The sequence below is a fragment of the Ruegeria jejuensis genome, assembly GCF_041537905.1.
Classification (GTDB): Bacteria; Pseudomonadota; Alphaproteobacteria; order Rhodobacterales; family Rhodobacteraceae; genus Ruegeria_C.
The window spans coordinates 1-56,457 of record NZ_JBGRUO010000019.1; the positions used below are offsets into that span (position 1 = coordinate 1).

The 56,457-nt window shown below is 61.1% G+C and carries 55 protein-coding genes (1 of these 55 only partly in view); 29 read left to right on the plus strand and 26 right to left on the minus strand.

The features are described 5' to 3' along the window. Window positions 1-233 precede the first annotated feature (233 nt). Window positions 234-761 (plus strand): flavodoxin domain-containing protein, encoded by a 528-nt coding sequence (locus AB1E34_RS18995; RefSeq protein WP_372573891.1) that lies wholly within the window; start codon window positions 234-236, stop codon window positions 759-761. 53 nt (window positions 762-814) lie between these two features. On the opposite strand, the gene gyrA is transcribed toward AB1E34_RS18995, so the two are convergent. Next, entirely contained in the window at window positions 815-3,511 is a 2,697-nt protein-coding gene (gene gyrA / locus AB1E34_RS19000) for a DNA gyrase subunit A (protein ID WP_372573892.1), read from the minus strand. A gap of 223 nt (window positions 3,512-3,734) precedes the next feature. Here gyrA and AB1E34_RS19005 point away from each other — a divergent pair, with 223 nt between their 5' ends. Beyond that, window positions 3,735-4,004 carry an usg protein gene (locus tag AB1E34_RS19005; RefSeq protein WP_306194356.1) on the plus strand — a complete coding sequence of 90 codons (270 nt, stop codon included), beginning with the start codon at window positions 3,735-3,737 and terminating at the stop codon, window positions 4,002-4,004. Window positions 4,005-4,012: 8 nt separating this feature from the next. Here the strand turns inward: AB1E34_RS19005 and AB1E34_RS19010 are convergent, their stop codons facing one another. Next, window positions 4,013-5,587 (minus strand): caspase family protein, encoded by a 1,575-nt coding sequence (locus tag AB1E34_RS19010; protein ID WP_372573893.1) that lies wholly within the window; start codon window positions 5,585-5,587, stop codon window positions 4,013-4,015. A gap of 112 nt (window positions 5,588-5,699) precedes the next feature. Continuing rightward, window positions 5,700-6,653, minus strand: a complete 954-nt coding sequence (locus AB1E34_RS19015; protein WP_372573894.1) for a radical SAM protein — start codon at window positions 6,651-6,653, stop codon at window positions 5,700-5,702. A gap of 171 nt (window positions 6,654-6,824) precedes the next feature. On the opposite strand from AB1E34_RS19015, the gene zwf reads away from it, so the two are divergent. From zwf to AB1E34_RS19050, 7 genes are all read left to right on the plus strand, one after another. Continuing rightward, complete coding sequence (gene zwf / locus AB1E34_RS19020; RefSeq protein WP_372573895.1) at window positions 6,825-8,276, plus strand: glucose-6-phosphate dehydrogenase; 1,452 nt, start codon at window positions 6,825-6,827, stop codon at window positions 8,274-8,276. Continuing rightward, the gene (gene pgl / locus AB1E34_RS19025) at window positions 8,273-8,944 is read left to right on the plus strand and encodes a 6-phosphogluconolactonase (protein WP_372573896.1); all 672 of its coding nucleotides are present in this window, start codon (window positions 8,273-8,275) and stop codon (window positions 8,942-8,944) included. Before zwf ends, pgl begins: the two co-directional genes overlap by 4 nt. Before the next feature lie 8 nt (window positions 8,945-8,952). Beyond that, complete coding sequence (gene pgi / locus AB1E34_RS19030) at window positions 8,953-10,557, plus strand: glucose-6-phosphate isomerase (protein ID WP_372573897.1); 1,605 nt, start codon at window positions 8,953-8,955, stop codon at window positions 10,555-10,557. Window positions 10,558-10,724: 167 nt separating this feature from the next. After that, a complete protein-coding gene (locus AB1E34_RS19035; RefSeq protein ID WP_372573898.1) occupies window positions 10,725-12,344 on the plus strand; it encodes a long-chain fatty acid--CoA ligase in 1,620 nt (539 codons plus the stop codon). 275 nt (window positions 12,345-12,619) lie between these two features. Beyond that, a complete protein-coding gene (locus AB1E34_RS19040; protein ID WP_372573899.1) occupies window positions 12,620-13,588 on the plus strand; it encodes a TAXI family TRAP transporter solute-binding subunit in 969 nt (322 codons plus the stop codon). A 99-nt stretch (window positions 13,589-13,687) separates the two neighbouring features. Further along, window positions 13,688-16,300 (plus strand): TRAP transporter permease, encoded by a 2,613-nt coding sequence (locus AB1E34_RS19045; protein WP_372573900.1) that lies wholly within the window; start codon window positions 13,688-13,690, stop codon window positions 16,298-16,300. Further along, window positions 16,297-16,728: a universal stress protein gene (locus AB1E34_RS19050; protein ID WP_372573901.1), complete on the plus strand. Its 432-nt coding sequence runs from the start codon at window positions 16,297-16,299 to the stop codon at window positions 16,726-16,728. The genes AB1E34_RS19045 and AB1E34_RS19050 overlap by 4 nt, the downstream gene beginning before the upstream one ends. Window positions 16,729-16,963: 235 nt before the next feature. On the opposite strand, the gene AB1E34_RS19055 is transcribed toward AB1E34_RS19050, so the two are convergent. From AB1E34_RS19055 to AB1E34_RS19070, 4 genes are all read right to left on the minus strand, one after another. Continuing rightward, the gene (locus tag AB1E34_RS19055; RefSeq protein ID WP_372573902.1) at window positions 16,964-18,673 is read right to left on the minus strand and encodes a dipeptide ABC transporter ATP-binding protein; all 1,710 of its coding nucleotides are present in this window, start codon (window positions 18,671-18,673) and stop codon (window positions 16,964-16,966) included. Next, window positions 18,670-19,626 (minus strand): ABC transporter permease, encoded by a 957-nt coding sequence (locus AB1E34_RS19060; protein WP_372573903.1) that lies wholly within the window; start codon window positions 19,624-19,626, stop codon window positions 18,670-18,672. Before AB1E34_RS19060 ends, AB1E34_RS19055 begins: the two co-directional genes overlap by 4 nt. Then, window positions 19,623-20,600 carry an ABC transporter permease gene (locus AB1E34_RS19065; protein WP_372573904.1) on the minus strand — a complete coding sequence of 326 codons (978 nt, stop codon included), beginning with the start codon at window positions 20,598-20,600 and terminating at the stop codon, window positions 19,623-19,625. The genes AB1E34_RS19060 and AB1E34_RS19065 overlap by 4 nt, the downstream gene beginning before the upstream one ends. Window positions 20,601-20,741: 141 nt before the next feature. After that, window positions 20,742-22,307, minus strand: a complete 1,566-nt coding sequence (locus tag AB1E34_RS19070) for an ABC transporter substrate-binding protein (protein ID WP_372573905.1) — start codon at window positions 22,305-22,307, stop codon at window positions 20,742-20,744. 235 nt (window positions 22,308-22,542) lie between these two features. Between AB1E34_RS19070 and AB1E34_RS19075 the strand changes: the two genes are divergently transcribed. The 3 genes from AB1E34_RS19075 to AB1E34_RS19085 all read left to right on the plus strand — a co-directional run bounded on the left by AB1E34_RS19075 (window position 22,543) and on the right by AB1E34_RS19085 (window position 23,725). Continuing rightward, window positions 22,543-22,878, plus strand: coding sequence for a hypothetical protein (locus tag AB1E34_RS19075; protein ID WP_372573906.1), 336 nt, complete (start codon window positions 22,543-22,545; stop codon window positions 22,876-22,878). 38 nt (window positions 22,879-22,916) lie between these two features. Then, entirely contained in the window at window positions 22,917-23,261 is a 345-nt protein-coding gene (locus AB1E34_RS19080; RefSeq protein ID WP_372573907.1) for a hypothetical protein, read from the plus strand. Window positions 23,262-23,395: 134 nt separating this feature from the next. Continuing rightward, window positions 23,396-23,725 (plus strand): hypothetical protein, encoded by a 330-nt coding sequence (locus AB1E34_RS19085; protein WP_372573908.1) that lies wholly within the window; start codon window positions 23,396-23,398, stop codon window positions 23,723-23,725. 12 nt (window positions 23,726-23,737) lie between these two features. Here AB1E34_RS19085 and AB1E34_RS19090 read toward each other — a convergent pair whose 3' ends face one another. From AB1E34_RS19090 to AB1E34_RS19130, 9 genes are all read right to left on the minus strand, one after another. Continuing rightward, on the minus strand, window positions 23,738-24,466 hold the full coding sequence (locus tag AB1E34_RS19090) for an amino acid ABC transporter ATP-binding protein (RefSeq protein ID WP_372573909.1): 729 nt from the start codon (window positions 24,464-24,466) through the stop codon (window positions 23,738-23,740). After that, a complete protein-coding gene (locus AB1E34_RS19095; RefSeq protein ID WP_372573910.1) occupies window positions 24,466-25,302 on the minus strand; it encodes an amino acid ABC transporter permease in 837 nt (278 codons plus the stop codon). The genes AB1E34_RS19090 and AB1E34_RS19095 overlap by 1 nt, the downstream gene beginning before the upstream one ends. 7 nt (window positions 25,303-25,309) lie before the next feature. Further along, window positions 25,310-26,125, minus strand: a complete 816-nt coding sequence (locus tag AB1E34_RS19100) for an ABC transporter substrate-binding protein (protein ID WP_372573911.1) — start codon at window positions 26,123-26,125, stop codon at window positions 25,310-25,312. Window positions 26,126-26,150: 25 nt separating this feature from the next. Next, on the minus strand, window positions 26,151-26,684 hold the full coding sequence (locus AB1E34_RS19105) for a DUF4329 domain-containing protein (RefSeq protein ID WP_372573912.1): 534 nt from the start codon (window positions 26,682-26,684) through the stop codon (window positions 26,151-26,153). A gap of 63 nt (window positions 26,685-26,747) precedes the next feature. Beyond that, window positions 26,748-28,328: an ABC transporter substrate-binding protein gene (locus AB1E34_RS19110; protein ID WP_372573913.1), complete on the minus strand. Its 1,581-nt coding sequence runs from the start codon at window positions 28,326-28,328 to the stop codon at window positions 26,748-26,750. 173 nt (window positions 28,329-28,501) lie between these two features. Then, on the minus strand, window positions 28,502-29,053 hold the full coding sequence (locus AB1E34_RS19115; RefSeq protein WP_372573914.1) for a pyridoxamine 5'-phosphate oxidase family protein: 552 nt from the start codon (window positions 29,051-29,053) through the stop codon (window positions 28,502-28,504). After that, a complete protein-coding gene (locus tag AB1E34_RS19120; protein WP_372573915.1) occupies window positions 29,046-30,083 on the minus strand; it encodes a lipocalin-like domain-containing protein in 1,038 nt (345 codons plus the stop codon). The genes AB1E34_RS19115 and AB1E34_RS19120 overlap by 8 nt, the downstream gene beginning before the upstream one ends. Continuing rightward, window positions 30,073-32,484, minus strand: coding sequence for an ABC transporter permease (locus AB1E34_RS19125; RefSeq protein ID WP_372573916.1), 2,412 nt, complete (start codon window positions 32,482-32,484; stop codon window positions 30,073-30,075). Before AB1E34_RS19125 ends, AB1E34_RS19120 begins: the two co-directional genes overlap by 11 nt. Then, window positions 32,481-33,128: an ABC transporter ATP-binding protein gene (locus AB1E34_RS19130; RefSeq protein WP_372573917.1), complete on the minus strand. Its 648-nt coding sequence runs from the start codon at window positions 33,126-33,128 to the stop codon at window positions 32,481-32,483. Before AB1E34_RS19130 ends, AB1E34_RS19125 begins: the two co-directional genes overlap by 4 nt. A gap of 172 nt (window positions 33,129-33,300) precedes the next feature. Between AB1E34_RS19130 and AB1E34_RS19135 the strand changes: the two genes are divergently transcribed. After that, the gene (locus AB1E34_RS19135; RefSeq protein WP_372573918.1) at window positions 33,301-33,741 is read left to right on the plus strand and encodes a potassium channel family protein; all 441 of its coding nucleotides are present in this window, start codon (window positions 33,301-33,303) and stop codon (window positions 33,739-33,741) included. Window positions 33,742-33,748: 7 nt separating this feature from the next. Here the strand turns inward: AB1E34_RS19135 and cls are convergent, their stop codons facing one another. The 5 genes from cls to AB1E34_RS19160 form a co-directional block, all read right to left on the minus strand. Then, window positions 33,749-35,161 (minus strand): cardiolipin synthase, encoded by a 1,413-nt coding sequence (gene cls, locus AB1E34_RS19140; protein WP_372573919.1) that lies wholly within the window; start codon window positions 35,159-35,161, stop codon window positions 33,749-33,751. 82 nt (window positions 35,162-35,243) lie between these two features. Then, on the minus strand, window positions 35,244-36,362 hold the full coding sequence (locus tag AB1E34_RS19145) for an acetoin utilization protein AcuC (RefSeq protein WP_372573920.1): 1,119 nt from the start codon (window positions 36,360-36,362) through the stop codon (window positions 35,244-35,246). Further along, the gene (locus AB1E34_RS19150) at window positions 36,363-36,824 is read right to left on the minus strand and encodes a phage holin family protein (protein WP_372573921.1); all 462 of its coding nucleotides are present in this window, start codon (window positions 36,822-36,824) and stop codon (window positions 36,363-36,365) included. Between the two features lie 13 nt (window positions 36,825-36,837). Then, window positions 36,838-37,119, minus strand: coding sequence for a hypothetical protein (locus AB1E34_RS19155; protein WP_372573922.1), 282 nt, complete (start codon window positions 37,117-37,119; stop codon window positions 36,838-36,840). Continuing rightward, window positions 37,119-38,231, minus strand: coding sequence for an AI-2E family transporter (locus AB1E34_RS19160; protein WP_372573923.1), 1,113 nt, complete (start codon window positions 38,229-38,231; stop codon window positions 37,119-37,121). The genes AB1E34_RS19155 and AB1E34_RS19160 overlap by 1 nt, the downstream gene beginning before the upstream one ends. Window positions 38,232-38,349: 118 nt before the next feature. On the opposite strand from AB1E34_RS19160, the gene AB1E34_RS19165 reads away from it, so the two are divergent. Continuing rightward, on the plus strand, window positions 38,350-39,207 hold the full coding sequence (locus tag AB1E34_RS19165) for a YihY/virulence factor BrkB family protein (RefSeq protein WP_372573924.1): 858 nt from the start codon (window positions 38,350-38,352) through the stop codon (window positions 39,205-39,207). 127 nt (window positions 39,208-39,334) lie between these two features. After that, complete coding sequence (locus AB1E34_RS19170; RefSeq protein ID WP_372573925.1) at window positions 39,335-39,529, plus strand: hypothetical protein; 195 nt, start codon at window positions 39,335-39,337, stop codon at window positions 39,527-39,529. Between the two features lie 144 nt (window positions 39,530-39,673). Here the strand turns inward: AB1E34_RS19170 and AB1E34_RS19175 are convergent, their stop codons facing one another. The 4 genes from AB1E34_RS19175 to AB1E34_RS19190 are packed head-to-tail and all read right to left on the minus strand — an operon-like array spanning window position 39,674 to window position 42,968. Further along, entirely contained in the window at window positions 39,674-40,675 is a 1,002-nt protein-coding gene (locus tag AB1E34_RS19175; RefSeq protein ID WP_372573926.1) for a YncE family protein, read from the minus strand. A gap of 58 nt (window positions 40,676-40,733) precedes the next feature. Continuing rightward, a complete protein-coding gene (locus AB1E34_RS19180; RefSeq protein ID WP_372573927.1) occupies window positions 40,734-41,450 on the minus strand; it encodes an RlmE family RNA methyltransferase in 717 nt (238 codons plus the stop codon). 52 nt (window positions 41,451-41,502) lie between these two features. Beyond that, complete coding sequence (locus AB1E34_RS19185) at window positions 41,503-41,838, minus strand: hypothetical protein (protein ID WP_372573928.1); 336 nt, start codon at window positions 41,836-41,838, stop codon at window positions 41,503-41,505. A 17-nt stretch (window positions 41,839-41,855) separates the two neighbouring features. Further along, window positions 41,856-42,968: a Ppx/GppA phosphatase family protein gene (locus tag AB1E34_RS19190; RefSeq protein WP_306194280.1), complete on the minus strand. Its 1,113-nt coding sequence runs from the start codon at window positions 42,966-42,968 to the stop codon at window positions 41,856-41,858. 243 nt (window positions 42,969-43,211) lie between these two features. Here AB1E34_RS19190 and AB1E34_RS19195 point away from each other — a divergent pair, with 243 nt between their 5' ends. From AB1E34_RS19195 to phoB, 14 genes are all read left to right on the plus strand, one after another. After that, window positions 43,212-43,508: a virulence factor gene (locus AB1E34_RS19195; protein ID WP_372573929.1), complete on the plus strand. Its 297-nt coding sequence runs from the start codon at window positions 43,212-43,214 to the stop codon at window positions 43,506-43,508. A gap of 26 nt (window positions 43,509-43,534) precedes the next feature. Continuing rightward, window positions 43,535-44,464: a methylenetetrahydrofolate reductase gene (locus AB1E34_RS19200; RefSeq protein WP_372573930.1), complete on the plus strand. Its 930-nt coding sequence runs from the start codon at window positions 43,535-43,537 to the stop codon at window positions 44,462-44,464. Between the two features lie 10 nt (window positions 44,465-44,474). Beyond that, complete coding sequence (locus AB1E34_RS19205; RefSeq protein WP_372573931.1) at window positions 44,475-45,536, plus strand: methyltetrahydrofolate cobalamin methyltransferase; 1,062 nt, start codon at window positions 44,475-44,477, stop codon at window positions 45,534-45,536. A gap of 177 nt (window positions 45,537-45,713) precedes the next feature. After that, window positions 45,714-46,604, plus strand: a complete 891-nt coding sequence (locus AB1E34_RS19210; RefSeq protein ID WP_372573932.1) for a YicC/YloC family endoribonuclease — start codon at window positions 45,714-45,716, stop codon at window positions 46,602-46,604. Between the two features lie 12 nt (window positions 46,605-46,616). After that, a complete protein-coding gene (gene gmk, locus AB1E34_RS19215) occupies window positions 46,617-47,258 on the plus strand; it encodes a guanylate kinase (protein WP_372573933.1) in 642 nt (213 codons plus the stop codon). After that, complete coding sequence (locus AB1E34_RS19220) at window positions 47,255-47,779, plus strand: gamma carbonic anhydrase family protein (protein WP_372573934.1); 525 nt, start codon at window positions 47,255-47,257, stop codon at window positions 47,777-47,779. The genes gmk and AB1E34_RS19220 overlap by 4 nt, the downstream gene beginning before the upstream one ends. After that, on the plus strand, window positions 47,776-48,966 hold the full coding sequence (locus AB1E34_RS19225) for a trans-sulfuration enzyme family protein (protein ID WP_372573935.1): 1,191 nt from the start codon (window positions 47,776-47,778) through the stop codon (window positions 48,964-48,966). The genes AB1E34_RS19220 and AB1E34_RS19225 overlap by 4 nt, the downstream gene beginning before the upstream one ends. Before the next feature lie 5 nt (window positions 48,967-48,971). Then, window positions 48,972-50,018: an ATP-binding protein gene (locus AB1E34_RS19230; RefSeq protein WP_372573995.1), complete on the plus strand. Its 1,047-nt coding sequence runs from the start codon at window positions 48,972-48,974 to the stop codon at window positions 50,016-50,018. A 181-nt stretch (window positions 50,019-50,199) separates the two neighbouring features. After that, window positions 50,200-51,240, plus strand: coding sequence for a substrate-binding domain-containing protein (locus tag AB1E34_RS19235; RefSeq protein ID WP_372573936.1), 1,041 nt, complete (start codon window positions 50,200-50,202; stop codon window positions 51,238-51,240). Window positions 51,241-51,320: 80 nt separating this feature from the next. Then, window positions 51,321-52,793, plus strand: coding sequence for a phosphate ABC transporter permease subunit PstC (pstC, locus tag AB1E34_RS19240; RefSeq protein ID WP_372573937.1), 1,473 nt, complete (start codon window positions 51,321-51,323; stop codon window positions 52,791-52,793). Next, window positions 52,790-54,136 carry a phosphate ABC transporter permease PstA gene (pstA, locus tag AB1E34_RS19245; protein WP_372573938.1) on the plus strand — a complete coding sequence of 449 codons (1,347 nt, stop codon included), beginning with the start codon at window positions 52,790-52,792 and terminating at the stop codon, window positions 54,134-54,136. The genes pstC and pstA overlap by 4 nt, the downstream gene beginning before the upstream one ends. A 14-nt stretch (window positions 54,137-54,150) precedes the next feature. Then, entirely contained in the window at window positions 54,151-54,948 is a 798-nt protein-coding gene (gene pstB, locus AB1E34_RS19250; RefSeq protein WP_372573939.1) for a phosphate ABC transporter ATP-binding protein PstB, read from the plus strand. 14 nt (window positions 54,949-54,962) lie between these two features. Beyond that, window positions 54,963-55,664 carry a phosphate signaling complex protein PhoU gene (gene phoU / locus AB1E34_RS19255; RefSeq protein ID WP_372573940.1) on the plus strand — a complete coding sequence of 234 codons (702 nt, stop codon included), beginning with the start codon at window positions 54,963-54,965 and terminating at the stop codon, window positions 55,662-55,664. 12 nt (window positions 55,665-55,676) lie between these two features. Next, window positions 55,677-56,372, plus strand: a complete 696-nt coding sequence (gene phoB, locus AB1E34_RS19260) for a phosphate regulon transcriptional regulator PhoB (protein ID WP_372573941.1) — start codon at window positions 55,677-55,679, stop codon at window positions 56,370-56,372. Window positions 56,373-56,375: 3 nt separating this feature from the next. On the opposite strand, the gene AB1E34_RS19265 is transcribed toward phoB, so the two are convergent. Further along, on the minus strand, window positions 56,376-56,457 hold the end of the coding sequence (locus AB1E34_RS19265) for a LysR family transcriptional regulator (RefSeq protein WP_372573942.1). 827 nt of this gene lie beyond the right edge of the window; 82 of the gene's 909 nt are visible here — the last part of the coding sequence; its start codon lies off the right edge, out of view; it ends in the stop codon at window positions 56,376-56,378.

Here is a 56,457-nt window from a genome sequence, read left to right on the forward strand (position 1 = left end):
TAAGCCCTCTTCGATATAGTCCTGAAACCGCGCCCGAAGCGCAGATGGCAGTGCTGCTGACATAAAACATCCTCCTAATAAGGAGGAATCACAAATCAATTGCGCTTGGAAGCCCCCGATTCACGTTTCAGGCGCGCCGCTTTAACCGGGCCCCTGATGGTAACGCTCTTGCGTTCTGCACCGGACGCCCGCACAACATCCGCTGACGCCGACTGAATGAATGGGAGACCCAGATGAATGTGTTGATCCTCTATGCCAGCGTCGAAGGGCAGACGCGCAAGATTGCCCGTTATGTCGAGCAGGCGGTTGCCTCATTGGGTCATGACGTCGCCATTTTCGATACAGGTGAGGTGACGGACATCCCGCTCGACAAGGCGGATGCAGTGATATTGGCCGCGCCGGTGCATCAACGGCGCCATCCGCAGAGTTTCGAAACCCTGCTGAGCGCGCGGCAGGCAGAACTGGGCGCGGTCAAGACATTGCTGCTGTCGGTCAGCCTGAACGCGGCCTTTCCCGAAGGTGTCGAGGAGGCTTGGGAATACGTGATCGAGATGAAGATGCGCACCGGTCTGGAACCCGATGCCGAGGCGCTGGTTGCGGGGGCGGTCCGCACCGGTCGTTACGATTACTTTGCGATGCAGGTCATCCGGCATGTCGTCTTGCGCGACCAGAACGTTGACCCCAAGTCCGGCGAGCATGTGTTCACGGATTGGGACGCTTTGTCAGCAGAGGTGACCGGGTTTCTGGCTGCGGCGCAATAGACTGGCGCGGCGGAACATGCTGAAAGGGCGCCCCGATCGGAGCGCCCTTTGCTTTATTCTTCGGCCTCTTCCTCGGCCTGTTCGGCGATCCAGGCGACGCTGACAACCTCTTCATCCTTGCCGGTATTGAACACCTTCACTCCGCCAGCAGAGCGTGAGCGGAAGGAAATGCCATCGACCGGGACCCGGATCGACTGGCCCTTGGAGGTGGCCAGCATGATCTGATCGTCCAGTTCCACCGGGAAGGAGGCCACCAACTCGCCACCGCGCATCGCCTTGTCCATCGCGGCCACGCCCATGCCGCCCCGTCCGCGGACGGGATAGTCGTGGCTGGAACTCAGCTTGCCGGAGCCGCCGGAAGTGATGGTGAGGATCAGCATTTCCGAGGCCGACATCTCGGCATATTTTTCTGGGCCGAAGGTGTCACTTTCAGCGACCTCCTCATCCTCGCCGTTGTCCTCATCGGTCAGGCCCGCAACGGCGCGGCGCATCTTCAGATAAGCGACACGATCCTCGGGGCTGGCCTCGAAATGGCGGATCACCGACATCGATACGACCCGGTCGCCATTGCTGAGCTTGATGCCCCGTACACCGGTCGACTCTCGCGAGTTGAAGACCCGCACATCGGTGGTGCGGAATCGGATGGCGCGACCGGAATTGGTAACCAGCATCACATCATCCTCATCCGAGCAGATGCGCGCATTCACCAGTTCGACGCTTTCGGGCAGTTTCATCGCGATCTTGCCATTGCGGCGGACATTGGTGAAATCGGACAACCGGTTGCGCCGCACGTCACCTGCGCTGGTCGCAAAGACGATCTGCAGGTTTTCCCATTCCTCATCCGGCACATCCACCGGCATGATCGCGGCGATGGACACGCCTACGGGGATCGGCAGGATGTTGACGATGGCCTTGCCCTTGCCGGTGCGCCCCGATTGCGGCAGGCGCCAGGTCTTGAGCTTGTAGACCATGCCATCCGTGGTGAAGAACAAGAGCTGGGTATGGGTGTTGGCCACAAAGAGGGTGGTGACCACGTCCTCTTCTTTGGTCTGCATGCCCGACAGGCCCTTGCCGCCACGCTTTTGCGAGCGGAAATCGGCAAGCGGGGTGCGTTTGATATAGCCACCGCTTGTGACGGTGACGACCATATCCTCTCGCTCGATCAGGTCCTCGTCTTCCATGTCGCCGGACCAGTCCACGATCTCGGTGCGGCGTGGGACGGCGAAGTTCTCTTTCACCTCGCGCAGCTCATTGGCGATGATACCCATGATCCGCTCGCGCGAGCTCAGAATCTCAAGGTATTCCTTGATCTTACCGGCCAGTTCTTCAAGCTCGTCGGTGACCTCTTTGACACCGATCTGGGTCAGGCGTTGCAGACGCAACTCAAGGATGGCACGGGCCTGCGTTTCGCTGAGGTTATAGGTCCCGTCCTCGTTCATCTTGTGGGTCGGATCGTCGATCAGCTGGATATACCCGGCGATATCGGCGGCGGGCCAGCGGCGCGTCATCAATTTCTCGCGCGCTTCAGCCGCATCGGCGGAAGACCGGATCGTCGCGACGATCTCATCGACATTCGAAACCGCAACAGCCAGGCCGCACAGGATATGGCTGCGTTCACGCGCTTTGCGCAGGTCGAACGCGGTGCGCCGCGCCACGACATCCTCGCGGAAGTCGATGAAAGAGGTCAGGAACCGGCGCAGGGTCAGTTGCTCGGGCCGACCGCCATTCAGCGCCAGCATGTTGCAGCCAAAGGACGTCTGCATCGGCGAGAAGCGATAGAGCTGGTTCAACACCACCTCGGGCGTTGCATCACGCTTCAGCTCAACCACCACCCGCACACCGTTGCGGTCGGATTCGTCCTGAACATGGCTTACGCCTTCGATCTTTTTCTCGCGCACCTGCTCGGCGATCTTTTCGATCATCGAGGCCTTGTTCACCTGATAGGGGATCTCATCCACAACGATGGCGTAGCGATCCTTGCGCAGCTCTTCGACGCGGGTCTTGGCGCGGATGATGACACTGCCGCGCCCTTCCAGATAGGCCTTGCGCGCACCGGAGCGGCCCAGCATCACACCACCCGTTGGGAAATCGGGGCCGGGCACGTATTCGATCAACTGCTCTGATGTCAGGTCCGGGTCGTCTATCAGAGCCAAAGTTGCATCCACCACTTCGCCCAGGTTATGCGGCGGGATGTTGGTCGCCATGCCCACGGCGATACCGCCGGCACCATTGACCAGCATGTTCGGAAAGCGGGCGGGCAGGACGGTCGGTTCCTTGTCCTTGCCATCGTAGTTGTCCTGAAAATCAACCGTGTCTTTTTCGATATCGGCCAGGATCGCGGCGGCGGGTTTGTCCATCCGCACTTCGGTGTAACGCATCGCCGCCGGGTTATCGCCGTCCATCGAGCCGAAATTGCCCTGACCATCGAGCAGCGGCAGCGACATCGAGAAATCCTGCGCCATCCGCACCAGAGCGTCATAGATCGCGCTGTCGCCGTGGGGGTGGTATTTACCCATGACGTCGCCAACCGGACGTGCCGATTTGCGATAGGATTTATCGTGGGTATTTCCGGTCTCGTGCATCGCATAAAGGATGCGTCGGTGCACCGGTTTCAGCCCGTCGCGCAGGTCGGGGATGGCACGGCTGACGATCACGCTCATCGCGTAATCGAGATAAGATGTGCGCATCTCGGATTCGATGGAAACCGTCGGCCCGTCATAGACTGGGCGTTCAGGCGGGGTTTCATCCATGTTTTCAGGAGTTTCTGGCGTATCGCTCAAGTGGTCTGCCCGATCTTCATTCTGGGTCTATATCTTGTGGGTGTATCTTATCAGACTGCACATATGGGGTGCAAGCGGTGTGATTTGTGATCCAAAAACCGCAGTTCACGCTACGTTAACATATTGTTTTCCAGAAGGATTAACCTTTTTCGTGCTACCATGGGGGGACCACAGCACAAACTGGAGGTCATAGATGGAGAAAACTGAAACAGAGTTGATGCTTAAAGGGTACGGGCTGACCACGGCGGAATTTTTCTACCACATGCCGGATTACATCCATGTTTTGAATACATTTATCTGGCAGGACTACGATCTGGCGCCGGATCACCCAAAGCTTTTTGAATTCGTGGAATTCTGGCAGCGCGAGATCGAAGGCCCGCTGCATTCGGTGCGGTTCACGCATCGCAAGATGATTTCGCCGGGGGAATGGCGGAATGTGAAGGGGGAATTCTATCTCAACTGACGCGCAGCTTAGCCCACGCGCCAGGCATAGACGGCACATCCGGTGGAGCCGTTGGCGGTAAAGCTGTTGCCGTCAGGTGCCAGCCGACCACGCCATGTGACGGTGATGCCGGGGAAATAGTCGGTCCCTGAAAGCTGGTTTTCGTTCAGAAAGATCACGGTATTGGCTTTCTGGCCCAGTGAATCCGTCAGCTTGCCATTGTATTTGTTGCCACCGGCTTTTGTGTAACGAATCTGACCCGTCACCTTGACCACCAGGGCGCAGGTGGCCTTGTAGCTCCAGGTTCCCGCCATGCTCAACGTCGTGGTCTTGAGCGTCGGAGCGGGTTTGGGTGCCACGGCTACCTTGCAGATCGTGCCGCTATGACCCTGCAACTCTTCCAGCGCATGGGCCGTTCCCAGATCGTCCGCCCCCAGATTCGACCCGCTGTCGCGCAGATAGGCGCTGAACGCCCGTTTCGTGCGCGGCCCGGCAACGCCGTCGGCGCCCCCCGCGCTGCATCCCAGCGCGTTCAGGGCAACCTGCGTGTCGCGCATGACATTGCGCTGATCGGCGACAACCGGGGCGGCGGCCACTTCGACCGTTTCCGCCTGACGGGACGCAGGAGCGGTGTCGGTCTGCGCCAGCGACTGGCGCAGCTGCAGGGCAACGGTATAGCTGTAATCCTCCGCGCGATCCTCATAGCGCTCCAGAAAACTGTCCAGCGCGGTCACGGTGCCGACCGAACGGGCCAGCGCCAGATCGGCGCGCATGTCGTCAGAGGCTTCGGGCGCTGCGGAGGGCAGGGCGTCTGCTACCGGGGCCGCCGCCGCTGCGGGGGTGAAATAGAACTTGCCCAGCAACTCATCATAATAGGCGGGCACCTGGCGATGCTGCACGGTGCTGGCCAGATCACGCACCTCGAGCCGCAGGTCCGAGACCAGCGCGCGCAGTTCCAGACCCGGTTTCGACAGCCGTGGCAGCAGGGCGCGGGTGAAGACCGAATTCTGCGCCTCGTCCCCGTCATGCAGCCGGTCGAGCGCCATCTGACCCGCACCGGCCGAGAAGATCACAAAGGTGCCCTGCGGCGCGGTGATCCGACCCAGACCGCGTGTGCCGCCAATGCTGCGGCCCTGCACGGTTTCGAACGGATTGTCGCGGCAGGCGTCGATCACTGCGATGGCCGTGCGCGCGCCGGTCTGGCGCACCCGGTCCAGCAGGTCCGACAGGGCGATGGATTCCGATTTCACAAAGTCGCTCTCGCCGCTGGAGGGCGCCACGATATCGGTGGGTAGCAGGTAGTTCTCGCCATCGATTTCAACGCCATGGCCTGCATAGAACACAAAGGCGGTGTCTCCGGGCTGCAGTTTCGAGGTGAATTCCGAGATACGTCTGTTCATGCCGCGCCGGTCCTGATCGATGGCCTCGACGGTGTCAAAGCCCAGTCCGCGCAGCTTTTCACCCACGGCCCGCGCATCGGCACCGGCTTTCTCCAGCACGGGCACATCGGAATAGTCGTCATTGCCAATGACCAGAGCCAGTCGGTTCGCCGCCAACAGGCTGGAAGGCAGCAGGCTGAGCAACAGGATCAGAACGAAGCGCATGACAAATTCCTTGTGTATGGCAGACCCGGAATGCCGCGGACCTGCCATGCACTATACGAATCCCGCGCCAGCGCGATCAGTGAATTTTGTCACAATGTGGAATTTCTGCGGCTCAGGCGGAACAGCTTGCGCCGCCCAACACGCAGAATTTGGCGCAATGCGGGTGGTTGAGATGCACGTCGTGCTCGGCCTCCTCCAGCGTTTCACCCAGCTCAAATTCGGGCGAATAGGGCAGCAGCGTGCAGGCCAGAACCGTGGGCGACGGCGCGCCTTTGCGCTTGACCACCATGCGCGAGCTGGCGCACATCACATCTTTTGGGGATTTGTTCAGAATACCCCAGCAAGCGGTTGTAATTTCGGGCACTTCCGCCGTTTCATCCATCTCCGGAAAGAGCACGGTCTGGCCGGGATCACCCGCATCAATATCAAAGCCATTCCTGTCATAAAACGCGGCGTAGCCTGCGCGGCTTTCGGTATCGCTGTCGCCCCAGACGGTGCGCCCGGCCACCGCCATGCGGAACCCGTTATCGCGCAGCCAGCGCATCCCTTCGAGGGTTTTTTCGAAACTGCCCGCACTACGTTCCTCGTCATGCAATTCGGGACGGTAATGATCGACCGAGATGCGCAGGGTCAGCTTATCCTGATAGTCATCGCGCAACTCCAGCAGCCCGGCGCGCATGGATTTGCGCATCATCGGTCGCATGGCGTTGGTGAGAATCAGCACCTCATAGCCGCGTGACAGGCAGACCTTGGCCATCTCGATCATCTGCGGGTTCATGAAGGGTTCGCCACCGGTGAAGCCAATCTCGCGGATTGGCCAGCCGCGCGCCTCGATCTGGTCCAGATAAGACGTGACCTCATCCGCCGTGATATAGACCAGCGCATCATTGGTCGGGCTACTGAGAATATAGCAGTTCGCGCATTCGATATTGCATAGCGTTCCGGTGTTGAACCACAGCGTTTCGGGCTTGCTCAGCGCCACGCTGGCCCGGTCCGATCCGTCAGCGGTCACATGCCTGTTCTGAAACTTGCCCGCATTCGCGGTTGGCTGCTCAAGGTCTTTCATGATTGTCTTCCGGCGTGGTGAGTTGAAAGCTGTCTATCCCAAAGATGGGGGCGAGGGAACGAAACGCGCCATCAGGTGACAGGTTTGTGATTGTTAGAGAAATGTCGTTCTGGGCGAATATTGTTGGCGCTAACATTGGACTTTGCCAAAGCGACGGATTAAGGACAGGCCATGGTATCGCGCGTCATCCCGGTTGAGCCGTTCGACCTCGTCATTTTCGGCGGCACAGGCGATCTTGCCCGGCGCAAGATCCTGCCCGCACTCTATCGACGGTTTCGCGCGGGTCAGATGCCCGCCGGGTCGCGGGTGATCGGGGCCTCGCGGGCGGATCGCTCGGTCGGGGATTACCGCAATTTCGTGCGCGCGGCGCTGATGGAATTCGGGCTTTCAGCCGCGGGTGAGCAGGTCGAGGATGCGTTTCTTGACTTGGTCCACTATGTGCAGATCGACGTGACCGGCGCACAGGGTTGGGATGAACTGGCCGAAAGGTTGCGGCCCGGCCAGGTGCGCGCCTATTACTTCTCGGTCAGGCCGCGACTGTTTGGGGCGCTGGCCGAACGCATCCAATCGCACGGGCTGGCGTCGGAACGCACACGGATCGTGGTCGAGAAGCCGTTTGGCAATGATCTGGACAGCGCCCGCGCGCTGAACGCCACGCTCGCGGCGCATTTCAACGAGCGCCAGATTTACCGGATCGACCATTATCTGGGCAAGGAAACGGTCCAGAACCTGATGGCGATCCGTTTCGGCAACATGATGTTCGAACCGCTCTGGAACAGCCAATATGTGGATCACATCCAGATCACCGTGGCCGAAACAGTGGGGGTCGGTGGGCGTGGCGGCTATTATGACCGCGCCGGGGCGATGCGGGACATGATGCAGAATCACCTGATGCAGCTTCTGTGCCTGATCGCAATGGAACCACCTGCCAAGTTCGACCCTGACGCGGTGCGCGACGAAAAGCTGAAAGTGATCCGCGCGCTCGGCCCGGTTGAGCCCTATCATATCGTGCGGGGGCAGTATCAGGCCAATGGTGAATGGCCGGGGTATCGCGAGGAAGTGGATAACACCCGCTCGTTCACCGAAAGCTATATCGCGCTCAAGGCCAATGTCAGCAACTGGCGATGGGCGGGCACGCCGATCTATCTGCGCACGGGCAAGCGACTGGTGGCACGCTCTTCTGTCATCAACGTGGTGTTCAAGGATGCGCCCCATTCGATCTTCGGCGAAGAGGCGGGGCGGCATGCCAACCTGCTGTCGATCCGGTTGCAGCCCAACGAGGGCATCACGCTGAAGGTGACGATCAAGGAACCGGGGCCGGGCGGCATGCGGCTGGTCGATGTGCCGCTCGACATGAGCTTTGCCGAGGCGCTGGGGCCCGACAGCCAGAGCGCGACGGATGCCTATGAGCGCTTGATCATGGACGTGATCCGGGGCAACCAGACGTTGTTCATGCGCGGCGACGAGGTCGAGGCCGCATGGGCTTGGACGGACCCGATCATCTCGGGCTGGACGGCGGCAGGCGATGTGCCGAAACCCTACGAGATTGGCAGCACGGGACCGGGCGACGCCGAGCTGCTGATGAAACGCGACGGTCGCCAATGGCAGGGGATCAACCCATGAACCTGAGGGAATACGCGGATCGCGACATGCTGGCCATCGACGTGGCCAACATGCTGGCGGGTGAGCTTGAGACCGCGCTTTTGCATCATGACACCGTTTCGCTGGCGGTGCCCGGCGGCACCACACCGGGGCCGATCTTTGATGTGCTCTGCGCGGCTGATCTGGAATGGGACCGGGTGCATGTGCTGCCCACCGATGAGCGTTGCGTGCCCGCCGATAGTGATCGCTCGAACGCCCGTCTGATCACCGAGCGTTTGCTGGTCAACCGGGCCGCCAAGGCGCAATTCCTGCCGCTTTACAAGCCTGCTGATGATCCCAGTGATGTACTTTCGGATCTCGAAGCGGGGCTCGCACCGGAATTGCCTCTGTCTGTGCTGGTTCTGGGTATGGGGTCGGATATGCACACCGCCTCGCTCTTTCCCGGCATGCCGGGGCTGGCGGCGGCGCTGGAGGGGCATGCGCCCGCATTGGCCATCGCCCAGCCTGAAACACAGCCCGAGACCCGCATCACCCTGACCGGGCCGGTTCTGAACGGGGCGCTGTCCAAGCATCTGGTGATCTTCGGACAGGAAAAGCGCGATGTACTTGACCGCGCCATGTCACTGCCCCCGGAAGAGGCGCCCATCGCGGCGGTGCTCGATGGGATCACGGTTCACTGGGCGGAATAGGATAGACCATGTTCGACGATTTGAAGGCGCTGAATGCGCAGGCGCAGGGACGCAGGATTGTCGATCTGTTTGCCGCCGATCCTGAACGGGCAGGCCGGTTCTGCTGCGAAACCTCCGATACGCGGCTGGATTATTCCAAGACCCAGATCGACGACGACATTCGCGCTGCGCTGATCGCGCTGTGTGACGAGGCCGCGCTGGCTGACAAGCGCGAGGCCATGTTCTCGGGCAAACCGATCAACGAGACCGAGGGCCGCGCGGTGTTGCATACCGCGCTGCGCAACCTCGATGGTGGCTCCGTTGATGTCGACGGTCAGGATGTCATGCCCGAGGTTCTGGCAACGCTCGACAAGATGCGCCGCTTTGCCGATGCAGTACGCGGCGGCGCGTTGACCGGGGCAGGTGGCGCAATCACGGATGTGGTCAATATCGGCATCGGCGGGTCCGATCTGGGGCCTGCGATGGCGGTGCTGGCGCTGGCGCCTTATCACGACGGGCCACACTGCCATTTCGTGTCCAATGTGGACGGGGCCGATATTGCCGACACGTTGCGCGGGCTCGACCCAACACGGACGCTGGTGATTGTCGCCTCCAAGACCTTCACCACCATCGAGACGATGACCAATGCCCGCACCGCCCGCGCCTGGATGAGCGAAGGCGGTGGCGATCCGTCCAAGCAATTTGCGGCCCTCTCCACCGCGCAGGATCTGACTGCGGCGTTCGGCATCCCGGCGGAGCATGTGTTTGGCTTCGCCGACTGGGTCGGTGGGCGCTATTCGGTCTGGGGGCCGATCGGCCTGTCGCTGATGATTGCTATCGGTCCGAAAGCCTTCGACGCGTTCCTGCGTGGCGGGCAGGCGATGGATGTTCATTTCCGCGCCGCCGACTGGTACGAGAACATGCCGGTCCTGCTGGCGCTGGTGGGCATCTGGCATCACCAGATCTGCGGCTATCCCAGCCGTGCCGTGCTGCCCTATGATCAGCGCCTCTCGCGCCTGGCAGCCTATTTCCAGCAGCTTGAGATGGAATCGAACGGCAAATCGGTGGCGATGGATGGCAGCACTCTAACAGTACCCTCCGGCCCCATCGTCTGGGGCGAGCCCGGCACCAACGGGCAGCATGCCTTCTATCAGTTGATCCATCAGGGCACCGGCGTGGTGCCATGCGAATTCATGATCGCCGCCGAAGGGCACGAGCCCGATCTGGCCCATCACCACCGCCTGCTGATCGCCAATTGCCTGGCCCAGTCCGAGGCGCTGATGCGGGGCCGCTCGCTGGAGGAGGCGCGCGCGCGCATGGCCGCCAAGGGGCTGAGCGATGATGAGATGGAACGCCAGGCGCGGCACCGGGTCTTTGCGGGCAATCGCCCCTCGACCACGCTGATCTACCCGCAACTGACGCCCTTTGTTCTGGGCCAGATCATCGCGCTTTATGAACATCGCGTCTTTGTCGAAGGGGTCATCCTTGGCATCAACTCCTTCGATCAGTGGGGCGTTGAGCTGGGCAAGGAACTCGCCACCTCGCTGGGACCCATCGTAGATGGCGAACAGAGCGCTAAGGGCAAGGATGGCTCGACCGCCGCGCTGGTCGATTACGTCCTGCGTTATCGCTAAGCTTTCTGCCATCTTGTCAGGCGCGCCTGCGCTCGTCAGAGTGCAGGTCGGGAGGAGAGAAACGCAGCATCCGCTTGACGCGATGCAGCGTGCGCTGTTCCCGTTTGGAGTGACGTGACACGACGGCCCCGGCAAAAGGATGGGCCGCGGATTGGGAGGATACTGCCATGCTCGGACAGATGATGACGCAGCATTTGCTGATTTCGTCTTTGATCGACCACGCCGAAAAATACCACGGTGAAACGGAAATATGGTCGGTCAACACCACGGGTGGTGTCGAAGAAACGAACTGGGCGCAGGTGGCGGGCAACGCCCGGCGTCTGGGTTCGGTCCTGAGCGCGCTGGGGTTGGAGCCACAAGCGCGGGTCGCAACGCTGGCCTGGAACAACCGCCGCCATCTTGAGACCTACTTCGGGGTCTCCGGCGCCGGGCTGGTTCTGCATACGATCAATCCCCGGCTCTTTCCCGAGCAGCTGGTCTATATCATGAACCATGCCGAAGACCGGGTGCTGCTGCTGGATGCCACCTTTGTGCCGCTGGTCGCGCCGCTTCTGCCGCAACTGGAAACGCTCGAACATGTGGTTCTGCTGGGGCCGCGTGACGGCGCGGCGGCGGAGCAAATTCCGGGGTTGAAATTCTATGACGAGTGGATCGCAACCGGCGATCCGGAGTTTGCCTGGCCCTCGTTTGATGAAAACACCGCGTCGAGCATGTGCTACACTTCTGGCACCACCGGTCATCCCAAGGGTGTGCTCTATTCCCACCGCTCCACGATGCTGCACAGCTTCGGTTCCAACACCCGAGATTGTATCGGCTTTTCGGCGCAAGACGTGGTGCTGCCGGTTGTCCCGATGTTCCATGTAAATGCCTGGGGCACGCCGTATGCCTGCGCCATGTCCGGCTCGCGCATGGTGCTGCCGGGCCCTGATCTGAGCGGTGAGGCAGTGGTCGGGCTGATTGACCGCCATGGTGTAACAATCGCCCTTGGCGTGCCGACAATCTGGCAGGGGCTGCTGGCCTATGCGCGCGGCAGCAATACCACGCTCGCCAGTCTCGAACGCACGGTAATTGGCGGGTCGGCCTGTCCACCCTCAATGATTGCCGAGTTCCGCGACACCTACAATGTGGAAACGGTACATGCCTGGGGCATGTCCGAGATGAGCCCGCTGGGAACCACCAATGTGCCGCTGGCGAAACATGCCAAACTGCCCATCGACGAGCAGCACCGCCTGCGCGAAAATCAGGGAAGACCACCCTACGGGGTCGAGATGAAGATCGTCGATGATGACGGCGATGCGCTGCCCAATGATGGCGAGACCCAGGGCGACCTGATGGTGCGCGGCCATTGGGTGCTGGACACTTACTTCCGCAAACAGGACGAAAACCTGCTGCAGGATGGCTGGTTCGCCACCGGCGACGTGGCCACGATTGACCCCGATGGCTATATGACCATCCGTGATCGCTCCAAGGATATCATCAAATCGGGGGGCGAGTGGATCAGCTCGGTCGAGTTGGAAAACATCGCCGTAGGCCACCCCAAACTGGCCGATGCCGCCGTGGTCGGCGTGCCGCATCCGAAATGGGATGAGCGGCCTCTGCTGGTGGCGGTAAGCGATGAGGGGCAGGACCCGACTCAGGATGAGTTGCTGGCCTATTTCGACGACAAGATCGCCAAATGGCAGATTCCCGATGCCGTGGTCTTTGTCGAGGCGCTGCCACGCAACGCAACCGGCAAGGTTCTCAAACGAACCCTGCGCGATCAGTTTGGTGATGCGCTGACCGGTTGACCGGGACCGGTCACTAAGAGTTTCGGCACCGCACCAACGGGGAAAATCACGGCTTTGCGATCATATGTGAGGTCTTTGCCCTGCTTCGCCTCGGCAAGACTTGACATCTTGTCGCACCGGGTGACAGCTTGGTCCGCACTGGGAGCGATAATTAAATCAAGTGCTTGGAATCGGTTGAAGAGGATCGACAAGGTCCTGTAACCATTAAGGTCCGTAAAGGCGGGCCCGGACTGCACCTGATGACGCGCCCGCTAAAAACACAGTGGGAGATATAAATGAAACATTTCGGAAAGCTGGGCCTTGCATCGTTGGCAACTGCCGCCTTCATGGCGCCTGCTGCGATGGCCGAAGAATTCATCACCATCGGCACCGGTAGTGTGACCGGTGTCTATTACCCGACCGGCGGCGCGATCTGCCGACTGGTCAACAAGGGCCGCAAGGAACACGGCATCCGCTGCTCGGTCGAATCGACCGGCGGGTCTGTCTACAACATTGAGACAATCCGTGAAGGCGAGTTGGAATTTGGCGTTGTACAGTCCGATTGGCAGCATCACGCTTTTAACGGCAGCTCCAAGTTTGAAGATGATGGCCCTTTCGAAAACCTGCGTGCTGTTTTCTCGGTTCATCCAGAACCCTTCACGGTCGTGGCCCGAGCAGATGCGGGTATCGCTAACTTTGAAGACCTCAAAGGCAAACGTGTCAATATCGGCAATCCCGGTTCCGGCCAGCGTGGCACGATGGAATTGCTGATGGAAGAGATGGGATGGTCAAAAGACGATTTCGAACTGGCATCAGAACTAAAAGCGGCTGAACAATCAGCGGCGTTGTGTGACAATCAGATTGACGCGATGATATACACAGTTGGTCACCCAGCGGGTTCTATTCAGGAAGCAACCACCGCCTGTGATTCAGTGCTGGTGAATGTCGCGGGCGATGTGGTCAACAAGTTGGTGGATGAAAACTCGTTCTACCGGACAGCGACCATTCCCGGTGGTATGTATCGCGGCAACGACCAAGATGCATCAACCTTTGGTGTCGCCGCCACATTTGTGAGCTCTGCCGACGTCTCAGATGAGGCGGTCTATGCGGTTGTCAGCTCGGTGTTCGAGAACTTTGACGACTTCAAGAAGCTGCACCCGGCTTTTACCAACCTGACGCCTGAAGAGATGATCGTTGAGGGTCTGTCCGCTCCGCTGCATCCTGGCGCGGCCAAGTACTACAAGGAAAAAGGCTGGATCGAATAAGATCAGCTGAACAGCGGGGCGCATCGATTGCGCCCCGTTTGCCCTTACGGGCCCAGAACCAGAACCGTCACAAAGACGGACCGGACAGGGAGATGACGCATGGCCTCTGACACACAGGGCAATCGCCCGCTCAGCGAAGAAGAACTACAGGAACTGGTCGCCTCCTCTGATGCGGGCGCGCGCGATCCGGCTGGCAATGTCGGGCTGTTCCTCGCCATCGTGGCGGTGATCTGGTCGGTGTTTCAGGTCATTCTGGCCTCGCCTCTATCCAACTATATCCTGCCGGGCAGCGTGGTGAACAACTCGCGCCAGATTCATCTGGCCTTTGCCATGTTCCTGGCCTTTTCCGCCTATCCGGCGCTGAAATCCAGCCCGCGCAATTACATCCCGATCCAGGACTGGATCATGGGCCTCGCCGGGTCGTTCCTCGCGCTTTACGGTTATTTCTTCTACAACAAGATCGTCGATGCGGGCGGTCTGGCGGATGATACCGACAAGTGGTTCGCGCTTGTTGGCCTGCTACTGCTGTTTGAGGCCGCGCGTCGCGCGCTTGGCCCGGCCATGGCGATCATCGCAACGATATTCCTTGCTTATGTGTTCTTCGGTTCGTCCGAATGGGTGCCCGAAGTCATCCGCTGGAAGGGCGCCAGCCTGCAAAAGGCGATGAGCCATATGTGGATCACCTCCGAAGGCGTGTTCGGCATCGCCCTAGGCGTCTCCACCAAATTCGTCTTCCTCTTTGTCCTGTTCGGCGCGCTTTTGGATAAGGCCGGGGCAGGGAACTACTTCATCAAGATGGCGTTCGGCGCGCTGGGTCACCTGCGCGGCGGTCCGGCCAAGGCTGCTGTTGTGGGCTCTGCCGCTACCGGCCTCATTTCCGGTTCTTCCATCGCCAACGTGGTCACCACCGGCACCTTCACCATTCCGCTGATGAAGCGGGTCGGCTTTTCCTCGGAAAAAGCTGGCGCGGTTGAGGTCGCCTCGTCCGTGAACGGTCAGATCATGCCGCCCGTGATGGGCGCGGCGGCCTTCCTGATGGTGGAATATGTCGGCATCTCCTATGTCGAAGTGATCACCCACGCCTTCCTGCCCGCCGCGATCTCCTACATCGCGCTGGTCTATATCGTGCATCTTGAGGCGGTGAAGCGGAACATGCCGACGCTGGGCAACCGCGTCGTTTCGATGGGTCGGACCATCGGCGGCATGGCCATCTTCTTCGTTGGCTTCGCGGCATTGTGTTACGGGGTGCAATACCCGATCAAGGCGATCATCGCAGTGATACCGGGGGCATCGGGCCTTGTGCTGTCAGCCCTTGTTGTCCTCGTCTATCTGCTGCTGCTGAAACTGGCAGCAGGGGTCAAGGACCTCGTCCCGGACGATCCCAACGCCAAAGAGGTCGAACTGCCGGTGATCGCCGAGATCTACAAGGCGGGGCTGTATTACCTGCTGCCGATCATCGTCTTGGTCTATTTCCTGATGATCGAACAGAAATCGCCGGGCCTGTCCGCGTTCTGGGCGACGACGCTGCTCTTTGCGATCCTGTTGACACAAAAGCCGCTCAAGTCGATCTTTCGCGGTGAAAACAGAACCGCCAACGCCTTCATGGATGGGGTCGTTGACCTGTGGCAGGGGCTGATCGACGGCGCGCGCAACATGATCGGCATCGCGCTCGCCACCGCCACTGCGGGCGTGATCGTGGGCACCGTGACGCTGACGGGTGTGGGGCAGGTAATGGCCGATCTGGTCGAGTTCCTGTCCGGCGGCAACCTGATCGCCATGCTGGCGCTGGTGGGGCTGCTCAGCCTGATCCTCGGGATGGGCCTGCCGACTACGGCGAACTATATCGTGGTCAGTTCGCTGATGGCCGGTGTGGTTGTGGAGCTGGGCGCGCAGGACGGGTTGATCGTGCCGCTGATCGCGGTGCATCTCTTCGTGTTCTACTTCGGCATCATGGCCGACGTGACGCCCCCCGTCGGACTGGCGAGCTTTGCTGCTGCCGCCGTTTCGGGTGGCGATGCGATCAAGACGGGGTTCACCGCATTCTTCTACAGCTTGCGGACCGTGGCGCTGCCTTTCGTGTTCATCTTCAACACTGATCTCTTGCTGATCGATGTGACCTGGATGCAGGGAATATTGGTCGCGATATCCGCCACCATCGCGATCCTGATCTTCACCGCGGGCACCATGGGCTGGTTCCTGACCAAGAACCGCATCTATGAAAGCATCGCGCTGATCCTGATCGCCTTTGCCCTGTTCCGGCCCGATTTCTTCATGGACCGTATCTCGCCTCCGTATCAGTTGATCGAACCGGCGGGTCTGGTCGACGCGGTCGGGTCCGCGCCTGCGGGCAGCGAGATGCGGATGACGGTCGAAGGGCCCGATTTCGACACTGGCGAGATGAAGGAAACCACGCTGCAGCTCACCATCGGCGCGGAAGAGGGCGGTCAGGCCCGCGTTGACGCGCTTGGCCTGATGCTGCTGCCCGAAGATGGCATCGTGAAGCTGGACGAGCCGCTCTTTGGCACGCCTGTCGCCGATGATCTGGACGAGTTCGATTTCTATGCGGATGATCCTGTCCGCGTGATGACCGTCCTGGCGCCGCAGAGCCAGCCAGCGAAAGAGCTGGTCTTCATCCCCGCGCTGCTCCTGCTTGGCCTGATCGCCTTCCTGCAGCGCGGCCGTGCCGCAAGACAAACAGAGGTGATCGCATGACCCGTTCCGTTCTTTGTGCCGTCGATGCTGGAAAGCCCGAAAGCGACGCCGAAGTGCTGCGTCAGGCAGCGCGCCTTGCTGATCTGGATGCTGCGCAGCTGGATGTTGTCACCGTGCTGCCGGATTTCGGCGAATCCTTTGTCTCGCAGTTCTTTGAGCCGCAGCATCACGAGCATGCCATCCAACAGGCGCAGCAGGCGCTGGAGGCTCTGGGCAAGTCGGTGCTGGGCGAGGAGCGCAATGCCAAGGTCCGACATGTGGTGGCGACCGGCTCGGCCTATCAAGAGATCCTGAGAACCGCCGAAAGCGCGGGCAGCGATCTGATCGTGATCGGCGCGCATCGACCTGATCTGAAGGATTATCTGCTGGGCCCCAATGCCGCACGCGTGGTGCGCCATTCGACGGTATCGGTCTACGTCGTCCGCTAAGCCAGGACCTTATCCTCACAAGGCCCCGGACCTTGTCCGGGGCTTTTGCGTGATCGCCGCCTAGATCACGGCAGTCAGGCATGCGATACCACAACCCCTGTCCCACGTCCTTGAGACGCTGAAGGCCCAATGGGTACCGTTCGCACCTGCCGCCCGGGTGGTTTCGCGCTTTATCCAAACGCAAAGGGCGAGGCGGCGATCGGTGATCTTGCGCCGGATGGGCTGAAGTAACGGCTCAGCTTTCCGCCACGAGGTTCTCGGTCGACAGATCGTCGAGCTTTGGCATCAGCTCCAGCAACTCGCGCGCGTACTCTGTTTGCGGATTGGCAAACAGATCATCGGTCTGCTGGATTTCTGCGATCTTGCCCCCCTTCATCACCGCCACGCGGTCGCACATCTGACGCACCACCGGCAAGTCATGCGAGATGAACAGCATGGTCAGGCCCAGATGTTCCTGCAGGTCCTTCAGGATATTGAGTATCTGCGCCTGAATCGAGACATCGAGCGCGCTGGTCGGTTCATCACAGATCAGGAAGCGCGGCTGTGTCGCCAAGGCCCGCGCGATCGAGATGCGCTGCCGCTGCCCGCCCGAGAATTCATGCGGGTATTTCACCGCCGCCTCGGCGCCAAGGCCGACCTGATCCAGCAACTCGCGCACCCGCTTGTCGATGGCGCTGCCTTCCAGCAGGCGGTGATGGCGGATCGGTTCGGCCACGATATCATCCACCCGCATGCGCGGGTTGAGCGATGAATAGGGGTCCTGGAAGATCATCTGGATTTCCTGGCGATAGGCGTTCAGCGCCGCCTTATCGCTCAGGTCGCTGACCACCTGACCATCAAAGGTGATGCGGCCTTCATCCACGTCGTAGAGCCCGGCGATCATCCGCGCGACCGTGGACTTTCCGGACCCGGATTCGCCCACCACACCAAAGACCTCGCCCGGTTTGATGTCGAAACTCACCGAATCCACCGCCGTGAAATACTCCCGGTCCCAGGGCAGCAGACCCTTGCGCAGCAGAAACCGCTTGGTAATGCCCTCGATCTTGAACAGCGGTTTCGACATGTCATTGTCGGTCTTGGGCCAGTTACGCGCCAGATCCTCGATGGCGAAGCGGGTTTCGCGCCCGCCATAGCTGATCTGCGGAAAGCGGTGCAACTTGAGCGTCGGGCGCGGCACAGCGGCGATGAGTGACTTGGTATAGGGGTGTTGCGGATTGCCCATGATCTCATGCGTGGGCCCGCTTTCGACCGGCTCGCCATCATACATCACGGTAACCAGATCAGTGGTCTCGGCAATCACGCCCATGTCATGGGTCACCAGGATCACGCCAACCTGACGTTCGCGCGCCAGCTCCTTGATCAGGTCAAGGATTTGCGCCTGCACCGCCACATCCAGCGCGGTGGTCGGCTCATCGGCGATGATGACATCCGGGTCTGAACAGAGCGCCAGCGCAATGACTACCCGCTGCCGCATACCGCCGGAAAACTGATGCGGATACTGGTTCAGCCGCGTATCGGGATCGGGGATGCCGACCCGGTCGATCAGGCCGCGGGCGCGTTTGGTGGCCTCAGCCTCGGAGATATCGTGATGGGCCAGAATGGTCTCGACCAGTTGCTCCTTGACGGTAAAGAGCGGGTTCAGCGAGGTCAGCGGGTCCTGAAAGATCATCGAGATGCTACGCCCGCGCAGTTTGCGCATGGCCTCGTCATCCAAGCCGCTGATCTGGTCGCCCTTGAAGCTGATCACGCCAGCGGTGATATGGCCGGGCCGTTCCAGCAGCCCCAGCACCGCCGCGCCGATGGTGGATTTACCGGCTCCGGACTCGCCCACAAGCCCGTGGATCTGGCCGGGCTCAACGACCAGCGAGGCATGGTTCACCGCCCGGAATATCTTGCGCCGGGTCGGGAATTCGACGGTCAGGTCTTTGATATCAAGTAAGGTCATCGCAGCTTTGGATTCAGGGCGTCGCGCAGCCAGTCGCCCAGCAGGTTGACGGAAAGGGCAAGGGCCAGAAGGGTGACGGCGGGGAAGAACAGGATCCACCATTCGCCGGAGAACAGGAAGCCCTGGCCGATGCGGATCAGCGTTCCCAGCGAGGGCTGAGTGGGCGGCGCGCCGACCCCGAGGAAGCTGAGCGTTGCCTCGGCGATGATGGCCAGCGCCAGCGAGATGGTCGAGATCACCAGCACCGGTGACAGCACGTTGGGCAGGATATGGCGGAACATAATCGGGAAATATCCACGCCCGATAAGTCGGGCGGCCTGCACGTATTCCTTGTTCTTCTCGACAAGTGCGGCCCCGCGCACCACGCGGGCGAACTGCACCCAGTCCGACAGGGCAATGGCCACGATCAACACCCAGATTGCCATCTGGTTGCGGTATTCCGGCGGGGTGAAGCCCTTGGCAATGCCAAAGATCAGCATGGCGACCAGAATGGCTGGAAAGGTCAGCTGCACATCCGCGACCCGCATGATCAGCGTCTCGACCCAGCCGCCGACATAAGCGGCAACAAGGCCCAGGATCACGCCGATGATCATCGCCAGCAATACCGCCGAGATGCCCACAAAAAGCGAGATCCGCATGCCGTAAAGGATGGTCGAGAATACATCTCGCCCCTGATCATCAGTACCCAGCAGGAAGGTATCCTGCGTGAACGCGTTGGGCTGACCCGGTGGGGTGAACCCGTTCATCAGGTTCAGCGTGGCCGGATCAAACGGGTTATGCGGCGCGATCCAGGGCGCAAAAAGTGCTGCCAGAAACAGCACCAGCACCACCAGAAGCGCCACGATGGCCACCGGCGAATGGCGGAACGCATAGGCAAAGTCGCTGTCCCACATCTGAGCCAGGCGCGAAGGCTGGGATGGGGCAGGGGCGGGTTTTTGGGTCAAGTCGCTCATGCGGTCCTCCCGTCGATGCGCAGGCGCGGATCGATGGCGTAATAAAGCAAATCAACGATCAGATTGATCGAGACGAACATCACCGAAATCAGCATCAGATAGGCGGCCATCACCGGGATATCCACGAACTGGATCGCGTTGATGAACAACAGGCCCACGCCGGGCCACTGAAACACCGTCTCGGTAATGATGGCAAAGGCGATGATCGAACCCAGCTGCAACCCCGTCACCGTGATCACGGGCACCAGCGTGTTCTTCAGCGCGTGGCGGAAATTAATGACCCGGTCGGTCAGCCCCCTTGCGCGGGCAAAGCGGACATAGTCGGCGCGCAGCACCTCAAGCATCTCGGAACGCACCAACCGCATGATCAGCGTCATTTGGTAGAGGCCCAGCGTGATCGCAGGTAATATCAGCGCCTTGAGGCCGGAGGCGGTCAGAAACCCGGTGGACCAGTTGCCGATTTTCACCGTCTCGCCACGTCCGAAACTGGGTAGCAGGTCCAGTTCGACCGAGAAGATATAGATCAATAATATGCCTATCAGGAAGGTGGGCAGCGAAACTCCGATCAAACTCACCGTCATGATGGCATTTGCGGCAAAGCCTTGTCGTCGGATCGCGGTAAAGACGCCCAGGGCGATGCCCAGCGTGATCGCCAGAAACCCCGAAACAGCGGCCAGTTCCAGCGTGGCGGGCGCGCGCTCGGCGATGATGGTCGAAACCGGGCGGCCCTGCCGGTAGGAGACGCCGAAATTGCCCTCGACCGCGCCTTGCAGGAACTTGAAATATTGCACCGGAAACGGCTTATCCAGCCCCAGATCGCTACGCAGCCGCTCGATATCGGCCTGGGTGCGTTCCTGGCCCAGCATGTTGTCGATCGGGTCGCCGACAAAACGGAACATCGAAAACGCGACCAGCCCCACCACAAGCAGAACGATCACGGACTGAAACACCCGCCGGATGATATAGGCTAGCATTCTGTCTCCCTTTAATCCGGTTTCTTGCGACGAGCCCGGTTTGCCGTCGGACGATCTGTGCCGTCTTTGCTACCCTTTGGTGATAGTGCACTTTGCCGGGACCCACCAGAGCTAGATCCCGGCTTTTCGGTTGGCGTCGGGTCAGTTCACGTTCACCCAGCGCAGGATAAAGAAGTTGTCGGGCCGCTGAGTCAGCGCGACATTGTTGCGGGTGCCCCAGACCAAGGGCTGCACGTAAAGCGGCACATAGGTCTGTTCGTCCTGAATGATCTGCGTCGCCTCATCCAGCATGGCCTGGCGGTTGCCTGCATCCAGCTCGGACTGGATCAGCGGCAGCAATTCATCGACCCGCGCATTCGAAAAACCGCCGAAATTCCAGCTACCAAGCTTCTTGTCGGGGTTTGGCGTGGTCACCAGGAACCGGATCGGGTGTTCTGCATCAAAGGTGCCCGGGCTCCAGCCCAGCAGGTACATGTCGTAATTGTCCTCGCGCAGTTCCGGCCAGTAATTGCGCACCGGCATCGCGTCCAACTCGGCCTTGATGCCGATCTGGGCCAGCATGCTGACCACCGCCTGACAGACGGCCTCGTCATTCAGGTAGCGGTCATTGGGGCATTTCAGCCCGAAGGAGAACCCGTCCGCATAGCCAGCCTCATCCAGCAGCGCCTTGGCCTTGTCCACGTCAAAGGCGGGACGGTCGGCATGGGCGGTGGAGTATCCGCTCATCGCCGGGCTGACCAGTTGCGAGGCTTCTTCGGCATTGCCGCGCATGATTGTGGCGAGGATGGCAGGCACATTGATGGCATGCGCTACAGCCTGCCGCACGCGCACGTCTTTGAAGGGGTTCGGCTGGCCCGCATCGGCGCCATATTTCAGCGCCTCGGCCTCATGCGGAAAGCCCAGCATGATCACCCGCGCCTCAATGCCCTGAATGATCTCGACCTCATCGCTTTCCTTCAGCCGCGCGGCATCCTGAATGGGCACCGGGTTGATCATATCCACATCACCCGACAGGAGTGCGGCCACCGCAGTTGCGGGGTTCTGGATCGGCGTGAATTCGGCCTGGGTGATGTTATGCGTCGCGTCATCCCACCAGCCGTCGAACGGCTCCAGCACTGTGCGCAGGCCGGGCTCGCGCGCGGTGACCTTGAAGGCGCCAGTGCCATTGGCGTTCAGCGTCGCATAATTGCCGTTGTCCTTGTCGGGCAGGGTGGCCGCGTTCGCCTCGGCCCAGCCGCTATCCATGATCATCCAGTTGGCGATCGAGCCCGGAAAGATCGGGTTCGGGCCGTGGGTCAGCACATCTATGGTGTAGTCATCGACGATCTTCACCTCTTTGACCGGAGCGAACCAGCTATTGGTATCGGCCACTTCATTGGACGCGCGCTCGTAAGAAAACAGCACATCTTCGGCGGTGAAAGGGCTGCCATCGTGGAACGTGACGCCCTTGCGCAGATTGAAACGCCAGCCTTCGCCATCGCCGATCGGTTCCCATGAAACTGCAAGCGCCGGTTCGACCATCATATCCTGATCGCGCCGCACCAGCCCCTCATAGACATTATTGAGAAAACCCAGCACCGGGGCCGAGTTGACCGCGTGCGGGTCCAGCGTCTGCGGATCGGTCGTCGAGGCCCATTTGAAATCGGCGGCCTGCGCGGCACTCGCAGCCAACAGGACCAGTCCGATGGCGGATGATCTGAGGAACATGGTGGAAACTCCCTGATGGTATCGCAAACATGTTTGAGGATTTGGCGGGCGGCGTAAAGGGCAAGAGACAGGTTCTTTCGGCAATCCGCGCGGGCCGGGCCGCGCCAGATGCGATCTTGGGCAGCGTTAAGAAAAGTTAAACCTTTGAACAGGCGGGCCAAAGGCTTGCCTCCCACCTTTTGGAGGTAAGCCGGGTTGCGGGGCATCCCGCGGAGCTGAAACAGGGAGTCGACTGATGCTGGACAAAAAAACCTACAATGCGCGTTTGCAGGACGTTTATGAGCGGGCCTGGCGTGATCCGGTGTTCTCACGGGAATTGCAGACCGATCCTCACAAGGCGCTGGCCGCGTATTTCGAGGGGATCTCGGTCGACTGCGAGGTCCGCGTGGTTCAGGACAGCATGGACACGAAATACCTGCATATACCCGCAGCACCCGCCCAGGGCGAGATTGATGAGCGCGATCTGGTGCAGGTGCAGGGCGGAACAACGCCGGTCTGCTTCGGCTACATCGTTACCACCGTCGCCATGGCCGTTGGCGTGACGGTCTATTCCACCATCGAGGGATGCTGATCACGGGGCTCATCAATCTCAGCAGCAGGAGAAGAAACATGCAGGGCGAAACTCTGATCGACGCGCGACTGGCGGAACTCCACCACCGTGCCAGAACCGACACCGACTTCCAGACGCAGTTGCAAAAGGACCCGCATGCTGTGCTGGAAGAGTATTTTGGCCCTATCGACAGGAATATCGAAATTCGGGTCGTGCAAGACACCGACCGGGTAAAACACCTGCATGTCAAGGCGCCGCCGCCGCAGAACGAAATCAGCGACCAGGACCTGTTGCAGGCGCAGGGCGGGACCTCTCCGGTCTGCATAGTCGGCGGGATCATTACGGCCCTATCCGCCGTGAGTGTGTCGGTCCAGACCATCGCCCAAGCGAGCTACATCGACTGAACATACCCGTGATGTTTGCAGGATGCGGCTCTTCAGTTGGACCGACCTAAACACCGAGTCCCAAGGCGAAAAATGGTCGGCACACATCGCCGCGCAGCACAGCAGAAACAGACTCAAAGAACGGAGCCTTCACTATGAACAGTCGTGCAAAACACCATGATCCGCTCGCCGAAATCCGCCAGCGCGCCCGCACGGAGCCCGAGTTTTCGCGCAGGCTGCACAGCGATCCGCACGCGGTGATTGAGCAATACATGGGCCAGACCGACAGCGAGGTCGAGATCAGGGTGGTACAGGACACCCCCGATACGCTCTACCTGCACCTCCCGTCACCGCCACCAGAAGGCGAGATAACCGATCAGGACCTGACATATGCACAGGGCGGCACGACAACGCTCTGCAGCGCTTTGATTGTCACGGTGATATCAGCGATCAGCGTTTCCGCCCATCAGACCACGGAGCCCTGAGGCGGGGTCGGCTCACAAAACCGCACTGAGAAAGGCCTGAGTTCGGGGCTGTTGCGGATTACCGAACAGCTCTTCTGGCGGGCCTTGTTCCAGAATACGGCCATCTGAGAGGAAACAGACCTTGTCGGCCACTTCGCGGGCGAACCCCATCTCGTGGGTGGCCATCACCATGGTCATGCCCTGCGCCTTGAGCTGGCGCAGAACGTCCAAAACCTCGCCCACCAGTTCCGGGTCCAGCGCCGAGGTGATCTCGTCAAACAGCATGATCTCGGGCTGCATGGCGAGCGCGCGGATGATGGCGACGCGCTGCTGCTGACCGCCCGAGAGCTGGTCTGGATAGTGCTGCATATGTTCGGACAGGCCGAAGCGCTGGAACAACGCAGTAATCTCGGGGCGCAGTTGATCGCGGGACAGGCGTTTGATCCGGCGCGGGGCCAGCATCACGTTTTCTTCCGCCGTCATATGCGGAAACAGGTTGAAGCTTTGAAAGACCAGCCCGATCCGCTGGCGGACCGGCTGGGGGTCAAGCTCGGGGTCCGAGATATCCTGCCCGTCCAACTCGATATAGCCGTCATCGATGGGATCCAGCAGGTTGATACAGCGTAGCAGGGTGGATTTGCCCGAGCCCGACGCACCGATCAGGCAGACCATGTCGCCCTCGCTGACCTCAAGATCAAGGCCGTCGATGACGGGTTTGTTGCCAAAGGATTTTTGCACATTGCGCAAGACCAGATGCGTCATCAGCTGCGGGCCCTGTTTTGCTTGGCGATCAGGTAATCAGCATAGCGTGTGGCCGGGATGGTCACGCAGAGAAAGATGATCGCGGCCACCACGTAAGGCGTGAAATTGGCCAGCAGCGATTTGAACACGCCCGCCTGGCGCAGGACTTCGACCGGGCCGATGAACGACAAGAGCGCTACATCCTTTTGCAGTGCGATGAACATGTTCATATTGGCGGGCACCACCCGGCGCAGGGCCTGGGGCAGGATGACAAAGCGCATCGTGTCAGATTTCGACATGCCCAGCGACAGAGCGGCGGCGCGTTGTGAGGCATGGATCGATTCAATGCCCGAGCGGTAGATTTCGGCCACATAAGCCGAATAGGTCAGGATCAGCGCCAGCGAGCCCCAGATATAGGGCGAATTCCACGGCCGTGGCAGGCCCAGCCCCGGCACGCCGAAACCGATCAGATAGACCACCAGCACAACCGGAACGCCCCGGAAGATATCGGTGTAGAGGATTGCAAACAGCCGCAGCGGATAGAAAGCCGGATTGCGCACATCGCGGCAGAGCGCGATCACCAGCGCCCAGACGGCAATCAGCGGCGCACACCAGGCAAAGATCGCCACATCCAGCAGAAAGGCCTGCAACAGCTTGGGAAAGGTTTTGAGAAAGACCTCACCATTGAAGAAGCTTTTCTGCACCGCCTCCCAGCCCGGGGCCAGCGGCACCAGCAGGATGATCGCACCAGCGACCAGAATCGTAGAAAGGGTGGCGATCACGATGCCGCGTTTGCGCGCGCGCGCCTCGTGGATTTCGCGCCGGGTTTTGCCCGGCGCTGTCAAGGGCACTGTCATGCCGCGCTCATTTGATGACGGGAACACCGGTATTCTGGGCCAGCCATTCATCCTCCAGCAGATCGAGCGTTCCGTCGCTGGACATTTCCGTCAGTGCCGCGTCGACGCATTCCTTCAGCGGGTTGTCTTTGGACATCAACATACCGAAGCGGTCGGGGTTTTCCGTGCGATCTGCCGGGAACTGACCCAGCAACACGCCATTGTCGAGCGTCACCGCCGACAGATAAAGCGCGGTTGGCAGGTCGAACAGGGCCGCGTCGATCTGGTTGGATTTCATCGCCTCGACCACATCGGCATTGTCATTGTAAAGCAGCGGATCGGAGTCCGGCCCGATGAGGTTCTGCAGCATCGGCACCGCCGTGGTGCTGGCCTGCGCGCCCCATTTCAGCGTCTTGAGCGAGGCCAGATCAGGTTTCGCACCACCTTCGACCACCGGTTTTGTGGTCAGAACCGCCATCGCAGCGGAGTAATAGGGGGAAGAGAAATCGACCACCTTCTCGCGATCCTCGGTGATCGAGAATTGCTGCAAATTGACGTCGAAATTCTTGGCACCCGGCTGGATTGCCTCGTCAAAACTGGTGCGCACCCAGTCTACCTGATCGGCCTTGAACCCCATCCGCTCGGCCACGGTATAGGCCACGGCCGCCTCGAACCCGCTTTGACTGCTGGGGTCATCCTCCAGCACCCAGGGGAAATAGGCCGGGTTGCCGGTGGCCACGGTCAGCACCCCGTCCTTCAGCGTCTTGCCGGTGGCGCAGGCGTTCTGGGCCAGCGCGGAACCGGCGCTCAGGGCGAGGATGGCAGTGAGGGTCATCAGGCGCATGTCGCATCTCCTTGGGTTGGGCGTGTCACTCGCTCTCGCGGATATCGAGCTCTTGCAGAGTATAGAAATCTCCGACGGGTGCACCATCTTCGGGGTCATAACTTGGGTCTTGGGGCAGACAGCCGGGCCCGCAAAGCAGCCGGGCGGTGCCCTCGACCCCGTCAATGAACCAGAACCGCCCGCCCGGTGTCGCCACATAGCCGTCCACGCCATCTTCCATATCGGCGACCACATCGGAGGAGGAGGGAATCTCACTATCCACCGCGAGATCATGGGCGGCATGGGTGTGGAAGCTCGCCAGCGGCTGAACATAGGTGCCGGGCGGATATTCGGGCCTGCAACTGTCGATGCCCCCACGTCTGGGGTCCGAGATGATCAACTGGCCGTCTAGGTCCTCGCCGATAAAGCCACAGAATTCGCGGTTTTCGGCAAAGGAGACGGCCTGCAATTCGCCTAACATCTCATAGGCAAGGTCGGTGACATCCACATATTGCGCCTCGGCACGATTGGGGCCGGTCAGGGCAAAACACAAAGCAAAAAGAAACAGGATCAGGGGCATAAAACACACGGTCGTCAAACGAAACGGGGCGCAGACGCGCCCCGCTTAATGGTCAGATGCAGCTTATTGCATCGTGAAGTATTTGATCTTCGGCGAATCCTCGGGTTCGACGATGGTGCCGACATTGGACTTCATGCCCCAGTTCAGCACCTGATGGTGGATCGGGATATAGAGCTGATCATCCTGCACAACCTGCCAGATTTCCGCGATCATCTTGTCGCGCTCTGGCAGGTTGGTTTCCGAGGCCAGCGCCACGATCTTCGCGTCCAGATCAGGGTTGGTGTAACGGGTGCCGTTCCACGAGCCGTATTTCTCACCCTTGGTGTGGGCCAGGAAGTTGAAGATGTATTCCGAATCGTAGGTCGGAACACCCCAGCCCAGCATGTAGAAATCCGTTTCCAGATTGTTGATCAGCGGGAAGTGCTGCGCCTTGGGTTTGGCATCGAGGTTCACGGTGATGCCGATCTGCGCCAGCATGCCGACGGCGGCCTGACAGATCGCTTCATCGTTGATGTAGCGGTCATTCGGGCAGTCGAGCTGGATCGAGAACCCGTCCGGGTAACCCGCCTCGGCCATCAGCGCCTTGGCACCCTCGATATCGGTGGTCGAGGAGCCGTCCATGCCCTCATCCCAGCCGTTGACAAACGGAGGCGCGATCATGCCTGCCGGGGCCGACTGGCCACGCATCACCACCTGCTGGATCGCATCGCGGTTGATCGCCTTGGACATGGCCTGACGCACGCGCACATCCGACAGCGGGTTCTTGCCGTCGACATTGTCATTGGCCAGATCCGCATCGCCCTGGTTCATCCCGAAAAAGATCACCCGGTTCTGCGGTGCGGTGCGCACATCCAGACCATCGGTGCCCGCGACCCGCTCAAGGTCCTGCACCGGCACGTCCTGGATGATGTCCACTTCACCCGACAAGAGCGCCGCAACACGGGTCGCGGGGTTCTGGATCGGGGTGTAGATGATCTCGGTCACTTCCAGCGGGAACTCATTCTTGCCCCAATAGTTCTCATTGGCGGCCAGAACGGTTTTCACGTCCGGCTCGCGGCTGACCAGCTTGTAGGGGCCGGTGCCATTGGCGTTCTTGGCCGCAAACGTGTCTTCGCCGCCTTCATAGTCCTGCACCTTGACGGCGTTGTTCGCCTCGGCCCAGCCTTTATCCATCATGAACATGTTGGTCAGGTTGTTTGGCATGATCGGGTTGGGACCATCGGTTTCGATCTCAACCGTATACTTGTCTGGCGCGCGCACCTCTTTCACCGAGGCCAGCAATTCCTTGTAATCGCTGTCCGGTGTCATCGCGCGGTTGAGCGAGAACACAACGTCTTCGCTGTCGAACTCGGCCCCGTCATGGAAGGTCACGCCTTCGCGCAGCTTGAACACCCAGACGTTGGGGTTGTCTTCGGACGGTCCCCATTCGGTGGCCAGCGAGGGCACAAGCGCGCCCGAGTGGTCGCGCATCACCAGCGTTTCCATGATCTGGTGCGCCAGGGCCGAGGTCGGCCCTTCGTTCTGAGCATGCGGGTCCAGCGTCAGCGAGTCGCCCGCGCGCGCCCAGCGCAGTGTTTCAGCCGAGGCCGCGCCGACCATCAGGGCGGTGGCGCTTGCCGCAAGCATGAGATGTCTGAGTTTCATGTAGTTTCTCCCATTATCGTTGTTCGACCGGTTTTCCGGCCTGAACGCCCCGGCGCAGGACCGGGTGTCATGCAGGGTATCATCCAAATCGGCGCGAAGGTTGCAACGGGTGTTCTTGGATTTTCTGCAAATTTCGCATTCCCCAGGGTCAGGGGGACAGCCATTCCCCAGGGTCAGGGGGACAGCCAATGGCCTATCCATCCATCAGCCCGCTCAAAATTCGCACGGCGGTGACCGGCGGGGTCAAGGCAGACTGATTCAATCCGCGACAACGTGATGTCCAAGGCGGCAAAATAGGCCGGGTCGGGCCGGATTGCCCAATCATCAGACCTGTCGATCGTGGTGCCGGGCGGGGGCACATGGCCATAAGCCTCGCGCATATGCTCGGGCACCGCGTCCCAGGCCTCGACGCTGCCCTGCGTCACCCAGGCGGTGCCGTTCATCCGCAGCTGGACAAGGTTATCGGGCGACCACAGATGCAGCGCCACCTGCGGGTTCTGCCGCAATTGCCCCACCTTGTCCGAGCGTTTGTCTGTATAAGCGGTCAACTGACCCGAGGCCCGATCCACCTTGCGCAGCACCACGATCCGCACCTGCGGGGCAGCATTCCCATCCACCGTGGCCAGCGTGACATAGCGCAACGGCGAGCGCCCCTCGGAAATCGCCAGGTCCAGCAGGCCCCAGGCCTGATCCAGCGTTTCCGTCAGCCCCGGTGTGTCAGTCATAGCCCGTCATCTCCAGATACCCCTTGCCAGTATGGCTGCCTGTGACGCGCACCGGTCCTTCCCAATAAGGGAACGAGGTCGCCATCCAGGATTGCGGGTTCAGCGCCTCAATCACAACCGAAAGCGCCCTGTCTGGCAAGGCCAGCTGCCAGCGCGTGGGCAGATCGCGACCGGCGACGCGGGTTACGGTCAGCGGTTGGACGTCGATCAGACCATCGGGCAGGGGCGTCGCGCTGTCATCCGCCTCGATCCAGGTGCCAGAGGTGAAATCCCCGCGCCCGCCGCGCAGCCGGAACGCCATCAGACGGGTGCCATCGTCAAAGCCCAGCGAGAACCAGTCCCAGCCGGTCTGATCCTCAGATAGCGGCTGCGAGGACCATTCGCGATCCAGCCAGGCATTGCCGGTCACCTCGACCGGGCCGGAGGGTAGGGTCAGCGTGCCGGTCACGGCAAAATTGGGTTGCGAGTAGTAGTAGCTGGCCTGACCGTCCTGAGATTTCACCGAATAGCCCCGGTCCCCATGCAGCACCAGCGGTCCCTGCGCGGCCAAACTGAGATCATAGGCGAACTCCGCACCGCGCGCGCGCAGATCAAGACTATCGAAATCGGGGCCAGCCATGCGCCAGTCGTCGATCCAGGCCTCGAAGGGTTCGACTGTGACCCCGGCCTGTCCGATCCCGCCGCGCGCCAGCCGCTCGGCCACGAAATGCCGTTCGGGCGTGGTCAGTGCCGCGTGAGCGAGCCAGAGCTGCGGGCTCTGCCAGCCCTCTTTGTCATATGGCGCCAGCGCCGAGCGGAACAGCGTCCACTGGATGCCATAGTCCCGGCCATCCGCGCCAGTGAGCGTTGCGGTGACATACCACCACTCGATCCGATAGGTCGGATGCGCGCCATGATCGCGCGGAAATTCAAGCACGTGACCGCGCTCGGGCACCGCAAACCCGTCGGCATCACTGCCAAGCCCGGCAAAGCCCTGCGCATATGCGCTGAGCGGCAGGAAGATCAGAAAGATCAGCAACCTAACGCGCATTGGCAAACACCTGCAGCAGGTCTGAGGGCGGCAAGTACCGCAGCCGGTTTGCGGGAACGAGCGCCGCCAGTACGGCCGTGGCCACCGCAAGCAGCAGCAGGACAAGCCATTGCAGCGGAAAGAGATGCATCGGCAGGCGCCAGCCAAATGCCTCGACATTGATGATGGCCAGCAGCGCCCAGGCCAGAACCAGCCCCAGCGGCAGCGCCAGAACCGCCGTCATCACCGCAAGCGCGACGCTGCGCAGGATTTCCAGCCGCGCCAGCGTGTCGCGCCGCACACCCAGCGCCCAGACCGGCGCCAGTTGCGGCAGGCGATGCGCCCAGAGGGTCAACAGGCTGGTCAGGATGGCGAAACCCGCAACGCCAAGCGTCAGGATGTTCAGTGCACCGGTCACGACAAAGGTTTTTTCAAAGATCGCCAGCGATGACGCCTTGATCGCGGCCTGCGGCACCACGGCTTGGGGCGGTAGCGCGAAGGTGTCGGCTAGTGCTGTGCGCATATCTTCCGCCTCAGCCGGATCGATCCGGATGCCAAATCGGGTATTGGGCAGGTCCGGCACCCGCTCCAGCAATGCGGGCAGGGCGGTGATGGCCTGGCCGGTCGGGTTACCATAATCGGAATAGACCCCGGCCACCGGCAGGGTCCAGCCCGGCAGCAACTCAACGCTATCGCCGGGCCAGAGGTCCATCCGCCGGGCCATCTGTTCGTTGATCAGCACCCCGCGCGCCTCTGCCACCACGTCCCAGACCTCCGGCACCTCGGCAATCAGCGGCCAGTTGTCGCGATAGGTCGGATGATCGATGATGCCATAGAGGAACACCGTCTGATCCGCGACCTGTACCTCGGTCCAGCGGATCGGCAGAACCGCATCGGCGCGGGTGTTCAGCCAGCGCTCGATCTCGTGGCCCTGCGCCTCGTCACGTGCTGTCACATAAAGCTCCGAGGCCAGCCGTTGATCGAGCCAGCCGGTGAAAGTCAGCCGAAAGCTCGACACCATGGTGCCGACACCGATATTGGCGGCCAGCGCCAGCAGTAGCGCCATCAGCGCGAGCGAGAGGCCGGGCAGTTGCGCGCGCATATCGGCCCAGATCCATTCTTCCAGAGGTCCGCGCGCAAAGCGCCCGCCCAGCCGCAGCGCCAGCGACAGGACGGGCGGCAGCAACAGCGCCGCTCCCATCAGCAGCCCGCCCAACATCACAAACCCGGCGATCAGGTCGTCAAAGATCACCAGCGCAAGGAACCCGGCACAGATCAGCAACACCCCAAAGCCTGCTTGGGCGAGGGCAGGCAGGCCCTGTGCCGTCCAGGCATATTGACCCTGCGCCTGAAGGATCGGCACACGCGACAGACGCCAGAGCGCCTGCGCGCTGGCCGCAAACGTGCCCGCAACCGCCATCATCAGCCCCAGCGCGACCCATGCGGGCTGCAGCGCCAGATCCCCATCCACCGGCGCGCCGTACAGCCCGCGCAGTGTTGCCGCCACATCCGGCAACAGCGCAGCGGCCACGCCATAGCCAAGCACCAGACCGATCAGGCCACCGATCAGCGCAAACAGCAGCAATTCGCCCAGCATCAGCCATGTCAGGTCGCGCAGTGGCAGGCCCAGGGCGCGCAGGGTGCGGATCATCCCGCGCCGCTGCTCGAAAGACAGGCCCACCATGCCATGCACGATGAACAGACCCACCGCGAAGGAGAGCAAGCCGAAGGCGGTCAGGTTCAGATGAAAACTGTCGGTCAGCCGTGCGAGTTCCGACCGACCCTCAGCGCGCACAAGCATCAGATCGGGGGCGAGATCGGCAAGCGGGGCCAGACCGGCAGACTGATCCGGCAGGATCAAGAGGCGCGTGATCTCTGAGCGCCGGTTCAACAGCATCTCAGCGGTGCCGATATCGGTCAGGACCACGCCGCTGGGCAGGTTTTGCGTGCGGCTCACCGGGGGCAATCTCGGTTGCGCCTCCAGCCGCTGTGCCGTCTCTGGCCCCGCGATCAGCAGACCTGGCGCCAGCAGCGCATCGGTGGGGGCGATCCCGTCGTCTTGCGAGGTCTCCTCGACCGCGGGCAACGCGGGGTAGGAGAGCAGATCGACGCCCATCACATCAACCGATCCCCCCGGCAGGCGCAATTGCCCCTCCAGCACCGCCGCCAATTGCCAGCCCGCCCGACGCAGGGCGACATAGCGCGCCAAGGGGATCGAACCGCTGGCGGCGCGCAGCTCGTCGAACTGGCCGACGCCCAGCTGCGCGCTGGCTTCGGCATAGCTGGTGCGCGCCTCGGAATTGATCGCCTGCACCGCCGACCAGAGCCCGGTGGCCAGTGCGAGCCCCGCCAGAAGGGTGACCAGTTGCAGAGGATGCCGCGACCAGTGCGACCAGAGGCAGGCAATGGCGGCGCGCCTCATGCCAGGTGCCCCCCGCTCAGATGTGCGCGCCGGTCCAGCCGGGCGGCGATGCCAGCGGAATGGGTGACCAGCAGCAGACCACAGCCGGTCTCGGCCACCAATTCCAGCATCAGGTCCAGCACGGCGGCACTTGCGGTTTCATCGAGATTGCCGGTGGGCTCATCCGCCAGCAACAGGGCAGGGCGCGTGGCCAGCGCCCGCCCAATGGCGACGCGCTGCTGCTGACCGCCCGAGAGCTGCTCTGGGAAACGTGAAAGGAACGGGGCCAGCCCAAGCCGGTCCGTCAGATGAGACAACCACGCGGTATCACTCCGGCCAGAAAGACGCGCGTGAAAGGAAAGGTTCTGTTCGACACTCAGCGACGGGATCAGGTTGAACTGCTGGAACACCAGCGCCAGGCTTTCACGCCGCAACGCCGCGCGCCCGCGCTCGTTCAGACCGGACAGGGAGGTGCCTTCCACCGTGATCTCACCACTGTCGAAATGATCCAGCGCGCCCACGAGGTTCAGCAAGGTGCTCTTGCCCGAGCCGCTTTCGCCCGTCAGCGCCAGGGTTTCGCCATGCTCCAGCGTCAACGACACCTGATCCAGCACCGGACGCCCGCCCGGATAGGTCTTGCTGACAGTCTCGACATTCAGAAGCATATGTCGGCTCCACCCCCTAGCAAATTGATCGCATTGTGATTTCCAACCGACAATCTGACTGGCCGGGGCCTGCTGTCCAGTCCAAAAGGCGTATGCGCGGGATTGACGCGGGTCGGGCTTTGGGACACCAAAGGGGCAAATACCGAGCCTATTTCAGCAACAGGAGAGGCAAGTGTCGTTGCCACATCAGATCGTCTGGGGCAGTCTCTATCTGGGGATCTGTTTTGTCGTCGAAATCATGCTGCTGGTCTGGTGCACGCTGATCCTGCGCTCTTTCGGCAAGCGTTACGGACAGCATTCAACCTCTGTCCAGGCGGGCGGGCTGATCAGCATCGCGCTGTTCTTCATCGTTCTGGCCCATACGATTCAGGTCTGGGTCTGGGCCGTTGCCTGGATGATGGACGGGACATTGGCGGATTGGAACACCTCGCTCTACTTCTCGCTGGTGACCTATACGACGCTGGGCTATGGCGACATCGTACTTGAGCCCGATCTGCGGATATTTGCCGCGTTTTCGGCGGTTGCCGGGCTGTTGGCCTTTGGCCTGTCGACGGCCTATCTCGTCTCATTGATGTCGACGATCTTTGACAAGCAGCTTCGCCCGGACGACTAGATCCGCCTCACAGGATGGGTGCGATCAGCCGCGCCAGCGGGGCGCCGTAACGGATGTGGGGCGGCTGCAGATCGAGGGTTTTGGTCAGCTCGAAACTGTTGCGGAAATCCGCGCGCAGCATCTCTTCGACCTGCGCGGCAAAGCCTGCATCAAAGATCAGCGCCATGGCTTCGAAATTCAGCCGGAAGGATCGGTTGTCCAGATTTGTGGTCCCCACCGCCGCCAGGCGATCATCCACCAGAATGACCTTTTGGTGCAGGAACCCGTCCGTGTAGCGAAAAAACCGGACGCCTGCTTCGCAGATCTCATCAAAAAAAGCGAAGGCCGCGAGCCAGGGCATGGTGTGATCGATCGCGTCCGGCAACAGGATACGCACATCCACCCCGCGCAGCGCCGCGTTCTTCAAGGCCGACATGATGTCCAGATCGGGGATGAAATAGGGTGAGGTGATCCAGACCCGCTCCTGCGCCGCAACGATCGCGGAGAAAAACATCATCGAGCCGGTTTCTGTCCGGTCGCCGGGGCCGGTGGCCACGATCAGAGCGTTGAGGCCGGGGTCTGCAAAACTGGTGGACCAGTCCAGATCATCGATAATTTCGACATTGCGCGCCCAGTGCCAGTCTTCAACGAAGATCAGTTGCAATTGCAGCACGGCCGGACCGGTCAGGCTCAGATGCGTGTCCCGCCAACGGCCGAATTTTGGATCATCGCCCAGATACTCGACCCCCACATTGTGACCGCCGATGAACCCGATCTTGCCGTCGACGACCACGGTCTTGCGGTGATTGCGGTAGTTCAGTTGAAAGCGGAAATTCGGGCCGCGCTGCTGGCGCGGGTCGGCAATATCGATGCCGTTTTCGATCATGCGGGCAATGAACTCGTTTGGCAGGCCATAGCTGCCCACTGCATCGGTGAGCAGATTGACAGTCACACCCCGATTGACCGCCGCGACCAGCTTGTCGCGCAATTCGCGCCCAAGGGCGTCGTCGCGCAGGATATAGAACTGGATCAGGACATAGGATTGCGCCGCATCGATTGCGTCAAAGATGGCATCGAACGTGGCGTCTCCGTCAATCAGCAAGTCCGCCGTATTGCCGCGCAACACCGGCATATGGGCAATATCCTCGAAGGGTTTTACGTTCAGCCGCAACTCGTCTGAGGGCGGGCGGGCCTGTGCGGCGAAGGCCTTTATGCCCTCGACGACGCGCTCACTTTCCCGGCGCGCGATCCGATAGCCGCGAAACCGGTGATGGCCCAGAAACATATAGGCCGGGACCGCCACCACGGGGAAGGTCAGAAGGAACATCACCCAACCGACAGAGCCTTGCGGCGTGCGCGCTGTCTGTGCCGCGCGAAGAGCGCAGAACGCTGCGGTGGCATAGAGGGCGAGGACAAACAGCGAGACCAGGGCGGTCCACATGAGATTCGGGCCTTTTCAGCGACTTACCGCGCGCCAGTCTATAGGCGGTTGCCGTGCTTGGCCATGTCCACGATCACTGCGCTCAGGTCAGGGCCGCCATCCGGCGTTGCATATGGGCGATCACCTGCCATATCTCGTCACGCACCGGCCCCGGGCGGGCAGGATCGCGCAGCGTCGTGATCCAGTGGCGCGCTGGCGGCTGTCCCGCCTTGCGAGTCCAGTGCAAGTTGCCCAGCAGTTCTTGGGCGTCTTGTGGCGAAGTCTCGGGGATCTCGTGCCCGTTCAGCACCGCCCAGACCCCGGTCCAGAGCCGCGCCACGCTCCACGGGTTGTAGCCGCCACCGCCCAGAACCAGCAGCTTGTCGGTCAGGCCCATGAGATCGCGCAGCAGGTGCCAATGGGCATTGTTGGACAGGGCTAGCCGGGACAGCGGGTCCTCTTCAACTGCATCCGCTCCGCATTGCAAGACGATGATATCAGGGTTGAAATCTGACAGTAGGGGCAGAATGACCGCCTCGCGCAGGGCGTTAAATTCACTGTCATTAAAGCCACGCGGAACCGGCAGGTTGAAGGCGTTGCCGCCGCCGGTATCATAAAGCGCGCCGGTAAACGGCCAGCGCGTCTGCTCATGGATCGAGATCAGGCGCACGCGGTCCTCGCCGGCAAAGGCCGCCTCGACCCCGTCGCAGTGATGGGCGTCGATATCGACATAGGCAACGCGACCCACTCCAAGCGCCAGCAGGCGTTTGATGGCCAGCACCGGATCGTTGAGATAACAGAACCCGTTGGCGCGGTCTGGAAAGCCGTGATGGGTGCCACCGCCGGGGTTGAATACGACCCCTCCACGCGCGACCAGCTCCGCGCCCAGGATTGACCCACCCGCCGCCGTAGCGGGACGGCGATACATCTCGGGGAAGACCGGGTTGGAGAGCGTCCCCAGACCGTGGCGAGCCCGCGTATCCTCGCTGACATATTGTGCGTTTTCAGCCTCTTGCAGGGCGTTTATGTAGCGCTCCGTATGAAACCCTGTCAGCGCGGCGGGTTTGGCGCGCGGGCTGACACGGTATTGCGCCTCGGGCAGCCAGCCCAGCGCGCGGCACAGGTCCAGAACACTCGACACCCTCGGGATCGCCAGCGGGTGTTTCAGCCCATAGCTTGAGCCCCGGTAGATTTCTGATCCGATCAGGATCGGGGCGGGCATCTACTTCTTGGCGCTTTTCAGCAGGAGTGAAAGCAGCGGGCCAATGATGGCGGGCAGGGCCGAGCCCAGAGGATCGCGTGCGATCTGGGTGACCTGACGGCTGATGCCTCGGACCTCGTCCACCGCCTCTTCCAGATCGCTCTCAAGCTCGGCAATGGCAAGGTCGCGCATCTCGATGGCCGGACCCACATCCTTTTCCGCGCTCATGCGGCTGGCGACCGAGACCAGGATGGCGGCCAGCACCAGATTGGCCAGCGCCACAACAACCGCCGCCAGATAGCTTTCCATCACGGTGGAAAGCGCCTGATAAGCCGCGACATTCAGCATGATGATCCCGATCCCGGTGATCAGCGCGGCAAACAGCATCAGCCCGGTCTGCTGCTGGAACACCGCCATCTGGCGTCGTGTGATGAGGCGTTCGGTGCGGTAGATGATCGAGAGGTTTCTGGTGATCCGGCTCATCCCAGCGCTCCTTTCAGAATTTGGTGATCCGGCCCAGGGCAAAGCCCAGGCCAAAGGCGGCGATCGTGGTCAACAGTGGCTTTTGCGTCGGGAAATCGCCCAACTCCTTTGAAAACTGCGCCCAGAGCGCATCCAGCTCACTGCTGTCGATCCCGTGACCGGCCAGCATCCTGTCGAAGGTTGAGCGGTCGTCTTCTGCCTCTGGGGCAGGCTCGGGGTCTGGCTCTGCGGGCTTGTCGGCAAGTTGCGCCCTGAGCGCGGCCAGTTCCGCCTCAAGTTCGGCTTTGGTCGCCATCACGAAGTCCTTTCGGTGTCAGAATCAAAGATTGTCCCATCCTTCGACATCAGGATAGCAACGGGCCGCAAAGCCTTGATATGGCTGAAAACGATCAGCAGACAAACGGTCACGGGCACACTCAGAAACGCGCCGACCACGCCCCAGACCGAGCTCCAGAATGTCAGTGAGATAATGACCATGAAGGTCGACATGTTCAGCGACCGCCCCAGCAGCGCAGGGTCCAGAAAGTTGCCCATCAGAAACTGCACCGTGCCGCAAAGGAACACAATCGTCAGAAAGGGCGACAGCGAGTCGAACTGGACCAAGGCAATCAGAGCAGGGAAGATCACCGCCACGATGGACCCGATATTGGGAATGAAGTTCAGGCCAAAGGTCAGAACCGCCCAGGTTTCCGCATATTCCAACCCCAGCCAGCGGAACACGCCATAGCTGATCAGGGCGGTCATCGCCGACACCATTGATTTCACGCCCACATAGCTTTGCAGGCTTTGCGAGATCGCAGCCATCATCGCGTTCAGCTTCTGGCCGAACACCTTGTCATTGGCGGCCAACAGGATCTTGCGCCGGAACATCAGCCGCTCGGCCATCAGGAAGCCCACGTAAAGGCTGATCAGTACAAAGGTGCTGAGAAACGAGGTCGCCCCGCCCACGGCGCTGCGGGCGATGAAAGACATATCGAGATTGACCAGACTGTCCCGGATGTATTTGGTCACATCATTGCCGACCAGCGCGACCAGCTTGTCCAGCGCTGCGTCAAATGCGGTCTCGTAGCTGCTGAAATTGCGCACCATCTGTGTGGCCTGACTGCCCAGCACATACATGATCAGAAACAACCCGGCCAGAACCACGATCACGGCCAGGATATTGGCAAGCCAGACGGGCAGGGGCAGAAAGTCGAGTATACGGTCGCTGACCGCGATAATCAGCACATAGGCCAGCAGCGCAAGCACCAGCGGGATCAGGAATCCTGACCCCGCATAAAGACCAAAGACGATCACCGCGACAATCACCGACACGTCCCGGAATGTGGACAGCGTGGGATGCAGCCCTTCGGTGGACAATGGTTCGCTCTGAGAGAGCTTGGATTTTTCGTCTGGGTTGAAGGACATGCAGGCGGACCCCGGTTTGCGTGACGCAATGTTGCACCGGAGCGCCACGCGGTGCAATCGGGGATTGGGACCCGCCTCGACCATTGCGCTGTGTGTCTGTGTCACTAGGCTGGGGGTCATGTTCTTTCGCACCCATCCCGATCCGGCACTGCCGGTGCGCGCCTTTCTGACCGCGCTGAGACGGTTCACGATCAAAAGCGGCTGGGTCATGAGCAGCCATGTGGCAATGTTTGCGATGCTGGCGCTGTTTCCGTTCATCCTGTTCAGCATCGCGCTGGCGGGCAGCCTTTCGGAGAATGTGATCAACGATGATGTCATCGCGCTGATCTTCGGGGCCTGGCCGCCTGATGTGTCCGGGCCGATCATTGCGGAGCTCAAGAACGTGTTGAACAGTTCCGGCACCGGAGTGCTGACCTTCGGGGGGCTTCTTGCCCTGTTCTTTGCCTCCAACGGCGTGGATGCGGTGCGGATGGCCATGACGCGGGCCTACCACGATTATGATGATCGCCCGTTCTGGCAGACAAGGCTGCTCTGCGTGGCGATCGTGGTGGCCGGGGCTGCCATCGTGATCGTGGTCGCCGCCATCGAAGTGGTGCTGCCGCTCTATGGCCAGCTTGTGTCCGAGGCGCTGACCGGTGAGTCCAAGGAACTGATCTCGGTCGAGCGGCTGAGCTGGATTTTCATCATCACGATGCCAGCGGGCGGTGTCCTGACCTTTCACATGCTGCTGCCCGCGCGGCGTCACAAGCTGCGCCAGATTCTGCCGGGCGTGGTGCTGACGCTGGTGCTCTGGGCGGTGGTTGGCTGGGGATTTTCGATCTACGTGTCACAATTTGCCAGCTATAGCGCGACCTATGCGGGGCTGGCCGGTGCCATGTCGGCGCTGATCTTTCTGTACCTGATCTCGGCCATCCTGATCCTGGGGGCCGAGTTCAATGGCGCGCTGATCGATCTTCTGGCCGACGAATGTTCCTGAGCACGCCACGTCTGCAAGTCACAAAAAACCCTGATCCACGAATTGCCCCAGCGTTGCCATTTTCCGGTCCCAATCGCCTTTTAGACGAGTAATCAGACCGGGAAAGTAGCTCCTCGGGGGGAATAAGATGACCACCACTCAGCCGCGCGCGCGGCATAATATGTTATTCGAACTTCTGCGCCAGAAACATCTGTCGGAGGAGACAACGAAACGGGTCGAGGACCAGAAGCCGCAGGTGTCGAGAGGGGATGCTCTCCTGCTGCAATCACTGGCCGCCTCATCGTTTCGCGAACAACGCCTGCCGCGCGCGTCACGGGTCTAAATCAGTTAAAGATATCCGTCGCAGATGTTTGGGACCCACGCCCCAAACGCTGCGCGAACGCGCCTATCCGAGCATGTAACGGCGCGGCCTTCGCGCGAGGAATGATCTTCCCAGCCCCATCCGGTCACCGAATGACCCCGGACGTCAGTTCACATCGTTGGGTTTGGCCTTTACAGAGCTGATCTCCAACCCGTCCGCTCCTGCACCTGCCTCCAGCAGCCGCGTCACCGTCCAGTCACTTGTCTCGATCTCAACGACTTTCTCGGACAATTCCGACCCCACATAGAGATGCGCGCCATCCGGCGAGAAAAGAAGCGAAGGCGGCCTTTCGATATCGAATTCATTGAGGTCCACGACGGCCGCCTCGCTTCGGTCAGCGGCGTCGTAGATTAACACGCGGTTGCCATGCAGGTCCGCAATAGCGACGCGATCCCCAGCCGGGTTAAAGCGCACGCGAATGGGCACAAACCCCATCTCGATCGTCTCGATCCGGTCCATCGATTGAGCATCAAATATGATGATATTCTCTGATTGGTTGTTGCCGACCCAGACCTCCTTGCCGTCCGGGCTGACAAACACGGCCTCCGGCCCTTTGTTCGCCTCGATCGTTTCAAGCGTCGTCATCTCAGCCGTATCTATGACACTGACAGTATCGGAGCCGCGACTCGTGACATAGGCGCGGGAGGCATCAGGCGAGAGCGCAAGCAGATGCGAGCCGATCTGATCGGTCACCGCCACGCCTTCGACCGTGCCGAGTTCCACATCGACACGGATGACGTCGCGGGTCTCTTCCGTGGTGACGATCACACTGTTGCTGTCGCCGATCCAACTGATGCCATGCGGCGCTAGGTGCGGTTCGATGTCGATCGTTCTGATTAACTCGGTGGACGCGACATCGAAGACATTCAGCTCACGCCCGATATAGCCATCCTCAAGATAGGATACGACAACGGCCAGAGTTTGATCGGGCGACAAGGCAAGTTCATGCGGCGAGGGGCCGGTAGCCCGCCGGGCCACCTCCGCACCGCTGTCGAGGTCGATGAAGCTGACGGTGCCTTCGTATTTGTTCGCCACAATCAACGTGTCGGCAAACGACGCGGTGGGTAGCACAGCCATGATGAGCGCTGCTAATCTAAGGGTCTTCATGCGTGTTCCTCTCGTTCCAGCGGTTTCTGGGCAGTCTGGATCGCCAGGGGGATGGTTCCTAGCCCCGAAACCCCGTCGCGACCACGAATTTTTCCGAACTGTCCGAACGTGAGGCGGGGGGTTTCACATTCGCAACCTTGGTGAATTTCTGTTTCAACAGTTTCTGAAGATCACCTTCGGCCCCGCCTGCCAGCACCTTGGCCACAAAGGTGCCGCCGTCTTCCAGCACGTCAAAGGCAAAATAGGCCGCCGCCTCGCATAAGGAGATGATCCGCAAATGGTCGGTCTGCTTGTGCCCGGACGAGGCCGCCGCCATGTCCGACATGACCACATCCGCCTTGCCGCCCAGCCAGTCCTTGACCTGCTGGTCGGCATCATCGGCCATGAAATCCAGCACATGCGCCTCGGAACCTGCGACCGGTTCGACCTCCTGCAGATCGACGCCCAGAACGGTGCCGACCGCCTTGCCCGATTTCTCGCCCAGTGCATTCACCCGCTTGACCGCAACCTGCAGCCAGCCACCGGGCGCGCAGCCCAGGTCGACCACCCGCGCACCGGGGACCAGAAAGCGGTATTTGTCATCCAGTTCCAGGATCTTGTAGGCCGCACGCCCGCGATAGCCATCGGCCTGCGCGCGTTTCACGTAAGGATCGTTCAATTGCCGCTGCAGCCAGCGCGTCGAACTCAGCTTACGCCCGCGCGCGGTCTTGACCTTGACCTTCAGGTCACGCTGCCCGCGTCCCGAGGTGTTTTTTCCGCCCGGCGATTTTGCCATGGGACCAATCTCCTGCAATCCACCTCGTGCTTATCGACAGGCACGGTGGGTATCAAGCCATGGGTGCGTCGGGTTCGCGGATCATGATGTCGGGCCACGGGGATGAGGCCCCGAATACCAACCATCCGACGCCGTTCAGCAGCTTGCTGGTCAAAGGCACCTCTGACTGTTCATTCTGGTGGAAACTGCGCAGCAGCGCCGCGGCATCTTCGGCTTGCGATGTGGGCACCTTGATCGCGATGCCACCGATGGCCAGCGCAAAATGCGGCAGCGTGTTTGCAATCATATAGCCGGGGCACAGCACATCGAACCCTGCGGCTTCCAAAGCGCAGATCGTGGTCGCAGCCGTTGAGGCCTGATAGGTTATGGCGACGGTTGTAAATGGCATGTGCCATAGAGGTGGGGTCAGAATGGCCCGTCTTCAAGCACGCCATCCGCGCTCATCTGGGCGTAAAGCAACCCCTCGCGCAGTCCGCGATCTGCGACGGAGAGCCTGTCGGTGGGCCAGAGCCGCAGCAACGCTTGCAGAATGGCCGAACCGGACATGATCAGGGCCTGCCGGTCTTCGCCGATGCGGGGATCCTTGCGGCGGCCATGCGGGCCGAGTTCCAGATAGCCCCGGATCACCTTGTCAATCTGATCGCTGGTCATGCGCAGCCCGTCCACCTTGGTGCGGTCATAGCGCTTGAGCCCGAGATGCGAGGCGGCCACCGTGGTGACGGTGCCGCTGGTGCCGACGATCTGGAAGCCTTCGCGCGCTTGTTCGTCCTTATATGGGGCGAAATCGGCCAGATTTTCCTCGAAAAACCAACTCATCAGCGCGAACCGTGCCGCGTCGTCATGCACGTCGTTGAACTGATCGCGCAGCGTGGCCACCCCCAGTGGTACAGAAATCCAGTCCACCACCTTGGCGGCGGGGAAGGGGCTGTCTGTGGTGTGAAACCCCGCATGCAGCCGCATGATCGCCGCAGGCCGGTCGCGGCGCGGCACCGAGCTGAGGTCAATCCAGACCAACTCGGTTGAACCGCCGCCGATATCGACGACCAGCAATTGTTCGGTTTTGGTCGAGACCAGCGGCGCGCAGGAAATCACCGCCAGCCGGGCCTCTTCCTCGGGCTTGATGATCTCAAGCGTCAGGCCGGTCTCGCGCTTGACCTGATTGGTGAAGTCGCGGGAATTTTTCGCCCGGCGGCAGGCTTCGGTGGCCACCAGTCGCATTCGCGTCACCCGGTTGCGCTTGAGCTTCTGCTGACAGATCCGCATCGCCTGCACCGTGCGCGCCATGGACGAACGCGACAGCCGACCGGTGCGTTCCAGACCCGCGCCGAGTTGCACTGATTTCGAGAAACTGTCTACCACATGAAAACCGCTGCCCAAGGGTTGGGCAATCAGCATACGGCAACTGTTTGTGCCCAGATCCAACGCCGCATAGAGCGCATCGGGATCCGGCCGGGACGGCGCGGGGGTATCGACCGCTTTCGGGAACGCGCCCGCACCTTTGGGACGCTTGGGCGCCATATCTACACGCCCTCCGATTTCGAGTTATCCCGACCATAGGTTGGGGCGAGGTTCGGCGCAACCCGCTCATGAAGGTCATGAACAATTTGGGGTTTGGCATGGATGGTCATTGCGGTTGGAAATCCGTTAGGCTCGCGCGTGCAGAAAACGTCGCTGCGAAAACGGGAGATGTCGAAATCGAACCGCCCCGTTACGGCAATGGCAGATATCAAGCGCGTCAGGAAGTCAGGAGGAATCAGAATTATGCCGGACGTCACCGTGGTCTATTGGCGCGACATTCCCGCCCAGGTTATTGTGGGCAAGGGGCGTCGTGGGGCCAAACGTCAGCTTGAGGAACGGTTCGAACAAGCCATCGACCGTGCCGCGATGAAGGTGAACGCCAAGGATTCTGATGCCTATCTGGCCGAATGGCGCAAGGCTGCTCCTTATGCGGTCGAGGGCGATCCGTCCGAGATCGCCGAAGCCGAGGCTGTGCGTCTGGAAACGGAGTATGATCAGGACCGGATCAAGACCCTGATCGCAAATGACGGGTGGGCATGAGCCTGCAATCGTTGAAGGAGGCCGTGATGGCTCTGCTGAATTTCAAGAAACGCGACACGGTCGAAAACGGCCCTGTGAACCCCACCGTCGAGGCTTTTCTGCAAGGCTATTCCATCGAGGTCATGCCGCGCACTGCCGAAAAGGTCGAGGATTTCCGCGCGCTGCTGCCTGAGGGCACCCGCGTCTATATCGCCCATATCGAAGGGACCCCGATCGAGGACATGGTCAAGACCGCCAAGCGTCTGGCTGCCGACGGCTATCCGGTGATGCCGCATTTCCCGGCCCGCATCATCAAGGATGCCGCCACGCTTGAAAACTGGATCGCCATGTATCAGGGCGAAGCCGGTGTCGATCAGGCGTTGCTGCTGGCCGGTGGTGTCGCCAAACCGCATGGCGATTTCGACAGTTCGATGCAGATGATGGAAACCGGGTTGTTCGACAAGGCCGGTTTCAAACGCCTGCACGTGGCCGGTCACCCCGAAGGCAATAGAGACATCGATCCGGACGGGTCCAACAAGAACGTCGATGAAGCTCTGCTCTGGAAACAGAAATTCAGCGAGCGCACCGATGCCGAAATGGCACTGGCCACGCAATTCGCGTTTGAAGCCAAGCCGATCATCGAATGGGCCAATGCGGTCAAGGCCGCAGGCGTCGACATTCCGATCCATATCGGCATTGCCGGCCCGGCCAAGCTGCAGACGCTGATCAAGTTCGCGATTGCCTGCGGCGTGGGTCCCTCGCTGAAGGTGCTGCAAAAGCGCGCGATGGATGTGTCAAAGCTGCTGCTGCCCTATGAGCCGACCGATGTCGTGACCGAACTGGCAGCGCATAAAGCGGCCAATCCGGATTTCAACATCACCAATGTGCACTTCTTCCCGCTTGGCGGTATCAAGACCAATGCCAACTGGGCCATCAAGAACGGCGGGGACAGTACCCGCCCCGCAAATCCGGCGTGAAAGGCCTGACATGACGCAGACAATCGTAGAAAGCAAAACAAAAACAGCGATCATCGGCTTTGACCAGCCGTTCTGCGTGATCGGTGAACGGATCAACCCGACCGGCCGCAAGAAGCTGGCGGCCGAGCTTGAGGCGGGCGATTTTTCGACCGTCGAAAAAGACGCCCTGGCGCAGGTTGCGGCAGGCGCGACCGTGCTCGATATCAATGCGGGCGTGGTCTATAACTCCAACCCCAACCCGAACGAGACCGAGCCGCCGCTGATGCGCAAGATCGTCGAGCTGGTGCAGGGGCTGGTCGATGTGCCGCTGTGTATCGACAGCTCGGTGCCCGGCGCGCTTGAGGCAGGGCTTGAGGTCTGCGAAGGCCGCCCGCTGTTGAACTCGGTCACTGGCGAGGAAGAGCGGCTGGAACAGATCCTGCCGCTGGTCAAGAAATACAACGTGCCGGTTGTGGCGATCTCGAACGACGACACCGGTATTTCGGAAGACCCTGATGTGCGCTTTGCCGTGGCCAAGAAGATCGTCGAACGCGCCGCCGATTTCGGCATCCCGGCCCATGACATCGTGGTCGACCCGCTGGTGATGCCGGTGGGGGCGATGGCCACTGCCGGTCTGCAGGTCTTTGCGCTGGTGCGCCGTCTGCGTGAAGAACTTGGCGTGAACACCACTTGTGGTGCGTCCAACATCTCGTTCGGTCTGCCCAACCGTCACGGCATCAACAACGCGTTTCTGCCGATGGCGATGGGTGCTGGCATGACGTCGGCGATCATGAACCCGGTGGCGCTGCCCATCGGCCCCAAGAAGATTGCCGAGAAACGCGCCGAGGTCGCGGCGGCGGGCATCATCCTGCCCGAAGGGATGGATGACGAGGCCTTTGTTCAGATGTTCGGTATGGGCTCGACCCTGCCGCGCGCGGGCAAGGAGATGGAAGCCATTCGCGCCGCCAACTTCCTGACCAACAATGACCCGCATGGCGGCGAGTGGATCAAGGCCAACAAGGCCCCCGCCAAGGCCGGCGAAGAGGGCCGGGGCCGTGGTGGGCGCGCCGGTGGACGCCGCCGCCGCGCCTGAGGGCGGACAGAAAAAGGACAAAGGCCGGGCCTGATGCCCGGCCTTTTCTTTTTGAGCGACACAGCAAGGCCATGCGATTTGCGAGGCGCCTGGAAGCGGCTTTTCGCGCCGCTCGGGGCTTGCTCTGGGGTGGGGATTGCCATTAGGTGCAACGACCTGCCGCAGTTGAGGGATGTGATGATCAAGTCGATGACCGGGTTCGCCTCCAGCAAAGGGGAACATGCGCCGTTTTCCTGGAGCTGGGAATTGCGCAGTGTCAATGCCAAGGGGCTGGACCTGCGCCTGCGAGTCCCCGACTGGCTGGACGGGCTGGAAGCCGCGCTGCGGCCCATTCTGGCGAAGTCAGTGGCGCGCGGCAACATCACTCTGTCGCTGCGGCTTGCCCGAAACGAAGAGGGCGCCGCGCTTTCGCTGAACCACGACATCCTCGCGGCCACGTTGGGCGCCCTGCACGAGATCGAGGTCGAGGCGATGAATCGGGGCATCACCTTGGCACCTTCAAAAGCCAGCGACCTTCTTTCAGTGCGCGGTATTCTGGAGGCGGGCGCGGGAGAAGAGGATCAGGCCCCGCTAATCGCCCAGCTGAAATCAGAATTCGAGGCGCTGGTGCAGGCCTTCGTTCAGATGCGGGCCGCCGAAGGCGCGGCTCTGGCCGAGGTTCTGGACGGGCAATTGGCCCGGATCGAAGAGCTGACCACACAGGCCGCAAGCGTCGCCGAGGCCCGCAAGGAGGCCATGGCCGACACGCTCAAAACCAATCTCGCCAAGGTGCTGGAAAACACCGACGGGGCCGACCCGGACCGGGTCGCGCAGGAACTGGCCATCCTGACCGTCAAGGCGGATGTAACCGAAGAGATCGACCGCCTTGGCGCGCATATCAAGGCCGCCCGCGACCTTGTCGCAAAAGGTGGCGCGGTGGGGCGCAAGCTGGATTTCCTGATGCAGGAGTTCAACCGCGAGGCCAATACGCTCTGCTCGAAATCACAGAACACCGATCTGACCGCCATCGGGCTGGACCTCAAGGCGGTGATCGACCAGATGCGAGAACAGGTACAGAATGTCGAATAAAGGACACGCCACATGACCGACAGACGCGGCTTGCTGATCATCCTGTCCTCGCCCTCGGGCGCGGGGAAATCAACCCTGGCGCGGCGGCTGATGCACTGGGATAGCGGGCTGCAATTCTCGGTCTCGGCCACCACCCGCGCGCCACGCCCCGGCGAACAGGACGGGCGCGAATACCATTTCATGAGCGAAGAGGGGTTCAAACAGACCGTCGCCGATGGCGGCATGCTGGAACACGCGCATGTATTCGGCAATTTCTACGGCACGCCCGCTGCGCCTGTGCTGGACGCGATCAATGGCGGAAACGATGTGCTGTTTGACGTGGACTGGCAGGGCGAGATCCAGATCCGTAACTCCGACCTGGGTAAACACGCGCTGTCGATCTTCATCCTGCCCCCCTCGATCCGCGAACTGCGCCGTCGGCTGGAAGCGCGCGCTCAGGACAGCGAAGATGTGATCGGCAAACGGATGCTCAAAAGCTGGGATGAGATCAGCCATTGGGGGTATTACGAATATGTCCTGATCAATGACGATCTGGACGCGACCGAAGAGCGGCTGAAAACCATCATCAGCGCCGAGCGGATGCGCCGCATTCAGCAACCAACGCTGCAAAGCCATGTGCGCAATCTGCAAACCCAGTTCGAGGAGCTTACATGACACTTTATGCTCTGGACGGCCACGCGCCGGACATTCACGGGGACACCTGGATCGCCCCCGGTACGCATCTGATCGGCAAGGTGGTGCTGGAGGAAGGGGCCTCGGTCTGGTTCGGTTCAACCCTGCGTGCCGATCACGAGGAAATCCGTGTCGGCGCGGGCAGCAATGTGCAGGAAAACGTGGTCATGCATATCGATCCCGGCTTTCCGCTGAGTATCGGCAGGAATTGTACCATCGGGCACAAGGTCATGCTGCACGGCTGCACCATCGGCGACAACTCCCTGATCGGGATGGGTGCAACGGTGCTGAACGGCGCAAAGATCGGTCGGAACTGCCTGATCGGGGCAGGGGCGCTGATCACCGAGAACAAGGTCATTCCCGACAATTCGCTGGTGATGGGCGCGCCGGGCAAGGTGGTGCGTGAACTGGATGAGGCGGCGGCGCAGAAACTGACGCTGAGCGCCTTGCACTATCAAAAGAACATGCGGCGTTTTCGCGACGGTCTTGTCGAGGTCACATGAGCGGCAGGAACGAAAAGGGCTCGATCATCCGGCCCGATCCGCTGCCCGAAAGCGCCAGTCGACCGGTTGCGACCCCGCTGAGCCCCTCGGTGGTTTACGCCTCGGACACGCCCGACGCGCTGGACGACCAGTATGAGGGCCGCGTGCAGGGCTATACCTATTCGCGCGAGGGGCATCCCAATGCCGATGTGGTGGCCAAGCGGCTGGATGCGATGGAAGGTGCCAGTGGCGGCATCGTGACCGGCTCTGGCATGGGGGCAGTGACGGCAGCGCTGATGGGGCTGCTTTCAGCGGGCGATCACGTCATTGGCGGCAGCCAGCTTTATGGGCGCTCTCTGCGTCTGATGGCCGAGGATTTGCCGCGTCTGGGGATCGCCACGACGCTGGCAGACTCGGGTGATATCGACGCGATGAGAGCGGCTATCCGCCCGGAGACGCGGATGATCCTTGTCGAGGTTGTCTCGAACCCCGCGCTGAACGTGGCCGATATTGAGGGGCTGGCAGCGCTGTGCCGGGAGCGTGGCATTCTGCTGGCGGTGGACAACACCTTTACCACGCCGCGTGCGTTCCGGCCGCTGGATCACGGCGCGGATATCGTGCTGCATTCGATCACCAAGCTGCTGGCCGGGCATTCTGATGTGATGCTGGGCTACGCGGTGGCCCGCGATCCGGAATTGAGCGACCGCATGCGCGTGTTTTCCGTGACAACCGGTCTGACCCCCAGCCCGTTTGATTGCTGGCTGGCCGAACGCGGCATGCTGTCCTTTGATCTGCGGTTCGACCGGGCGCAGGCCAGCGCGGCGCTGCTGGCCGATCATCTTGCGACGCTGCCGGGCGTCAAACGGGTGCTCTACCCGACGCGCGCTGATCATCCCGATCATGCCCGCGCCATGGCGCTGCTGAACGGGCAGGGCTGTAACATGGTCAGCTTTGAGCTGGACGGCGGCCGCGCCGCTGCCAATGCCTTCACCCGGGCAGCGGATGGTTTGAGCTTTGCACCAACGCTGGGCGATGTCGGCACTACCCTGTCGCATCCCGCCTCCTCCTCTCACCGTGCTTTGAGCGTTGAAGAGCGTGCGTCGCGCGGGTTGACCGAAGGGTTCTTTCGGGTCTCCGTCGGTCTGGAAGACCCGGACCTGCTCAAGAGCATCTTCTCGCAGGCCGTTGCCGAGGCCACCGGGACATGACATCGCTGCCCGAGGAGACCATTCGCGGGCTTCTGGCCGGAATTCCGCTGGTGGCGCTGATCGTTGATCCGTCAGAGCGGATCATCGGCGCAAACGCCGAGGCGCAGGCGTTGCTGGGACGTCAGATCGTCGGCAGGCATTTCGCCACAATCCTGCGCCAACCTCCGGTGATTGACGCGCTGGAGCGCTGTCTGCGGCGTCAGGAATCGACGCGCACGCGTTTGCTGTCCAGCGAGGACGGACAGGACGTCACCTTTGATGTGTCCTGCCGCCATATCCCCGATCTGGGGGCGCTGCTGTGTTTCACCGATGTGACTCCGATGGAAAAGGCGGGACAGATGCGGCGCGATTTCGTCGCCAATGTCAGCCATGAATTGCGCACACCGCTGACCGCGCTGATGGGGTTCATCGAAACCCTGCGCGGCCCGGCCCGTGACGACAATGTCGCCCGCGAGCGCTTCCTGCAGATCATGGAGGGAGAGGCCAGCCGGATGAACCGTCTGGTCGGTGATCTGCTGTCGCTGAACCGGGTCGAAAGCCAGGAAAGGGTGCGCCCCAGCGCGGAGGTCGACCTGCACGGGCTGCTGAAATCGACGTTGAACTCGATCAAGCCGCTATCCGAAGAAGCGGGCGTCGCGATGAAGCTGATCGCGCCGGACAATCCGGTTCTGGTCGCGGGCGATCCCGATCAACTGCGGCAGGTCTTCACCAACCTGATCGAGAATGCGATCAAATACGGCGGCAGTGGCGGCGTTGTCGACATCTCGCTGACCTCAAAGGACCGCGATCCGGCCCTGCGTGCTCCATCAGCACGCATTCTGGTGGCCGATAAGGGACCGGGCATCGACCCTGTGCATCTACCTCGGCTGACCGAGCGCTTCTATCGTGCCGACAGCCACCGCTCACGCGAGCTGGGCGGGACCGGGCTGGGGCTCGCGATCGTCAAACACATCATCAACCGCCATCGCGGTCGCCTGCGGATCGAAAGCGACTTGGGGCAGGGATCGGTGTTTACGGTCATTCTGCCGCAGGGGACTGCGGCGGCTAACTAGGGAATTTATTTTAAAACAAAGCTTTACGTGCATAAACGTGCATTAACTTTTTTTCCATCAAACCCCAATTGTCATACGACTGTTACAAACCTGTCACAAAAGGCAAACGCAGCGCGGCTAGCTACCGCGACGAGATCATCATGAGGGTGATCGCTGCAAATTCTCTACCAAGGAGACTGAAATGTCCTTTGTGAAACTTTCCGCCTCGGCGCTGGCCATCGCTGCTGTTTCGGCAACGGCTGCTGCCGCGCGTGATCAGGTTCAGGTTGCCGGGTCGTCGACCGTTCTGCCCTATGCCTCGATCGTCGCCGAAGCCTTTGGCGAAAACTTCGACTTCCCGACACCGGTGGTGGAATCGGGCGGCTCGTCCGCAGGTCTGAAGCGGTTCTGCGAAGGTGTGGGCGAAAACACCATCGACGTGGCCAACGCCTCGCGCAAGATCAAGGACACCGAGATCGCCAAATGTGCCGAAGCGGGTGTGACCGACATCATCGAAGTGCGCATCGGCTATGATGGCATCGTCTTTGCCAGCGACATCGCGGGCAACTCCTACGAATTCACGCCCGATGACTGGTTCCTGGCACTGTCCGACAAGGTTCTGGTGGATGGCCAGTTGGTCGACAACCCGAACGTGACCTGGGCCGACGTGAACCCGAACTTCCCGGCCGTTGACATCCAGGCCTTCATCCCCGGTACCAAGCACGGCACCCGTGAAGTGTTCGAGGACAAGGTGATCCTGGCGGGCTGCGAGCACACCGGCGCGTTCGACGCGCTGAAAGCCGCAAATGGCGACGACAAGAAAGCCGCCGAAAAAGCCTGTATCGCTCTGCGCACCGATGGCAAATCGGTCGATATCGACGGCGACTACACCGAGACGCTGGCCCGTATCGAAAGCAACAAGGACGGCATCGGCGTCTTTGGTCTGGCCTTCTACGAGAACAACACCGACAAGCTGCAGGTTGCGACCATGTCGGGCATCGTTCCCTCGACCGAGTCGATCGCAACCGGCGAATACCCGGTCTCGCGCCCGCTGTTCTTCTACGTCAAGAAAGCCCATATCGGCGTGATCCCCGGCCTCAAGGAATATGCCGAGTTCTTCGTCGCTGACGAAGTCGCTGGCCCCGACGGCCCGCTCGCCGAATATGGCCTGGTCTCAGACCCCGAGCTGAGCGACACGCAAGGCGCGGTTGCCGACGAGGCGGTTCTGGGCGGCAATTCCTGATCGGGACGCCCGCATGATGTGGCCGGGGCGGGTTGATCGCCCCGGTATTTCCCCTTCCTTCGACAACGGATTGCAAACCGATGCCAACACTCTGGCTGGTCGTTTCGGTGCTTGTTCTCGCCGCCATCGGGTATGTGCTGGGTCGCAAACGCGCCCTTCAATCTGCCGGTGGCGATGCGCGGGCGCTGCACTCTTTGCCCAATTACTACGGGCTGAACGTCGCTTTTGCCGCGCTCATCCCGGCCTTGGGCGTTCTGATCATCTGGTTGCTGGCGCAGCCGCTGGTTATCGAAAACGCGGTCTCGGACATAATCCCGGACGAGGCCATCCCCGAGGAGTCAACCCGCAGCCTGATCATGTCCGATGTGCGCCGGGTCGCCAGCGGTCTGGACTTTGCCGTCGAGCAAGGGGCGATGACCCTGGCGGAGTCGCAGTCTCTTAACGCCGAAGCCAGTGATATCCGCGCCCGGTTGGGTGAGGTCGGCGTCGCACTTGGGGCCGAGGTCAGGGCCGAAGTTCTGGAAGCGGCGCAAAACTACCGGCAAATGACCACCACCGGCAAACACGCGATGACATTGGTTGTCGCTCTGCTGGCAGTGGCCGGACTGGCGATTGCCTATGCGCGCACCCACAAGGATTTCCGCGCCCGCAACGTGGTCGAGCGGGGTGTTCTGGTCCTGCTGATCCTGGCGGCGTCGCTGGCGATCCTGACCACGGTTGGCATCGTCTTTTCGATGCTGTTCGAGACGATGAATTTCTTCGGCCTGCATTCGTGGAAGGATTTCTTCTTCGGTGGCACCTGGGCGCCGAACTTCCGGGGCGATTCAGAACTGTCGATCCTGCCGCTCTTGTGGGGCACCCTTTATATCTCGTTCGTCGCGCTGCTGGTCGCGGTGCCGATCGGTTTGTTTGCGGCGATTTATCTGGCCGAATATGCCAACAAAGCGACCCGCAGTTTCGCAAAGCCGCTGCTGGAAATTCTCGCTGGTATCCCAACCATCGTCTATGGCCTGTTCGCGCTGCTGACCGTTGGTCCGATGCTGGTGGATTTCTTTGGCAAGGGTGGCCTGCTGGGCGTCGAATGGATGGCCGGAGCGACCTCGGTGCTGACGGCGGGTGTGGTGATGGGCATCATGCTGATCCCGTTCGTGTCCTCGCTGTCCGACGACATCATCAACGCGGTACCCCAGTCGATGCGCGACGGCTCGCTGGGGCTGGGCGCGACCAAATCCGAAACCGTGCGGCAGGTTGTTTTGCCCGCAGCGCTGCCTGGCATCGTTGGCGCGGTGCTGCTGGCGGCATCGCGTGCCATCGGTGAAACTATGATCGTTGTGATGGGCGCGGGCGCGATCGCGAAATTCGCGCTCAACCCGCTGGAATCGATGACCACGATCACCACGCGGATTGTCAGCCAGTTGACCGGGGACACGGACTTTGCCAGCCCCGAGACGCTGGTGGCCTTTGCGCTGGGTCTGACCTTGTTCGTTCTGACGCTGGGGCTGAACATTCTGGCGCTTTACATCGTGCGCAAATACCGGGAGCAGTACGAATGACCGATATCAGTCAAAGCGGTGCGCCCAAGCGCACCAGTTCGCTGCTGTCGCAAGACGCGCGCACCGCAAAGCGCAACCGGGCGGAAAGCCGGTTCAAGCTCTACGGTATCCTTGCTATTGCGGTTGGCCTCCTGATGCTGATCACGCTGGTCTATAACATCGTCAGCCGTGGTACCGGGGCGTTCACGCAAACCTTTATCACGCTGGAGGTGACGCTGGCCGAGGACAAGCTGGACAAGAACGGCAACCGCAATCTGGACGAGATCAAGAAGGTCTCGACCTTCGGATACTCGCCGTTGATTAAGGACGCGATCGGCAAGGAGGTTGAGAAGCTCGGCATCAAGACCGATTTGTCGGCCAAGGACCAGGCTGCAATCCTGTCCAAAAGTGCGGCTGCGCAGCTGCGTGATTATGTGATCGCCAACCCGGACAAGATCGGAGAGACGGTTCAATTCCGCTTCCTCGCCAATTCCCGCGTCGATGGCTACATGAAAGGCCGGGTCAGCCGGGAGAGCATCGCCAATGACAAGTCGATCTCACCAGCGCAACTGGATTTCGTGGATCAACTGGTGGCGGATGGCGTGATCGTCAAATCCTTCAACCTGGACTTCATCTTTGGCGCGGATGCCTCTGACCAGCGGCCCGAAGCTGCGGGGATCGGGGTGTCGATGATCGGCTCGCTCTTCATGATGCTGGTAGTTCTGGCGCTGGCGCTGCCCATCGGCGTGGCCGCCTCGATCTATCTGGAGGAGTTCGCCCCCAAGAACTGGATCACCGATATCATCGAGGTCAATATCTCGAACCTGGCGGCGGTGCCCTCCATCGTGTTCGGTATTCTGGGCCTGGCGGTCTTCATCAACTACATGCACCTGCCGATGTCGGCACCGCTGGTGGGTGGTCTGGTACTGACGCTGATGACACTGCCGACCATCATCATCTCAACACGCGCTTCGCTCAAAGCAGTGCCGCCCAGCATCCGCGATGCGGCGCTTGGGGTCGGGGCCTCGAAAATGCAGTCGGTGTTCCACCACGTGCTGCCGCTGGCCGCGCCGGGCATCCTGACCGGCACCATCATCGGGCTGGCACAGGCGCTGGGGGAAACTGCACCGCTGCTGCTGATCGGCATGGTCGGGTTCATCGCCTCGAACGCGCCGGACAGCGTCGCAAGCGGCTTGCTGTCGCCGAACTCGGCCATGCCCGCGCAGATTTACGAATGGGCGAAACGGGCTGACCCGGCGTTTTATGAACGCGCCTGGGGCGGGATTATCATCCTGCTGATCTTTCTTGTTACAATGAACACTGTGGCCGTAATCCTGCGTCGCCGCTTTGAGCGCCGCTGGTAATGGAGGGGCACGATATGAACGATATGGCACGAGTAGCGAGAGCTGTGGACACTGGCCAAGCCAAGATCACCGCCAGCGATGTGCAGGTCCATTATGGCGACACCCACGCCATCAAGGATGTGAACGTCGAAATCGGTGACAAGACGGTCACTGCCTTCATCGGCCCGTCAGGCTGCGGCAAGTCGACCTTTCTGCGCTGTCTGAACCGGATGAACGACACCATCGATATCTGCCGGGTCAGGGGCAATATCCTACTGGATGGCGAGGATATCTATGACAAGCGGGTCGATCCGGTGCAGTTGCGCGCCAAGGTGGGCATGGTGTTTCAGAAGCCCAACCCGTTTCCCAAGTCGATCTATGACAATGTGGCCTATGGCCCGCGCATTCACGGTCTCGCCAAGAACAAGGCGGAACTGGATGAGATCGTTGAGAAATCCCTGCGTCGTGGGGCGATCTGGAACGAGGTCAAGGACCGGCTGGATGCGCCGGGCACCGGCCTGTCGGGTGGTCAGCAACAGCGCCTGTGTATCGCCCGCGCGGTTGCCACCGAACCCGAAGTTTTGCTGATGGATGAGCCCTGTTCAGCGCTCGACCCCATCGCAACCGCGCAGGTCGAGGAACTGATCGACGAGCTGCGCCAGCGGTATTCGGTGGTGATCGTGACCCACTCGATGCAACAGGCCGCGCGGGTCAGCCAGAAAACCGCGTTCTTCCATCTGGGCAACCTTGTCGAGTTCGGCGAGACAGGCCAGATCTTTACCAATCCGCAGGACCCGCGGACGGAAAGCTACATCACCGGGCGCATCGGCTAAGCAAGGGCATGACCATGACGGAACAACATATCGCATCCGCCTTCGACCGTGAGCTCGAGTCGATTCAGGCGCATATCATGAAGATGGGCGGGTTGGTCGAGGCGGCCATCGGTGCCTCGGCGACATCGCTTGAAACGCGCGACGAGGAACTGGCACTGAAAGTGCGCGCCGATGACAAGGCCATCGACGCGCTGGAAGAGGTAATCGACGAGGAAGCCGCGCGGCTCATCGCCCTGCGCGCGCCCACCGCGATCGATCTGCGGCTGGTGCTGTCGGTGCTGAAGGTTGCGGGTAATCTGGAGCGGATTGGCGATTACGCCAAGAACATCGCCAAGCGAAACTCGGTGCTGATCACCGTGCCGCCGGTCAATGACAGCGCCGCAGCCCTGCGCCGCATGGCGCGCGAGGTGGAACGGATGCTGAAAGACGCGCTCGATTCCTATATCCAGCGCGATGCCGAACTGGCTGCCGATGTCATTGAACGCGACCGCGAGGTCGACCAGATGTACAATGCGCTGTTCCGCGAGTTCCTGACCTTCATGGCGGAAGAACCGCGCAGCATAACCTCTTGTATGCATTTGCACTTCATCGCCAAGAATATCGAACGGATGGGCGATCACGTCACCTCGATCGCCGAGCAGGTGGTCTATCTCGTTACCGGTGAACGCCCGGAAGAGGCACGCCCGAAAGCCGATACAACATCGCTGACAGCATAAGGGACCAGTTTCATGGCTGCTGCCGCTGCACAACCAACCGTTCTGGTGGTCGAGGATGAACCGGCTCAACGTGAAGTGCTGGGCTACAATCTGGAAGCCGAAGGGTTTCGCGTCGTCAAGGCCGAGAATGGCGAAGACGCGCTGCTGCTGGTGGAAGAGGACAGTCCCGACATCATCGTTCTGGACTGGATGATGCCCAATCTCAGCGGAATTGAGGTCTGCCGCAGGCTGAAGATTCGGCCCGACACGCGCAGCATCCCAGTCATCATGCTTTCGGCCCGCTCGGAAGAAGTGGACAAGGTGCGCGGGCTGGAAACCGGGGCGGATGACTACGTGGTCAAACCCTATTCGGTCGCTGAGCTGATGGCGCGCGTGCGCACGCAGTTGCGCCGCGTGCGCCCCTCGACCGTGGGGCTGCGGCTGGAATTCGAAGATATCGTGCTGGACGCCGAAACCCATAAGGTCAGCCGATCGGAACAGCCGCTGAAGCTGGGCCCGACCGAGTTTCGCCTGCTCAGCACCTTCATGGAAAAGCCGGGTCGGGTCTGGAGCCGCGAGCAGTTGCTCGACCGGGTCTGGGGGCGTGATATCTATGTGGATACGCGGACGGTGGATGTGCATATCGGGCGTCTGCGCAAGGCTTTGACCCAGCATGGCGGCACGGATCCGGTGCGCACGGTGCGCGGTGCGGGATACGCTCTGGGCTGACACTTAGCGCGGCAGATCATCCTCGGGCTGGGCGCGCTGCGCCAGCCAGTCGCGGAACTGTCGCAAAACCGGGTCCTCGGACCCG

Coding starts and splice junctions, on each gene's coding strand:
- AB1E34_RS18995 (WP_372573891.1), top strand. CDS start 234: ATGAATGTGTTGATCCTCTATGCCAGCGTCGAAGGGCAGACGCGCAAG.
- gyrA (WP_372573892.1), bottom strand. CDS start 3,511: ATGGATGAAACCCCGCCTGAACGCCCAGTCTATGACGGGCCGACGGTT.
- AB1E34_RS19005 (WP_306194356.1), top strand. CDS start 3,735: ATGGAGAAAACTGAAACAGAGTTGATGCTTAAAGGGTACGGGCTGACC.
- AB1E34_RS19010 (WP_372573893.1), bottom strand. CDS start 5,587: ATGCGCTTCGTTCTGATCCTGTTGCTCAGCCTGCTGCCTTCCAGCCTG.
- AB1E34_RS19015 (WP_372573894.1), bottom strand. CDS start 6,653: ATGAAAGACCTTGAGCAGCCAACCGCGAATGCGGGCAAGTTTCAGAAC.
- zwf (WP_372573895.1), top strand. CDS start 6,825: ATGGTATCGCGCGTCATCCCGGTTGAGCCGTTCGACCTCGTCATTTTC.
- pgl (WP_372573896.1), top strand. CDS start 8,273: ATGAACCTGAGGGAATACGCGGATCGCGACATGCTGGCCATCGACGTG.
- pgi (WP_372573897.1), top strand. CDS start 8,953: ATGTTCGACGATTTGAAGGCGCTGAATGCGCAGGCGCAGGGACGCAGG.
- AB1E34_RS19035 (WP_372573898.1), top strand. CDS start 10,725: ATGCTCGGACAGATGATGACGCAGCATTTGCTGATTTCGTCTTTGATC.
- AB1E34_RS19040 (WP_372573899.1), top strand. CDS start 12,620: ATGAAACATTTCGGAAAGCTGGGCCTTGCATCGTTGGCAACTGCCGCC.
- AB1E34_RS19045 (WP_372573900.1), top strand. CDS start 13,688: ATGGCCTCTGACACACAGGGCAATCGCCCGCTCAGCGAAGAAGAACTA.
- AB1E34_RS19050 (WP_372573901.1), top strand. CDS start 16,297: ATGACCCGTTCCGTTCTTTGTGCCGTCGATGCTGGAAAGCCCGAAAGC.
- AB1E34_RS19055 (WP_372573902.1), bottom strand. CDS start 18,673: ATGACCTTACTTGATATCAAAGACCTGACCGTCGAATTCCCGACCCGG.
- AB1E34_RS19060 (WP_372573903.1), bottom strand. CDS start 19,626: ATGAGCGACTTGACCCAAAAACCCGCCCCTGCCCCATCCCAGCCTTCG.
- AB1E34_RS19065 (WP_372573904.1), bottom strand. CDS start 20,600: ATGCTAGCCTATATCATCCGGCGGGTGTTTCAGTCCGTGATCGTTCTG.
- AB1E34_RS19070 (WP_372573905.1), bottom strand. CDS start 22,307: ATGTTCCTCAGATCATCCGCCATCGGACTGGTCCTGTTGGCTGCGAGT.
- AB1E34_RS19075 (WP_372573906.1), top strand. CDS start 22,543: ATGCTGGACAAAAAAACCTACAATGCGCGTTTGCAGGACGTTTATGAG.
- AB1E34_RS19080 (WP_372573907.1), top strand. CDS start 22,917: ATGCAGGGCGAAACTCTGATCGACGCGCGACTGGCGGAACTCCACCAC.
- AB1E34_RS19085 (WP_372573908.1), top strand. CDS start 23,396: ATGAACAGTCGTGCAAAACACCATGATCCGCTCGCCGAAATCCGCCAG.
- AB1E34_RS19090 (WP_372573909.1), bottom strand. CDS start 24,466: ATGACGCATCTGGTCTTGCGCAATGTGCAAAAATCCTTTGGCAACAAA.
- AB1E34_RS19095 (WP_372573910.1), bottom strand. CDS start 25,302: ATGACAGTGCCCTTGACAGCGCCGGGCAAAACCCGGCGCGAAATCCAC.
- AB1E34_RS19100 (WP_372573911.1), bottom strand. CDS start 26,125: ATGCGCCTGATGACCCTCACTGCCATCCTCGCCCTGAGCGCCGGTTCC.
- AB1E34_RS19105 (WP_372573912.1), bottom strand. CDS start 26,684: ATGCCCCTGATCCTGTTTCTTTTTGCTTTGTGTTTTGCCCTGACCGGC.
- AB1E34_RS19110 (WP_372573913.1), bottom strand. CDS start 28,328: ATGAAACTCAGACATCTCATGCTTGCGGCAAGCGCCACCGCCCTGATG.
- AB1E34_RS19115 (WP_372573914.1), bottom strand. CDS start 29,053: ATGACTGACACACCGGGGCTGACGGAAACGCTGGATCAGGCCTGGGGC.
- AB1E34_RS19120 (WP_372573915.1), bottom strand. CDS start 30,083: ATGCGCGTTAGGTTGCTGATCTTTCTGATCTTCCTGCCGCTCAGCGCA.
- AB1E34_RS19125 (WP_372573916.1), bottom strand. CDS start 32,484: ATGAGGCGCGCCGCCATTGCCTGCCTCTGGTCGCACTGGTCGCGGCAT.
- AB1E34_RS19130 (WP_372573917.1), bottom strand. CDS start 33,128: ATGCTTCTGAATGTCGAGACTGTCAGCAAGACCTATCCGGGCGGGCGT.
- cls (WP_372573919.1), bottom strand. CDS start 35,161: ATGTGGACCGCCCTGGTCTCGCTGTTTGTCCTCGCCCTCTATGCCACC.
- AB1E34_RS19145 (WP_372573920.1), bottom strand. CDS start 36,362: ATGCCCGCCCCGATCCTGATCGGATCAGAAATCTACCGGGGCTCAAGC.
- AB1E34_RS19150 (WP_372573921.1), bottom strand. CDS start 36,824: ATGAGCCGGATCACCAGAAACCTCTCGATCATCTACCGCACCGAACGC.
- AB1E34_RS19155 (WP_372573922.1), bottom strand. CDS start 37,119: ATGGCGACCAAAGCCGAACTTGAGGCGGAACTGGCCGCGCTCAGGGCG.
- AB1E34_RS19160 (WP_372573923.1), bottom strand. CDS start 38,231: ATGTCCTTCAACCCAGACGAAAAATCCAAGCTCTCTCAGAGCGAACCA.
- AB1E34_RS19165 (WP_372573924.1), top strand. CDS start 38,350: ATGTTCTTTCGCACCCATCCCGATCCGGCACTGCCGGTGCGCGCCTTT.
- AB1E34_RS19170 (WP_372573925.1), top strand. CDS start 39,335: ATGACCACCACTCAGCCGCGCGCGCGGCATAATATGTTATTCGAACTT.
- AB1E34_RS19175 (WP_372573926.1), bottom strand. CDS start 40,675: ATGAAGACCCTTAGATTAGCAGCGCTCATCATGGCTGTGCTACCCACC.
- AB1E34_RS19180 (WP_372573927.1), bottom strand. CDS start 41,450: ATGGCAAAATCGCCGGGCGGAAAAAACACCTCGGGACGCGGGCAGCGT.
- AB1E34_RS19185 (WP_372573928.1), bottom strand. CDS start 41,838: ATGCCATTTACAACCGTCGCCATAACCTATCAGGCCTCAACGGCTGCG.
- AB1E34_RS19190 (WP_306194280.1), bottom strand. CDS start 42,968: ATGGCGCCCAAGCGTCCCAAAGGTGCGGGCGCGTTCCCGAAAGCGGTC.
- AB1E34_RS19195 (WP_372573929.1), top strand. CDS start 43,212: ATGCCGGACGTCACCGTGGTCTATTGGCGCGACATTCCCGCCCAGGTT.
- AB1E34_RS19200 (WP_372573930.1), top strand. CDS start 43,535: ATGGCTCTGCTGAATTTCAAGAAACGCGACACGGTCGAAAACGGCCCT.
- AB1E34_RS19205 (WP_372573931.1), top strand. CDS start 44,475: ATGACGCAGACAATCGTAGAAAGCAAAACAAAAACAGCGATCATCGGC.
- AB1E34_RS19210 (WP_372573932.1), top strand. CDS start 45,714: ATGATCAAGTCGATGACCGGGTTCGCCTCCAGCAAAGGGGAACATGCG.
- gmk (WP_372573933.1), top strand. CDS start 46,617: ATGACCGACAGACGCGGCTTGCTGATCATCCTGTCCTCGCCCTCGGGC.
- AB1E34_RS19220 (WP_372573934.1), top strand. CDS start 47,255: ATGACACTTTATGCTCTGGACGGCCACGCGCCGGACATTCACGGGGAC.
- AB1E34_RS19225 (WP_372573935.1), top strand. CDS start 47,776: ATGAGCGGCAGGAACGAAAAGGGCTCGATCATCCGGCCCGATCCGCTG.
- AB1E34_RS19235 (WP_372573936.1), top strand. CDS start 50,200: ATGTCCTTTGTGAAACTTTCCGCCTCGGCGCTGGCCATCGCTGCTGTT.
- pstC (WP_372573937.1), top strand. CDS start 51,321: ATGCCAACACTCTGGCTGGTCGTTTCGGTGCTTGTTCTCGCCGCCATC.
- pstA (WP_372573938.1), top strand. CDS start 52,790: ATGACCGATATCAGTCAAAGCGGTGCGCCCAAGCGCACCAGTTCGCTG.
- pstB (WP_372573939.1), top strand. CDS start 54,151: ATGAACGATATGGCACGAGTAGCGAGAGCTGTGGACACTGGCCAAGCC.
- phoU (WP_372573940.1), top strand. CDS start 54,963: ATGACGGAACAACATATCGCATCCGCCTTCGACCGTGAGCTCGAGTCG.
- phoB (WP_372573941.1), top strand. CDS start 55,677: ATGGCTGCTGCCGCTGCACAACCAACCGTTCTGGTGGTCGAGGATGAA.